The organism is Type-D symbiont of Plautia stali, from assembly GCF_001485335.1.
Lineage (GTDB): Bacteria > Pseudomonadota > Gammaproteobacteria > Enterobacterales > Enterobacteriaceae > Pantoea > Pantoea vagans_C.
Map to the genome: position 1 here is coordinate 57672 of NZ_BBOC01000006.1, position 43830 is coordinate 101501.

Sequence of the window (43830 nt, forward strand, 5' to 3'; positions counted from 1 at the left end):
AATGCCCATGCCCGCTAACGTGCTCTGCACCATCGCTTCGATATTGTTCACCGTCAGGGTGTGTGCAGGATGGAAATCACCCGTCACACGGAGATCCGCCAACTCCCAGTTTTGAATCAGACCTGTCGCCGGAAAGCGGAACAGAATGCAGTGATGATCGACTAATTCATCGCTACAGGAGGGAGTGCCCTGTAACGCCAGATAAGCGGGGCTGGCGCAAAGCACAAAGCGAAAGGGTCCCAGCGCACGCGCCTGCAGGCGTGAGTCCTGCATCTCACCGCTACGAATCGCGACATCAAAACCCTCATCAATCACATTGACCAGCCGGTCACTGAAATCAAAATCTAATTCTATATCGGGATAGAACTGGCTGAATAACGGAAGAAGTGGCGTGATCAGCCGGTATCCCACCACGGGTAATGAAACATGTAACTTGCCGCTGGGATGGGCGACGGCTTGCGTGATTTCTGCTTCAACATCACGTAACTGTTCCAGAATCGGGCGCGAACGCGTCAGTAGCAGCGCCCCTTCAACCGTCAGGCTGACGCTGCGTGTGCTGCGATTTAACAGCCTTACACCGAGTTGCTGCTCAAGCCGGGCCACATTCTTACCCACCGCAGAAGCAGAAATCCCCAGCAGTTGTGCCGCCTGAACAAAGCTCAATGTTTCAGCAGTACGTATAAAAGAGGTTAACGCTGTAAGACTGTCCATGATAATTAACCTTATGTCCGCAAAGTGTAAATATTAACCCTATTTATCATCATATATATCCGCAATAACCTGCCACATCACTTATTCCTTTTTTTGCGAGACTCTTCATGACGGAAATCAGTAGCACTTCTGCTTCAAGCGTCAGGATCAGCGCGACGCTGGCAATTTTGTTGGCTGCGCTTCTGCTTCCTCTGAGTTTTACTGGCGGTGTGGTCACCACCCCGGCCATCAGCATGGAACTGCACGGTGGGCCGTTGTCACTGGCGTGGCTCACCAACGGCTTTATGCTGACCTTTGGCAGTGGCCTGCTGGCGGCAGGCGTAGCCGCAGATAAACTTCGTCACAAGCGCATCTTCATTGCGGGTCTGGCGCTGTTCGCGATCAATTCGATGCTGATTGCACTGACCCAGAGTAGTTTTTCTCTAGGGATCTACCGCGCATTGCAGGGCATTGCGGCGGCGCTCACTTTAGCCGGTGGAGCCACGGCGCTGGCGCACCTCTACAATGGCCCCGCCCGTACGCGTGCGTTTAGTCTACTCGGCACCTTATTTGGCGTGGGCCTGGCTTTTGACCCTTTGTTGATGGGTATCATCACGGATGCGTTCAGTTGGCGCTGGGTTTATGCACTGCTGGCAGCCATGGCAGCTATTGTCGCTCTGGCTGGTCAACTCAGTCTGGTCTCTTTACCATCCGCGCCCTCTCCCGCAGCCGATATTCGCGGTACCGCGCTGTTTAGCTTCACACTGCTGGCATTGACCGCCACGCTGATACTGTTACCGCAATATGGGGTCGCGTCATGGGTAACACTGATCGGTCTGGCGCTGACCCTACTGGCTGCGGTCATCTTTATCCGCCACACCCAGCGCACTATCCATCCAGTGTTTAGCCTCTCGCTGCTGCGTCAGCCGCACTTTGCCGGTGTTCTGCTCTTGCCCGTGGCCACCTGTTATTGCTACGTGGTTTTACTGATTGTTATTCCACTGTTCCTGATGGGGGCACGCAATCTCAGTGAAACGCAGAGTGCGACCCTGTTGCTCTCTCTTACCGCGCCGATGTTGATATTTCCCGGCATTGCCGCCTGGCTCACGCGCTGGTTTGCGGCGGGTGCCATCTCCGTGATGGGTTTGCTGCTGGCCACGCTGGGATTAGTCGGGATGGCATACGCCCTGGGCTCCGTGAATCTGATGCTGCTCGCCTGCGCCATGCTGCTCACGGGCGCAGGAGCCGCATTACCCTGGGGGCTGATGGATGGGTTGGCCGTCTCCGCGGTATCTGTAGATCGTGCAGGTATGGCGGCAGGTCTATTCAACACCGTGCGCGTGGCAGGAGAAGGCATTGCGCTGGCAGTGGTGATGGCGTTGCTGGCGCTGCTTAACCGCATCGGCTTGCAGCAACACTTGCCGGATGTGGATAGCGGGGCACGGAATGCGGCTGCCATATGGTTATCCGGCAGCCATGTTGATCAAGCACAGGCAATCTTACCGCATGTTTCGGCAGCCATGCTGAAGTTGAACGTGCAACACGCGTATCAGATATTGCTGTACGGATTAGCCGCCATCACCCTAGGCTGCGCGGTACTGGTGGGCTTACTGCTCAAGCGGCCTGCAGACAACGGATAAAAAAATGGCGACTGTAAAAGTCGCCATAATTTTTATTGTGAATCGATATCTTTCAAATCGTCCTGAATCGCGCTGGCGTTCGGGTTCTCTTCCGGTTTCAACTTACCGCCATTGGCGAGGAAGTCATAACGCTGGAAGTAAGCGTTACGAATAAAGCTGTACGGATCTTGCTGCTGCTTGAGGATGGCATCGGAATCCAACAACTGCGCACGCGTTTCCACGCCTTCCAGAGTCCATTTACCGATAGACATCGGCCAGGTCAGCCAGCTCAATACCGGATAGAGCGTATCGACGTAGTCACCGCCATCCTGACGCACCGTAAAGCTACCATAACCCGGTAACACCACGTACGGACCGTAGCCCACACCGTAACGACCTAAGGTGCTACCAAAGTGGTGCGGCACTTCACGCGCCAGCTCTGGGTTCGCTTTGCCCGCTACATCGATAAATCCGCCCAACCCCAATACGGTATTGAGGAAGAAACGGGTAAAGTGCACCCCCGCCTGGCGTGGTTCACCCACCAGGATTGAGTTAAGCATGCTGGCGGGTTCGTCCAGGTTGCCGAGGAAATTACTTAAGCCGCTGCGCGCAGGCACAGGCACGTAGTCGCGCCAGGCAACCGCAACCGGACGCACCACATAAGGATCCAGCACGTTGTAGTTGAAGTTAAACATCGTGCGGTTAAAGCCTTCGAGCGGATCGCTACGCTGGGCAGGCTGGGTAGGATCGGCCGGTTTTGAACTGGCACATCCCACCAGCAGCAAACTGGCCAGCGCCAGACCGGTCAGGCGGTTATTCATTCTTATCTCCCTGTGCGGTTGAAAAATGTATCGCTTCAGGGCTGCTGTTGATTAATTTCCACAGCCAGTTGCTGATGACCATCCCAGGGGGTGATCGCGCTGAGACCAAACCAGTCACCCGACTGAGGATTGGCACTACCATCGCGCGAAATACGCACCCTGACCTGCACCTGATGCTGCGCCGAAAGCAGGCGGTCTGGCATCATGGCATTGCTGTCATCGAGCGTGAGCGATAACGGGAAGTGGCTCAGCGGTAAACGCTTCACTGCCACAGGCACCGGTGAAACACCGTCAGACACAGAAATATACATCACTCCGCCTTGCGGTAACATTTTTTCTGCCTGCGGGGTTAAATTCACCGTCAATGCCAGATGACTATTTTGCTGCCCCGCGTCCGTTTTCGCTTGTTCAATGCTGCGCTCGATCATAGTAATGCGCTTATCGCCCGCTGGTAACAGCTTCAGCATCACCTGCCACGCACCGATGGCCTGATCGTACTGCTGCTGTTCAAAAGCATTAAATGCCAACAGACTCAGCGTGCGAATATTGCTGTGATCGCGTTTTAACAGATCTTTCAGCATCACGTTCGCCTGGCGATTATCCTGTGGATCGCTGGAACGAGTTAACACTTCCGCATAATCCTGCTGTAACTCCAGATTGTCGGGAGCCAGTTGCAGCGCGCGCTGGAACGCCTGGCTGGCATTGGTGGCGTTATTTAGCACCATGCCCAGTCGGCCCAGCATCGTCCAGTCATTAAGATTCTGCGGGTCGTTCTGCAACGAAGTACGCAGACCTAGTTGTAAACGCGCCAACTCTTCCATGGTCAGCGGTGCGGCTTTCGGGTCCATGACACGGGCACGCAGTTCAGGATACTCCTGTTGCACGGTGACCCATCCTGCCAACTGGCCCAGCCCCCCGGTTTTCAGATAAAAACCGACCGAGACCACCAGCAACACCACCACACCGGGTAGCAATACCCAGCGACTACTTTGATGAATACGCGCGGCGTGAGCGTCAGGCACATCGGTCAGCAGAGTTTGTTGCAGCTCGCGCACCATCTCTGGTCGCTCGGCCACCACGCCTTCCTCTTCATCACGCTCAAGTTCGCGCAGGCGCTGCTGATAGAAATCCGTGTTCAGGCGATCGCGATCGCCACTGCTGGCCACACGCTGGCGCCAGCCTGCGCTGACAAACAGCACCGATGCCGCCACCAGCAAAATAATCAGGGTAATCCAAAATCCAGTCATTACGGCTTCCCGTCACGCTTTAGAATCGCCGCAAGGCGTTGTTGTTCATCGTCATCAAGATCGCTTCGCGTCCGACCACGACGATTACGCAGAATAATGATCAGCGCCCCCAGCACCACAAACAGCGCAGGCCCCGCCCACAAAATCAGTGTGGAGGGCGTGACCGGCGGTTCATAAGTGACGAAGTTACCGTAGCGCGCCACCATGTAATCGATGATCTGCTGGCGACTCTGGCCCTGCTTCATCAGTTCATAGACTTTGAGACGCATGTCGGCGGCAATCATTGCATTAGAATCTGCAATGCTGTTGTTCTGGCATTTAGGGCAGCGCAAAGAACCGGTAAGATCGCGGTATTGCTCTTCCTGCTGCACCGAATCGAATTGGTAAGTATCGATAGCCGCCCACAGGCTGGTGCTGAGCAGAATACCCGCTAACAAAAGCAGCAGACGCTTCATGCTCCCGCCCCCTTACTGTATTTATCCCATAGCGGCTTCACTTCTTCATTCCACACGCGGTCATTCATATCACCCGCATGGCGATAACGAATAATGCCATGGCCATCGATCAGGAAGGTTTCCGGTGCGCCATACACGCCAAGATCCAGACCCAGCATGCCGTCACCATCATACAAGCTCAGCGCGTAAGGATTGCCCAACGTGTTCAGCCAGGTCACCGCTTTGGTCCGGTCATCTTTATAGTTAAGACCCACAACGCGGATGCCTTTCTCTGCCAGCGTATTAAGGTACTGATGCTCCGCACGACAGGTTGGGCACCAGGTGGCCCAGACGTTCAGCAGAATCGGCTTACCGTCGGTCAGCACCTGTTGGTCGTAGATTTTCCCCGGTTTGTCGAGCGCTTCCAGCTTGAACACTGGCACCGGTTTGCCAATCAAGGCCGATTCCAGACGGGTAGGATCGTCACCGTTGGCGTTGCGTGACAGCTGCCACAACAACGCCGCTGCCAACAGCAAAAACAGCACAAGCGGGATGAAAAGGATTTTCTTACTCATGCCAACTCCTCCCGCTGCGCTTTTTTACGCGAACGGTAGCGCGGATCAAGCAGACAGAGCACGCCACCCACTGCCATAAAGACACCACCGAACCAGATCCAGCGCACGAACGGTTTGTAGTAAATACGTACCGCCCAGGAACCATCATCCAGCTCTTCGCCTAATGCAGCGTAAAGATCGCGCGTGAAGCCACCGCTGATAGCCGCTTCGGTCATCATGGTGCGGGCCGCGGTATAGAAGCGTTTTTCTGCATGCAGTACTGCTTCGGGTTTACCATCACGCGTGACGTCGATAATCGCCACACCGCCACTGTAGTTTGGTCCCTGCAGATTATGTACATCGCGGAAAATGAAGTGATAATTATGGATATCCACGGTATCACCTGACTTCATGCGTACATCGCGTTCCACGCTGTACTGCGTGCTGAAGGCAATCCCGACAACAGTCACCGCCACGCCAAGATGGCCCAGCACCATGCCCCAGTGGCTGCGCGTCAGATGACGCAAGCCCTTAAGGAAACTATGACGATGGGTAGCGCGTTCATGCAATTCCATTAACGTCAGCAGAATCACCCAGATCGCCATCAGCAGGCCGATCACCGTCATCGCTTCAATGCGATCCTGCAGCAGCCACGGCAGTGCGATCGACAGGATCAACGTCACCAGTAAGCCCACGCCAAGACGCTTCCACAATTTCTGTGGCTCATCACGACGCCAGCGCACCAACGGCCCGATGCCCAGCATCAGCGCGAACGGTGCCATCAACCAGGTGAACATGGTGTTAAAGAAGGGTTCACCCACTGAAATACTGCCTAGCCCCAGTTGCTTGTGCACCAGCGGCAGCAGCGTACCCAGCAGCACCACCAGCATGGCAGCAATCAGCAAGACGTTATTGCCCAGCAGGAAAGATTCGCGCGACCAGACTTCGCTCTGTACGCGGCTGCGAACCTTGCCGCCTTTAATCGCGTAGAGCAGCAGTGAGCTGCCAATCACAATCACCAGGAAGGCGAGGATAAACATCCCGCGCGCCGGATCGGAGGCAAATGAGTGCACCGAGACCAGCACGCCAGAGCGCACCAGGAAGGTGCCGAGCAGGCTCAGGGAGAATGCTGTGATCGCCAGCAGCACTGTCCAGGACTTAAAGCTGCCGCGTTTTTCAGTGACCGCCAGCGAGTGCATCAGCGCGGTACCGGCCAGCCATGGCATAAAGGAGGCATTCTCAACCGGATCCCAGAACCACCAGCCGCCCCAGCCGAGTTCGTAATACGCCCAGGCAGAACCCAGCACAATGCCAATCGTCAGGAACACCCATGCGGCGGTGGTCCATGGACGTGACCAGCGCGCCCAGGCCGTATCCAGACGTCCCGCCATCAGTGAGGCAATGGCGAAAGCAAAGGCTACGGAGAAACCGACATACCCCATATAGAGTAACGGCGGATGGAAAATCAGGCCGATATCCTGCAGCATCGGATTGAGGTCGTTGCCATCAATCGGGAAGTTCGGCAAGGTGCGGGTAAACGGATTGGATGTCAGGGTGATAAACAGCAGGAAGCCGAGATTGATCATCCCCATCACCGACAACACGCGCGCCAGTGCATCCTGCGGCATACCGCGGCTGAAGATCGCCACGGCCACTGTCCAGGTACTCAGCAGCAGCAGCCACAACAGCAGAGAACCTTCGTGTGCGCCCCAGGTTGCTGCGATGCGATAGTAAACCGGCAACAAGGTGTTGGAGTTCGTAGCGACATAGCCGACGGTGAAGTCGTTGACGATAAACGCATGTACCAACACCAGGAACGCCGCCGCGATGCAGACGAACATGCCCCAGGCCAGCGGACGTGCCAGCGCCATCAAACGTGCATCCTGGCGGGTTGCTCCCCACAACGGGTAGATACTTAACAGCAGCGATAATGCCAGTGCCAGGCAGAGTAAAAAGCTACCAATTTCCGGAATCATGATTGCGCACCTGCCTGCTGATAAGTGGCGGCAGGCCCTTTGTGATTTTGCTTCATCGCATCTTCAATTTCTGGCGGCGTGTATTTCTCGTCATGCTTGGCGAGGACTTCTTTTGCCACCACCAGGTGGCCATCTTCCAGCACGCCCTGAGCGACCACGCCCTGCCCTTCCCGGAACAGGTCCGGCAAAATGCCTTCGTAGCTGACGCTGATCACGCCGTTGGCGTCATACAACTTGAAGGAGACGGCGAGTGTTTTAGGATCGCGTTTTACGCTGCCCGGCATCACCATACCGCCCACGCGCAGACGCTGTCCGGTTTCAGGCATTTGATGCGCTTCGCCCTTGCCATACAGAATTTCACTTGGGGTGTAGAACAGATCGATGTTGGAACGCAGCGCGTACATCACCAGCGATGTGGCAAGACCTAAGCCCACCAAAATCGCCACCACCACATACAGGCGGTTACGACGACGGATATTCACACAGATTCTCCTGCTGCTTCACTGGCAGCTTTTTTCGACTTCGCCGCGCGGATGCGGCGCTCCCTGGATTGACGCTGGCGAATCTCCGCCAGCAAGCGGCGACGGAACAGCACGGTGTGCAGCACCAGACCGAATAAGGGAATCAATGTGAGGATCACGGCGAGCCAGACATAAAAGGCATAGCCGCCCATGGCAAAGAAGTCGCTCCACGACGAGAAAGCTGGGGTCATGCTTTGCGCCCTCCCTGAGCCACATCAATCGCCCAGGGACGATGACGCTCGGTAAACAGGATCAGGTTACGCAGACGCATTAGCGTTAGGGCACCAAACACCAGCAGATAACCGAGGATCGCCCAGCGCAGCGGTGTGCGCATACTTGGCGCGATGGCCTGCTGCAGAATACCTGAAGATCCCTGATGGAGCGTGTTCCACCACTGCACCGAGAAATGGATAATCGGCAGATTGACCACGCCCACCAGAATCAGGATACCCGCGGCGCGACCCGCCGTACGGCGGTCTTCAAACGAGTGATAGAGCGCAATGACACCCATATAGATGAACAGCAGCACCAGTTCAGAGGTCAGGCGCGCATCCCAGATCCACCAGGTGCCCCACATCGGTTTGCCCCACGCAGAGCCGGTGATCAGGGCGATGAAAGTGAACACCGCACCAATTGGTGCCATCGCCGCCGAGACCAAATCCGCCATCTTCATCTGCCAGACCAGGCCAATAAAGGCGGCAATCGCCATTGAGGCATAGACCCCCATTGACCACATCGCTGCGGGCACATGAATGTACATAATACGGAAGCTGTTGCCCTGCTGATAATCCGCCGGTGCAAAGCCGAAGCCCCACACCCAACCGAGTAGCAGCGTTGCCACGCCCAATACGGCGAACCACGGAATCAAGCGACCGCATAGTTGGTAAAGCCGTTCAGGCTTCGCCCACTGGTGTAACCATTTCCACATTTGCATAGCTCACAATAAAAGAATTCGGTATCCGGCTGCTCTGGGGCAGCAAGAATCAGTGCAGACTAATACGCAAAGCCGCAGCAGTTGCGAACGGCGAAAGTGTTGCGCTCACTGCCAGCATGGCGCCAAGAATCGCCAGATAACCTCCGATCGGCAGCCCTTGGCCCGCGGCATCAATCGCCGCGCTGGCAAAAATCAGTACCGGTATCGACAACGGCAATACCAGCAAACTCAGTAGCACACCGCCGCGTCGCAGCCCCACCGTTAACCCTGTACCAATCGCGCCCAGGAAACTTAGGGTGGGTGTGCCGAGCAACAGTGTCAGCGCCATCGCACGCCAGCCGGAGAAATCCAGCGACAGCAGTAACGCCGCCAGCGGCGATAATAAGATCAACGGCAAGCCGGTAATTAACCAGTGCGCAATCACTTTGCCCAGCACGGTGACCGGCAGCGGAGTGGGCAGCAAAAGTAGTTGCTCAAGCGAACCATCCAGAAAGTCATCACGAAACAGCCGTTCCAGCGCCAGCAATGACGCCAATAACGCAGCAACCCACGCGATGCCGGGTGCAATGCGAGCCAACTGCTGTGGATCCGGACCGATACCCAAAGGAAACAGCGTGATAACAATCAGGAAAAACCACAGCGGGTTGATCACCTCTGCACCGCTACGAAACGCAATTTTTAACTCTCGCTGGATGACCCGGCCTAACATCAAGCCCACTCCGAAGTCAGACGAATTTTGCGCACGCGATCACTGTCACCGGGTAAATCCTGATGGGTGGTCAAAATAACCGCGCCTCCGTTATCGGCATGTTCAGCAAAGCGGGCCATTAATTTTTCCACGCCGCCTTTATCAATCGCCGTAAGCGGCTCATCCAGAATCCAGACTTTTGCCGTGCTCAGCCACAGGCGTGCCAGTGCAACGCGTCGCTGCTGTCCAGCCGACAGTTGTGCCACAGGCACCTCTTCATAACCCAACAGGTTGACCTGCTCCAGCGCCTCAAACAGGTGTTCCTCATCGTGATCACCGTGCCAGAACTGCAGGTTTTCCATTGGCGAGAGTACTGATTTCACGCCCGGATGATGGCCAAGATAAAGCAGGTTTTGGTGCCATATTTCGCGTTGCTGACGCGTCGGCTGCGATTGCCACATCACTTCCCCCTCTTCTGCCCGGCTCAAACCCGCCAGTAAGCGTAACAGTGAGGTTTTTCCCGCCCCGTTAGGACCTTCAATTTGCACAATGTCACCCGGTTGCACATGGAAGCTGAGTCCATGAAACAAGGTTCGCTCATCGCGAACGCATGAGAGATTAATGACTTCGAGCATGAAAGAGGGAATCGCAGCAATGAAATAAGGCGGGGATAATACCACAATGAATCTGTGGGCCGAAGTCTGTGAGTTGGCTCTCACTTCCCTCAAAGGGGGTATTCGTGCGCATCAGATCAATAAACTGCTCAAAAAAACGCCTCCGTTAAAATCTTGTTACTCTTAAATTGAATCTTAGTAACATTTCGCCCTTGATAAAAACGTCTACGCTTATTACGCGCTGGCATTATCACTGGGGGAAAACATGAAGCAATTGCCATCCATTACAGAACATGACAACGATGTGGAAAGCGAAGAAAAGGAGCAAGGCAAAGAGATTGAGGTAGACGAAGATGCCTTGCCTTCAAAGGCTGCCGCTATTCATGAAGAGATCCGTCAGGACGGTGAGAAAGAGTTAGAGCGCGACGGCATGGCATTGCTTTGGTCTGCTATTGCCGCTGGGCTTTCCATGAGTGCCTCGCTAATGGCAAAAGGGATTTTCCACGTACATTTAGCGGAGGTGCCGGGTGGTTTTCTACTTGAGAATCTGGGTTACACCTTTGGCTTTGTTATCGTGATTATGGCGCGTCAGCAGCTGTTCACCGAAAACACGGTCACAGCCGTATTGCCCGTGATGCACAAACCCACCGGTGGCAATATGTTGCTGCTTTTACGCCTATGGAGCGTAGTGCTGGCGGGAAACCTGATCGGTACTGCACTCGGCGCACTGGCGTTTAATCATATGCCTATCTTTGACGATGCCACACGCCAAGCCTTCACCTCGATCAGCGAAAAAGTGATGGCCAACTCCCCGCACGAGATGTTTGCCAACGCGGTGATTTCCGGCTGGATCATCGCCACCATGGTCTGGATGTTTCCCTATGCGGGAGCGGCGAAAATTGTGGTCATCGTGATGATGACGTGGCTGGTCGCATTGGGCGATTTGGCTCATATCGTGGTGGGTTCGGTCGAGGTGCTTTATCTGGTATTTGCTGGCACTCTGCCTTGGTATGAGTTCTTCTGGCCATTCGCCCTGCCAACTTTGCTGGGCAATATTACCGGCGGTACGCTGATTTTTGCCTTAATCAGCCATGCCCAGATTCGCAACGATATGAGCGAAGCGGCAAAGGCCAAAGCCAAGGCTGAGCAGAAACGGAAAGAGAAAGCGCAAGGTCAGTCGAAGTGAAGTTTGGTACTAGATTGTTGATAGATTGAGCAATCAAGCTTTTCACGGTTAAATTTTGCGGGTCGGTACGCTATACTGCGCGCCGCGTCTCCTTAGTTAAATGGATATAACGAGCCCCTCCTAAGGGCTAGTTGCAGGTTCGATTCCTGCAGGGGACACCATTAGCCGCATTCCCCCTTCAAAACAACCAGCGTGCAAACGCCAGGCTCAGCCCAGCCGTGCTCAACATACCTGCCACGATCCATTTGGTTTGTTTGGTGATCTCGACATGAATTTTAGCTATCTCCTGATGCAGATCGCCTTTGGTGACGTAGTTGGATTTGATCACTGCGATATCAGTTTTCACCGATGCCATATCGGTTTTCAGGGTTTCCGTATCAGTCTTCAACGTATTAATATCAGTTTTCATCGTTTTAATATCCGATTTCATCTCAAGCACATCAGCTTCCAACTTCGACACGCGCATTTCCATTTTACTACCTCACATAAGTTGAACATGTAATTTAATGATGAATAACAATGCGTTAATGATTTCCATTGTACAGCGTTCTAGCGCAAATTCATCACAATGTCGGTGTCAGAGAGGAGATATGAGACGTTTCTCGCAGAGAGAATTTGGGCTGTTTCAGTCAATTACAGCGAAATCAAATCTGATGCGCGCTTTGACGCCACACCGAGGGCGTGACGCCATCCTCCTCCTCACAATCAAACGGATTGAAGAGTCAGATTTACTCGCAAAGATGTTCGATAACTGGCGAAGGGATCAATTAACCACAAATAATTCCGGGTCTTCATACGAAGTAAAAATGCGTTATCAACTTGTAGGCTGCACTGCCAACAGCGATTAAGGCTGGAACACCCAGTAAAATCGAGAGCTTAGCTTCAGAGATCTTCTTATCGACTGTATCTGTTGAAGGCTTTTTAGCGAGTGACTCTTTGATGCTGTCCAGTTTCTCAAGTACGGTGACCATATTTCTATCAATGGATTTTACATCAGCCTTTAACTCATCCACATCACGTCGAATGTATTTGACATCAGATTCAAGTTTTACAACGCGCGATTCGAACATGTTTCCTCCGTCATTGTCCCCTGGATAATGGAACCTGTTCTGCTCAGACAGAAATGCCCCTCTGTTTAGCAGGGTGTCACTCCGCACCTTCAAAACTGCCATTTTGCAAAACCTCATAAGTTGAACACGTAATTATAACAATAAAAACAATATCTTGATGGGTTGCATTGTATCTCAAGCGATGGAAAAATCACCGCATTAAGCATGTGCGTGAATGAATCTGAGACGTTTCTCGCAGTGTAATTTCGGCTGTTTCAGTGAATTACAGCGAAATTAAATCTGATGCGCGCTTTGACGCCACACTGAAGGCGTGACGCCATGCTGCTGGCGGAAGCGGTTGCTGAAGTGGCTGGAGGAGTGGAAACCACAGCGCAGTGCGATCTCGGTTAACGGCAGGGAGCTGAACTTCAACAGTTGCAGTGCGGTATCCATGCGGCGGCGCATCACATATTGATGCGGTGCTTCACCTACGCTGCTGCGGAACATGCGTGCAAAATGGTATTCGCTTAAGGCAGCTTCGGCGGCTAATTGCGCCAGGGTTAATGGCTGATCCAGCTGGGCATCAATATACGCCAGCACACGACGCAGCACCGCTGGGGCAAGGCCGCCTCGGACTTGAGGTGCCTGCCATTGCACTTCACTGTAACGCTGTAAAAGATGCGTCATCAGCAAAGTTGAGGCACTGCTCAACATTAACTGGTTAGCCGGTTGCTGCCAGTCCACGCTCAGCAGGAAATGGCGATAAAGCTGCGTGATGCGATCGTCATCGGCAAAGATTTTTTCGTGCAGATTGAGCTGAGCGGGACTGCGATCCCAAATCTGCTCGCCCAGATGGCGCAAATGCGCATCGGTACAATAGAGATGCACGAACGACAAATCTGACCGCAGGTCCCAGGTGGATTCCACACCAGAAGGCATCAGGCAAAAGCGATCCGGGCCGCCACCGTTGCGCCAGCCGTGGGGCGTTTTATGCCAGGTGTCATAGCCATCTGCGGTATACAGGCTGAGCGTATGGTGATCGCTGAGATTGGTCACGCGATCGCCACTGTTAAACCACGCCGCCAACTTGATGCCACTCGACAGCTGCACGCTATCGCGCAGTTGCGCTTTGTGGCGCTGCAGCATGTCGAAGGTCTGGTAATCAGGCATGGAAGGTGTCTACTCGCAGTTCAATTAGGCACAGTTTACGTATCTCTTCGGACAGAAGACAGACCAGCATGGGACATGATGGAAAAAATGCGCAAGATTTTGCAATTATCCCGCAAAGCCCTGCAAGCGTCTCTGCGTTGAAATCAGCACACTGCAGCCATGATTTTGCTGGAGAGTATCTGATGAACATAATGCTTTACCTTGCAGTCGTGCTTATTTGGGGCACCACCTGGATCGCGATTTTTCTACAACAAGATGCCGCCAATACCCCGGTGTTGGTGGCGGTGTTTTGGCGTTTCTTACTGGCATCTGTACTGATGCTGGTAATCCTGAAACTGTTAAAACGCCTACGACCACTGGACAAACAAGACCACCTGTTTTGCGTGCTGCAAGGCTGCTGTGTGTTCGGCTTCAATTTCGTCTGTTTTTATCATGCGGCGGCGTGGATCAGCAGCGGACTGGAATCAGTGATTTTCTCCATGGCGGTGCTGTATAACGCCCTCAATAGTTGGATTTTCTTCCGCCAGCGCCCACCGTTTCGCCTGTTGCCTGCGGCAGTATTGGGGCTAGGAGGAATCGTCGCGCTGTTCTGGAATGATATTCAGGCTGCACATCCCGCGCCACAGCTGCTGTGGGGCGTCGGACTCAGTGCCTTGGGCACATTGGGCTTCTCGCTGGGTAATATGATCTCCACCCGCCACCAGCGTCGTCAACGCGACGTGCTGACCACCAACAGCTACGCCATGCTGTATGGCGCGATTATGATGGCGGTTCTGGCACTGCTGAACGGTGATTCACTGGCCCCTGCGCTCAATCTGCAATGGCTTGGCTCAATGAGTTATCTGGCCATCTTTGGTTCTGTGTTGGGTTTTGGCGCCTATTTCACGTTAGTAGGCCGTATTGGTGCCAGTCAGGCCGCTTACAGCACCCTGCTATTCCCGTTGGTGGCGCTCACGCTGTCCACCGTCTATGAAGGATATCAGTGGCATGACAATGCGATTGTTGGACTGGTGATGATTCTGGCAGGGAACATGGTGATGTTCGTACGCTGGCCGAAGGCGCGCAAATTGCGCCTGGCCTGATAAAGCGAGAGCGGGCATTGCGCCCGCTCTTTTTTCCTCTAACGCCAGCCCTGCACGCCGATATTGAGCTGGTGAGGTTTATTGATGGCTTTTCTGGCAATCCAGTAAAGCAGAACGCGTTCATCATCTCTGTCGCGATCGGCCATAGCCAGTAGTTTCAGCGACAGCGTGGATTTAGTCACAGGCTGATGCTCATCGCTTAACTCGATCACCGCCTGACCGATGATGCAGCAAACTTCATCCTCGCTTGACGCGGATTCATATGCTCGGTCTGTCATATTTCCTCCTGTTTAGTGAGTTTTAAGCCTGGCAAAAGCTGGCGAATTTGCAGGCGATAGGGCGCAATTGATACAACTCATTACACATACTCACTAACAGTAATCACCTGTTGTTGATTGACACTGACGCTTCGTTTATTCGTTGCCAATGCCATTCATACCCGTTTCACTGCATTTCATTCCGCCCTCCAGTCCATTCACGCCCTCACCTGCCCCGCACGCGCGTAAGGCGCTTATTATCGCTGCAGATTCCGTATTCCCTGAGGGGAGATAAAAATGAAAACAGCCCTAACCGCGCAACACCAGCGTACTCGTATGTTTACCCTAATTGGCACCATCATCACCCAGTTTGCCCTGGGTTCGGTCTACACCTGGAGCCTGTTCAACGGCCAACTGGCGCATAAGTTGGATGCACCAATCAGCCAGGTCGCTTTCTCGTTTGGTTTGTTAAGTCTGGGACTGGCGATCGCCTCGTCACTGGCGGGCAAACTGCAGGAACGATTCGGCGTTCGCAACGTCACCATCGGCGCTGGGATCTTAATGGCCATCGGCTTCTGGCTCACCGCCCATGCCGATAACCTGATGATGCTGTATCTCAGCGCAGGCATTCTGGTCGGTCTGGCTGATGGTGCCGGTTACCTGTTAACCCTGTCTAACTGTGTGAAGTGGTTCCCAGAGCGTAAAGGGCTGATCTCCGCCTTTTCGATTGGTGCCTATGGATTAGGCAGCCTCGGCTTCAAATTCATTTGTGGTGCGTTGTTGAGTACATATGGCCTAGAAAACACCTTTATGATTTGGGGTGTGCTGGCCATGAGCATGATTATCATCGGTGCCTTGATGATGCGTGATGCACCAGTGCAGCAAACCAGCGGTAATGCGCAGTTGCAGGCAAAAGATTACACCCTGGCGCAATCAGTACGTTTGCCGCAGTACTGGATGCTGGCGCTGATGTTCCTCACCGCGTGTATGAGCGGCCTGTACGTTATCGGCGTGGCGAAAGATATCGGCGAAGGTATGGTGCATCTGACCACACAAACGGCAGCCAATGCGGTCACGGTGATTGCCATTGCTAACCTTAGCGGTCGTCTGATTCTTGGCGTACTGTCCGATAAAATGGCACGCATTCGCGTGATTTCTCTGGCGCAGATGGTCTCGCTGGTCGGCATGAGCATCCTGCTGTTCACGCGTATGAATGAAACCACCTTCTTCCTGTCGCTGGCTTGTGTCGCCTTTAGCTTTGGCGGCACCATCACCGTGTTTCCTTCGCTGGTCAGTGATTTCTTCGGTCTCAATAACCTGACCAAAAACTACGGTCTGATCTACCTTGGCTTTGGTATCGGCAGCGTAATGGGTTCTCTGGTGGCTTCGGTGTTCGGCGGCTTTACCGTCACCTTCAGCCTGATTATGACGCTGCTGGTGATTTCGCTGGTATTGTCGCTCAGTATCCGTCTGCCAAATCGTCAAAACGTCAGCGAACCTTTGCTGCATAATTAATTTTCCGGGATGCCGCAGCCTGTGCGGCATCCACTTTCTCCATCTTTTCTGCACAAATAAAGCGTTATTGAGAACAACTGTTATTTAGCATTGCATTTCAGATTATTCGCGCTATTATCTTTATGTATTCAGCTTTATCTGATTGGTTTATTCCCCGCCCAGACGTTTTTAGCTTTAAATTGACATATCTGGTAATAGATCCAGAAATAACTCTACATTCCCTGCATCTTCACTCCACTTTTTCCCAGTAATCTGGCTTCATTGAAAAAGAGGAGGACTCTCCATGAAAACGTTTATTAAAATTGCTTCGGTTGCGGCCATTATGACCATGTTAAGTGGCTGTATCGTCCATGACGGTTACAGACACGGACCAGGTTGGGGCAATGGCGGTGGCTGGCATCATGACCGTGGCTACCATGGTCGCCACTGGTAATTGGGCAAAGCACACACAGCAAATAATAAAAAAATAAAAAGGGCGGGAATTTATCCCGCCCTTTCTTTTAGCTTTTTACCGCATAATTACATTGGTACCAGGCTTTCTTTAATCCTGGTAAATGGCTTTCCTGCGCAGGCAATGATTCCACTTTATCGAAACCTCGCTGGTTACAGTAATTAGCCAGATCGAGTTCCATCGCATCTTTATTTAGCTTTTGCGGATCGTAGCGGTACTGAACAGTATTTGAGCTGGTATCTTCATCAACACGTTCAAATCCACCGGGTTTGCTGACGCTACAACCGGCCAGCATAAAGAGCGCCATCGCGCTAATAAATATTTTTTTCATTAGGATGTCCTCATTAGATGCCGCAGTTTAAAAGGCAGCATCGCGCGCATCTATAGGAATCAGGCGCGAAAATTTTCAAAAAACAAAGTTTTTACCAATTAAATTGATAAAACCAAACGGTTTTCCTTCGCTCACAGGCAATGAGAAGATGCCTACAGACGTAACAAAGTCTGCACCACACCAGGTGATACCCAGAAAAGAAAAACCAATAGTGACCTTTGTGCCCGCGCTGAGCGGGCTTTTTTTTGCCCGCTAACGCTAACCGGTTAGGCTGACCATCTTACGTAAAAGATTGGCGGCTTGTTTGGCAGGCAATGCGAGAATGCCGCTGTAGAGATCAATCGACATGGCACACATCGCGCTGCGATCGACGGCGGTGTCTGCTGGCATGTTGAGCTGTTGCAGTTTATCGCCCCACTTCCCGTAGAGTTTTTCGACGATGCTTTGCAAATCCCGCTGCGCCAGGGCCTGATCCAAGGGTTGATCGTTGCCTGTGCTCTTTAGCAACAGCTGATCGAGTGCCTGTGCGTCCCGCTGGTAGAGTTCCGGTGACAAGGCTTGTTGCAGGTTAATCCCGCCATTGACCTGTGGGTAAAGAAAACGGAAACAGCGCTGTGGTTCAGGCTGCTGCAATGCCTGCATTTCTTCTACTGAGACGCGCAAATAATTGACCAACGTAGCATCATCGGCACGCGCCATACGCTGGTTGACTAAATCCATCAGCCAGCCCCGTAGTTCACCCAGCGCCTGGTCGGTGGGAACGCCTTCCATCCGCTTGTGGAGCAGTTCTCGGTTAAGCAATTGCCATAGTGCCGGTTCCTGGGTTTTCAGCAAACGATAGCCCGGAGCCAGACTGAGTTGTGTCGAGACTTCCTGAGCCAGCGCCTGCCGCTCTTGACGAGGATGCAGCCAGCTAAACCACAGTAAGTTGGCCAGCACTAACGGCAGCAGAAAGAGAATCACTCCCTGCCATAAACGCAGCGATGTGGTGCGAACCAACACAATGATGATGATTGCCAGCAGCACAAAGGCCACCAGCGTAATGGGGAAAAGCGAGAGCATGGAGCGTGATTAATCCTTGCGAACGTCAATCAATACCGGACAGTTGGCGCGCTCAATAACGGCTGCGCTAACCGAACCTTTCAGCAGACGGTTAAAAGGCGAAAGATGGCGGCGGCCAATAATAATCATGCTGGCCTTTAGCACATTGGACTGGGCCACAATGGTTTCCGCCGCTTCACCGGCCATAATCAAGCCTTTCGCTGCTACACCCGCACGCAATAGTGGCGCCAGCGCGTGACGTACCACCATTTCTGCGGTGTTTTGTTCATCTTTTGCGGCCACGAAATCGTCGGGATCCTCTCCGGCATCAATTTCGATGGGCTGATTGCAGGATGAATAGGCCGGGTCGACGCAACACAGCACCGTCACCTGCGCCTGTTGCGCTAACGCCTGTTCAATAGTCAGCGCAATCACTTTTTCTGCCACCGGTGAGTTATCAATGGCCATCAGCAACGTTTTCATCAGTTGGTTATCCTTCCACAGCGGTCATTTTGCCAATTTCGCGAATTATCGCCTCTTTGCACTTCAAGATTTCCTCACGATAGCGCGCTTCCTGTTTATGAAAACGAGCGGTTGGCACCAGCAACGAGATAGAAAAGCGCCCGAACAAGGTGTCGATCGCCACTGCCATGGTGGAAATACCTTCCAGCGTTTCGCCGCGATCGATGGCCAGACCGCTGATGCGTACTTCAGCAATCAACTCCAGCAGTTGCGGCAGGGTTTTCACTGTCATCTCAGTGAGCTCTTTATAAGCTTCACCGACCATCACTCGCACATCGTCATCACTCTCCAGCGCCAGCAATGCGCGACCGCCAGAGGTACTGTAAAGCGGAAGATTCAGCCCAATACGCGGCACCACACGCAATTCACGTGAGGCCACCACATAATGCACGATCGCCAGCTGTGTGCCGCTGGCGCGCGCCAGTGAGACGGTCTCGTTGATTTCTGCTGAAAGTTGTTCCAGGAACGGGCGCACGATTTCAACCACGTCGCTGTGCACGCTGGATATCAGTTTGAGCAGCGCCGGCCCCAGGCGCAAGCCGCCCGCACCGCTGCTGCGCACCAGTTGGGCGCTATCCAGGGCCGCGATGATGCGCTGCACCGTAGACCGGGGAAGATCAACCACCTGCGCAATTTCACCCAGACTCATGCCGCCGGGATGTTCACCCAGCGCATTCAGAATTTTTGCCGCACGCGCGATGACCTGAATGCCACCCGCTTTTTCATCCTCACGGCTTGAGGGAATTTCAACCATTGTGCGTTCCTTTTTGGCCTGCCCTACTTTAGCGCGAATGACCGCACTTTTACACCCTGTATCACATTGCAATACATCATACCGAGATGTAAGATGCGACATGTATCACATCGCAATACACTGCATCAATAAAAACAAGAGAAGCCTGTTATGAACGCCCAGCCTGTTGCGGCTCCGGCTCCCCATCCGTTTACCTTGCGCCTGGCGTTAGGGTTGGTTGGCGTGCTGATAGCTGCGCTCACTTCCGGATTAAACGACCGCGTGACCGATATCGCACTGGCGGATATCCGTGCTGCGATCGGCATTAGCTACGATCAAGGCAGCTGGATCATCTCCGCCTACCAAGCCGCGGAAGTGGCCGCCATGATGATCGCGCCCTGGTTTGCCGTGACGTTTTCACTGCGACGCTTCGCCCTGGCCGTATGCACCGGATTTATGCTGAGCGGATTACTGCTGCCTTTAATGCCTGACTCGACGCTTTTCATCGCACTGCGTGTGATTCAGGGCCTGTTCGGTGGTGCACTGCCACCGCTGCTGATGACCGTCGCACTGCGTTTTTTACCGCCTCCCATTAAGCTGTATGGCTTGGGTGCCTATGCCTTGACCGCGACCTTTGGCCCCAACCTCGCCGCCACGCTGGCCGCTTTCTGGACCGATGAAGTCGGCTGGATGTTTGTGTTCTGGCAGGTGGTCCCCGCGATGCTGATTGCCATGCTGTTGATTGGCTGGGGGTTGCCACAGGATCCACTGCGCTTCGAGCGCTTCAGGCAGATCGATCTATTCGGCATTCTGACCGGCTGCTCGGGCATGGCGCTGCTGATACTGGCTTTGACCCAAGGCGAGCGCCTGGACTGGCTCAATTCCCCCATGTTCGTCGCGCTATTATTCAGCGCACTCGCATTGCTGACTGTGTTCTTTATTAATGAATGGTTTCACCCGTTACCCTTGTTCAAATTGCAGATGCTGCGTCGGCATAATTTGACGCACGGATTACTGGCTCTGGCGGGAGTGTTGATTTTATCGCTGTCAGGCTCAGCCCTGCCCTCCGCCTATCTCGCTCAGGTTGAAGGCTTCCGCACGCTGCAATTCGCGCCGCTGGCGTTAACCATCGGCCTGCCACAACTGTTGATCGCCCCGCTGGTTGCCGCGCTGCTCAACATAAGGTGGATCGATTGCCGCTGGATGCTGACGGCGGGCGTCACGTTACTGGTGATGTCATGCCTGATGGGGATGCACATCACCACTGACTGGGCACGCCAGAACTTCTGGCTGATTCAAATCCTGCAGGCTTTCGGTCAGCCGATGGTGATTTTGCCGGTATTGATGAGCGCCACCAGCGTGGTGGCCCCACCGGAAGGGCCTTTCGCCTCAGCGATGTTTAATACGGTACGCGGTTTCTCCAGCATTGCCGCCAGCACGCTGGTGACATGGTTTATCAGCCATCGGGAACAGTTTCACTCCAACATATTGGTAGGGAATGCCGCCAGCCGCGACTGGCTGATGACCGCCCCCACCAGTGCTCAATCGAGCAGTAGTTTTCCTTTATTGCCAGATGGCAGTGCCAGCAGCGCTGAAAACCTCAGCGGTTTCGCCACGTTGCTGAAACACCAGGCGATGGTGCTGAGCCTGAGTGACTGTTATCAGATGCTGATCGCTTTCGCTGCGCTGTTGCTGTTGCTTACCGCCTGGCTGCCAAAGCGCGTCTGGCCACCACAAACCCTGATTCAACCTGTTACGACGACGTCGAGATAATTGATATGCAAGCTTCTGCTTTGAAAAGAACGGTGCTGTTGAGCGCCTTATTAATCGTGTTGCTGGCAATGGCCTTTTTTGTCTGGTCAGCGATGACCGGTAACGATCACCGTACTGATGATGCCTATGTGAATGCCGATTACACCCTGGTGGCACCGAAAGTATCCGGCTATGTCGCCAGCGTGAATGTGCTGGATAACCAGCAAGTGAAAGCGGGCGAGTTGCTGGCCACGCTGGACGATCGTGACTACCGCGTGGCGCTGGAAACCGCGCAGGCAAATCTGCAAGTGAGTGAGGCCAAGCGGCTGAGCAGCCAGGCGCAACTGGAGCAACAGCAGTCCACCATTGACGAGGCGAAAGCCACTTTAGCGGCCAGCCAGGCATCGTCTCAGTACGCCGGGCAAAGCGCAGCACGTTACAATCAGCTGTATAAAAGCGGCACCATTGCCGCCGATGAACAGCAAAAAGCCAGCTCGACCCAGCGTTCCGCCTCGGCAGCCGTGCGCCAGAGTGAAGCCGCTTTAGCCGCCGCCATCAAGCAGGTGGGCGTGTTGCAGGCCGCAGTTCGTCAGGCGGAAGCCGACGTGACCGCCGCCCAAGCCAGTGTTGATCAGGCTAAGCTGAATCTTTCCTATACGCGCATCGTAGCGCCCGTAGATGGCATGGTAGGACAGCGGTCGGTGCGACTTGGCGCGTACGTCAGCGCGGGCACCCGTTTGCTGGCGGTGGTGCCGTTGCAACAGACGTACATTACGGCCAATTATCTTGAGACGCACTTAGCCGATGTGCAGCCAGGACAGAAAGCGGTGGTGAAGGTTGATGCGTTGCCAGGCAAGCGCTTTACCGGCCATGTTGACAGCATTGCACCGGCCACGGGGGCGACTTTTTCGGCGATTTCACCCGACAATGCCACCGGTAATTACACCAAGGTGGTACAGCGTTTACCGGTAAAAATTGTGCTGGATGCCAACCAGCCGGATCTGGCGCAATTGCGTGTGGGCATGTCCGCCATTCCAGAAATTGAAGCCCGCTGAAAATGTGAGCAATCTCTCAGAAGTGGCCTATTTATTTTCGGATCGATTGCGCGTAAATTAGCGCTCGATCCTGTTCTGAGTTCGCTTGGAACCACCTGAGAAGAAAGCGTGCAGCGGTTATGAACTTCACCTTTCTCTTATTCTGTTCGGGTTACGCTGGCGTGGGATCACCAGCATGGTAACCGCTCAGAGGAGTTGTTTTGTGAGATACGCTTTAATGGGAGTTTCTTTCTTCCTGTTGATCTGGGTTGGCACCTTCGTGCTGATGCTCAAATAAATCCTGCCAGGCGGGGCGACCAGTATCGCCCCTCTTAGTTTTTACTCTTCTTCATCCGGCGCTTTCACCGTTCCCGGCAAAATGCCGTCGGCACGGAACATCGATTTGATGCCGCGCACTGCCTGACGGATACGATCGCTGTTTTCAATCAGTGCAAATCGGACATGGGTATCACCGTAGTCACCGAAACCAATGCCCGGCGAGACGCACACCTTGGCTTCCTGCATCAGCAGTTTGGCGAACTCCAGTGAACCGAGATGCGCGTAGTGATCGGGGATTTTTGCCCAGACGTACATCGACGCTTTAGGCAGATCGACCATCCAGCCCGCCTCATGCAAGCCTTTTACTAAGACATCACGACGGCGTTTGTACTGTTCCGCAATATCACGCACGCATTGTTGGTCGCCTTCCAGTGCCGCAATGGCCGCGACCTGCAATGGCGTGAAGGTGCCGTAGTCGTGATAGCTTTTGATGCGGGCCAGCGCAGAGACCAACTCTTTGTTGCCGACCATAAAGCCGATGCGCCAGCCTGCCATGTTGTAGCTTTTTGACAGGGTGAAGAATTCCACCGCGACATCACGTGCGCCGGGCACCTGCATTATCGACGGTGCTTTCCAGCCATCGTAGGTGATGTCTGCGTAGGCGAGATCGTGGATCACCAGTACGTTGTACTGTTTCGCCAGCGCAATCACACGCTCGAAGAAGTCCAGCTCAACGCATTGTGACGTCGGGTTCGACGGGAAGCCGAGGATCATCATCTTCGGTTTTGGATAGCTTTCGCGGATGGCGCGCTCTAATTCGTTGAAGAAGTCGACGCCTGCCACCAGCGGCACTGAACGTACCTGCGCCCCAGCAATCACCGCGCCGTAGATGTGAATCGGGTAGCTGGGGTTTGGCACCAGCACGGTATCACCGTGATCGAGGGTTGCCAGCATGAGATGTGCCAGCCCTTCTTTTGAACCGATGGTGACAATCGCTTCCGATTCCGGGTCGATGTCGACTTGATAGCGGTCTGCGTACCAGCGCGAGATGGCGCGACGCAGACGCGGAATGCCTTTAGAGGTTGAATAGCCGTGCGTGTCTTCGCGTTGCGCCACCTGGCAGAGTTTTTCCACGATATGCGGCGGCGTAGCGCCATCGGGGTTCCCCATCGAGAAATCGATGATGTCTTCGCCGCGCCGACGCGCAGCCATCTTCAACTCAGCGGTGATGTTAAATACATATGGGGGAAGGCGTTCAATACGCGAGAAACGACGGGGTGTGCTGTTATCAGCCATGATGTCCTCTGGATTACGTTAGCGCCCGGACCGTCCGAGCGACGCTGGTCACTGCGGTGACCGAAGAAGAACATAACGCGCTGATAACAGAATTGTCGAGAGCAACAGAATATTTTTTTAATTTTCTGGATTCAGGCGACCGAACACCCAATCGTTCACCCATTGGTCGTTTAACAGGTAATTATCCCGTAGCGTACCCTCTAGCTCGAAACCATTCTTTTCCAGAATGCGCCGCGATGGCCAATTCCCCTCGATAACCAGCGCTTTGAGCTTATGAAATTCTGCCTCCAGCAAGAAGTCACAGAGCGCTTGCAGGGCTTCACTGCCATAACCGTTTCCGGTAAAGCGATGGCAGAGCATGTAACCCACTTCGGCCTGGCGATAGGGCTGCCATTCGGCACTGCATCCAAACAGGCCAATAGGTTCATTGGTGTCACGCAGGCGCGCCACTAGGCAGAGCATGTGGAAACTGCTGGCCTGCCAGGGCGCGAGCCGGTCATTAAAACGCTGGCGAATGTCATTTTCATCAGGAATTTCGCTGACCCATGTCATGGTCGCGGGGTCTTCATGCACGGCTTTAAAGATTTGCCAGTCTTCGGGTTGTAAGCGAGTCAGAGATAAACGAGGGGTGAGAAGTTGCATTGCTGCGCTCCGCGAATTTACTCAGGGCAACATAGCAAACCGGACAATAGACAACCAGCGCTCAGCGCACGGATTTATTAATCCTCTTTTTGTTACTCAAGTTTTCCTCTTTTTCCTGATGTTCTTGCTGCGGGTCCGTGCGCAATCCAGAAAAGCCGCGTCCGATCGCAAAGGAAGCACGCATCCCTGCAGATCGGCCGCGCCGTCCATGGCGCGGACGCTTCGCTCTTCGGACGCGGCTTTTCTGGACCTTAAGCATAGGAGTTGCTGTTTAATCATCATGGCCGGCTGTCAATTCTCGTTAAAAATTGATCTACACCATCAGAAGCGTTTGTCGGGTGCCTTTGCGCTGGCAGATCTTGATCACATTTTTTATCATAGCCCCATCCAAGCTCAGTCTGAGAGATGCCCTTGCCTTCCCACTTCGACATGCTGTTGGCGGTGTTTGACCGCGCTGCATTGATGCTGATCTGCCTTTTCTTCCTCACGCGCACGCGCGTGTTTCGTCAGCTATTGCAGAAAGATGAGCATTCGATAAAAGAGAAAGTGGTGGTGACGGCGATTTTCTCGCTGTTTGCGCTGTTTAGTACCTGGTCAGGTATCAACGTGGATGGCTCGTTGCTGAACGTACGCGTGATTGCGGTGATGTCAGGCGGGATTCTGTTTGGCCCCTGGGTCGGCATTGCCACCGGTGTCATCGCGGGTGTGCATCGTTACTTGATTGATATGGACGGCGTCACCGCCGTGCCCTGTTTAATCACCAGCATTATTGCCGGGATCGCGTCAGGCGTGATCAATCGTCGGGTGGGTAAAGAGCAGCGTTGGCGCGCCGGTATCTTAGGCGGCATGCTGTGCGAAACCCTCACCATGCTGCTGATTGTGCTGTGGGCCAGACCGATGTCTCTGGGCTTTTCGATTGTCTCAGAGATTGCGCTGCCGATGATCCTTGGCGCATCCAGCATCGGCCTGATTGTGCTGCTGGTGCAGAGCGTAGAGGGTGAAAAGGAGGCGATTGCTGCGCGTCAGGCCAAGTTAGCGCTGGAGATTGCCAACAAAACCCTGCCGCTGTTTCGCCAGGTGAATAGTCAGTCATTACGCCAGGTGTGCGATATCATCCGCAGCGATATTCATGCTGACGCGGTCGCCATCACCAATACCAAACAAATTCTGGCTTACGTCGGTTACGGCGAGCATAACTACCAGAATGGGGATGATGGCATCAGCCCCACCACCGCGCAGTCCATCGCCAGCGGCAAAATCATTATCAAGAATAATGATGAGGCGCACCGCACCAAAGATATTCACTCGATGCTGGTTATTCCCCTTTGGGAAAAAGGGGAAGTGACAGGCACACTAAAAATCTATTATCGCCGGGCGCACCGCATCACCGGTTCGCTAAAAGAGATGGCGATTGGCCTGTCACAAATCATCTCCACTCAGTTAGAAGTATCGCGCGCGGAGCAGTTGCGCGAAATGGCCAACAAAGCGGAACTGCGCGCGCTGCAAAGTAAGATCAACCCGCACTTCCTGTTTAATGCACTCAACGCGATTTCGGCGTCCATTCGCCTCAATCCCGATACGGCGCGTCAGTTGGTGATTAATCTGTCGCGTTATCTGCGCTACAACCTGGAACTCAACGATGACGAGCCCATCGATATTAAAAAAGAGTTGTGGCAGGTGAAGGATTACATTGCCATTGAACAGGCACGCTTTGGCGGCAAGCTCTCGATGATTTACGACATCGATGAAGACCTGCACTTTTCTCTGCCAAGCCTGCTGATTCAGCCACTGGTGGAAAATGCCATTGTGCACGGGATCCAGCCGTGTCGCGGCAAGGGTGTGGTGACATTGAGCGTGAAAGATTTGGGCGATAATGTCCGCGTGGCGGTGCGTGATACCGGTGCCGGTATCAGTGAAGAGGTTATTTCTCGCGTGGCGCGCGATGAGATGCCCGGCAATAAAATTGGTCTGCTGAATGTCCATCATCGGGTCAAACTGCTTTCGGGTCAGGGGCTAACTATCATCCGTCATCAACCCGGCACCGAAATCTCCTTTACGCTAAGTAAAAATGGTCAGCGCCTGGCTGCGCCATTAAGCCTTATTTCGGAACACAACGCGTGAAAGCCATCATCGTCGAAGACGAATTCCTTGCTCAACAAGAGTTGAGCTGGATGATTCAGCAACACAGTCAGATCGCTATCGAAGCCTGCTTTGATGATGGTCTGGAGGTGTTGAAATACCTGCAAAACCACCGTGTGGATGTGATTTTCCTCGATATCAATATTCCGTCTCTGGACGGCATGCTGCTGGCGCAAAACATTAATCAGTTTGCTCACAAGCCGTTGATCGTGTTTATCACTGCCTGGAAAGAGCATGCGGTGGATGCCTTTGAACTGGATGCGTTTGACTACATTCTCAAGCCCTACCAGGAGTCGCGCATCATCACCATGCTGAACAAACTCGAAGCCACCGCGCAGCAGCAGCACGCGCAGGCCCAATCAGCCCAGAGTGCGCCGTTGACCGTCAATCTGGTGAAAGATGAGCGCATCATCGTCACCGATATCAACGATATCTATTACGTTGAGGCCCATGAAAAGCTGACGTTTGTTTATACCCGCCGCGAAGCCTATGTGATGTCGATGGCGATCAGCGAGTTTTGCAGTCGCTTGCCGGAGCAGCTGTTTTTCCGCTGCCATCGCTCGTATTGCGTCAACCTCAGCAAAATTCGCGAGATCGAGCCGTGGTTTAACAACACTTATCTGGTGAAGTTGCGTGATTTGGATGCGCAGGTGCCAGTGAGTCGTAGCAAGGTGAAGGCGTTTCGCCAGTTGATGAGGTTATAAGGCGAACGGCGCAGCGCCGCTCGCCCTTGTGCGTTACAGTACGCGGCCCAGCGTTTGGCGCAGATGCGCACCCGCGCCCAGTAAGCCTGGCTGATCGTGAGTAATCATGTAGACCGGAATATCCACCAGGTAATCACGGAAGCGGCCTTTATCTTCAAACGCAGCGCGGAAACCCGAGGCTTTGAAGAAGTCGAGGAAGCGTGGCACGATGCCACCGGCAATATACACCCCGCCAAAGGTGCCGAGATTCAGCGCCAGGTTGCCACCAAAACGTCCCATGATCACGCAAAACAGCGACAGTGCGCGACGGCAATCGGTGCAGCTGTCTTGTAATGCGCGTTCCGTGACATCTTTAGGCTTAAGATTTTCAGGCTCGCGCTGGTCAGATTTAACGATAGCGCGATACAGATTCACCAGCCCTGACCCGGACAGCACACGCTCCGCTGATACATGGCCCAGCTCGGCGCGTAGCACCTCAAGGATTTCACCCTCTTCTTCGCTGTTTGGTGCGAAGTCAACGTGACCACCCTCACCCGGCAGGCTGATCCAGCGCTTATCCACATGCACCAGATGGCTGACACCCAAACCGGTACCGGCACCGTAAATGGCAATTGGTTTGCCTTCCACCGGGGCTTTACCGCCAAACTGCAGCACTTCTTTTTCAGAGAGCATCGGAATGGCCATCGAAACTGCGGTGAAATCATTGATGATTTCCAGACTCTCGAAGGCCAGATGTTCTTTCATCTCACGCGTTGAAAATGCCCAATCGTGGTTGGTCATCTCCACCCAGTCCCCGGTGATTGGGCAGGCAATCGCGATACAGGCGTGTTTGATCTCCAGCTTCTGCTCATCGAGATAAGCACGAATCACCGCTTCGAGATTGTCGTAGTCTGATGTTGAGAATGTTTTGGCCTGGGAGATGGCGCCGCTCTCCACCTCACACAAGGCGAGACGAGCGTTAGTACCGCCCACATCGCCGACCAGGGCGTATTTTGTCATTCTTCTGCTGCTCCGCTTGGGTCATAAACAATTGCAGGACACTATATAAGAGCCTGCCAATAAAACAATCACGCCCACCAGCATGATGGGCGTCAATACTTCAGATGTGTGGCACAGCCTGACGTTCACAGCCTCATGTGTATAGAGGCAATTTTCCTAAACCTGTCCGCTGTTGCGCTGATGCAGCGAGGCAGTAACCTTGCGCAGCAGAGGTGGCAGGTCTTGTTTCTCCATCACCACTTCCACCAGCGTCAGCCGGCGATTCAGCATTAATTGCTCCATCACCGCCGTCAGTTGCACCGTCTCACTCACCCGCCATGAGTGTGCCTGACACTGCACACTCATGGCGTGCGGCAGCGCGGTCCAGTTCCACGGCGCGATATCGTTGTAGCGCTGCTCAGCACCGTGAATCGCCCGTTCAACCGTGTAGCCGTCATTATTTAACAGGAAGATGATCGGCTGTTGCCCGTCACGCTGCATCGAACCCAACTCCTGAATAGTCAGTTGCGCTGAGCCATCACCAATGATCAGGATTACGCGGCGATCCGGCTGCGCAGTTTGTGCGCCGAAAGTCGCTGGTAAAGTATAGCCAATCGATCCCCATAACGGCTGCACCAGCAGTTGCGCGCCCTGTGGTAAACGCAGCGCTGCCGCACCAAACGCCGCCGTGCCTTGGTCGGCCAGGATAATATCACCCGGCTGCAGGAAGCGCTGCATCGCCTGCCAGAATGCACGCTGACTGATTACCGCATCATCAGGTTGCTCATTTTCTTCGCAGGAAACAGGGTCGGCCAGCGCCCAATGTGCGCAGTGACGTTGATAAATCGGCAGCAACACCGCCAGCGCCTGTGCCATGCTCAGCGGTGCAAAGCGTTCTCCGCCCACCGTGGCGTGGAAGGGTTGCAGGTCAATCACGCGTTCTGCAGGCAGATGCTGAGTGAAGCCAGCAGTTAAGGTGTCGGTAAAGCGCACGCCGACACACAGCGTCACATCGGTCTCTTCAATCGCACGGCGTACCGCTTCACTGCTGCCCTCCGCGGCGTAAGTGCCAACATAGCCCGGCTGCTGCTCATCCAGTACACCTTTGCCCATTAATAAGGTCGCGGCGGGAATAGCGCGTAGCTGGCGCAAGGTTGTGAGTGGTTTTTGCAGTTGCCAGCGTGCCGCGAGGAAGTCCGCCAGCAAGGCGACACGCTGCGCGGGCGCCAGAAGACGTTCAGCGGCTGCTGCAAACGCTGCAACAGCGGAATCGTCTGGTGTTGCTGAAGAAGGTAAATCGACGAGTTCAACCTGTGCGGCCGCCACGTCGACCGCCAGCAATAAATAGCCAGGCCGGTGATGATGCAGTGACTCGGTGATAACACGATCAATTTCCGCGACGGCATTCTCCGCTGTCAGCACCGCGCTGGCGACGCTGACCTCCTGTGCCATACGCAGGAAGTGATGGAAGTCGCCATCGCCTAAAGAGTGATGCACACAATGCCCCTGCTGCTGGGCTCGGCTGGCGGGAGCGCCAACAATATGAATCACCGGCACATACTCCGCATAGCTGCCCGCAATACCATTTATTGCGCTGAGTTCGCCCACGCCAAAAGTAGTGAGTAAGGCGGCGGCACCGTTGCAGCGTCCATAGCCATCTGCCGCGTAGGCTGCGTTTAACTCATTGGCGCAGCCGACCCAGGCGATCTCAGGGTGATCGATTACGCTATCGAGAAATTGCAGGTTGTAATCGCCGGGCACGCCAAACAAGTGACGGATACCCGCCTGCTGTAAACGGTGCAGTAAATAGTCGCCAACAGTGAGAGTTTTCATCGACAGCTCCTTCTTAAGGGGATGATCGAAGTATCAGCAATGTGGCTGAATTGGCGAGATTTTCACCATCACCGCGCTGTGATTTGTGGCAAGCAATCGTTACGACGACAGAAAATTCTGTAAGTTGCGATCTTCGGCCCGTTTCGGCTTAGTGTAAACGCATACACTGCTATGCTGATGTCACTTTCTCCCCTTTGAGACAGGAACGCTGCATGTCTATTTTTCCCCATCCCGACCGTTATCAACAGATGCAATATCGCCGTAGTGGCCGTACCGGCCTGAAGCTGCCCGCGATTTCGCTGGGTTTATGGCATAACTTTGGCGACAGCACGCGCGTCGATAACAGTCGTGAACTCCTGCGCCACGCCTTTGATCGTGGCATCACTCACTTTGATCTCGCCAATAACTATGGTCCGCCTCCGGGTTCCGCCGAGTCCAATTTTGGCCGTATTCTGCGCGAAGATTTTGCCGGACTGCGTGATGAACTGGTGATCTCGACCAAAGCGGGTTACACCATGTGGGATGGCCCGTATGGCGATTGGGGATCACGCAAGTATCTGGTTTCCAGTCTCGATCAAAGCCTGAAGCGTATGGGGCTGGAGTACGTCGATATCTTCTATCATCACCGTCCTGATCCAGAGACACCGCTGGAAGAGACCATGCGCGCGCTGGATCACGTGGTGCGTCAGGGCAAAGCGCTGTATGCCGCCATTTCCAACTATCCTGCCGATAAGGCCGCTGAAGCGATCGCCATTTTGCGTGACCTTGGTACGCCATGTCTGATCCACCAGCCAAAATACTCCATGTTCGAACGCGCCCCTGAAGAGCAAGGCTTGCTGGATGTGCTGGGAGACAATGGTGTCGGCTGCATCGCCTTCTCTCCGCTGGCGGGCGGTGTGTTGACTGACCGCTATCTGCAAGGCATTCCAGAGGATTCACGCGCCGCCAGCGGCAGTAAATTCCTCAATGAGAGCCAACTGACCCAAGAGAAAATGGAGAAGGTGCGCAAGCTGCAGGCTATCGCGCAGCAGCGTGGGCAGAAGCTGGCGCAAATGGCGCTAAGCTGGGTGCTGCGTGATGAACGTGTGACTTCCGTGCTGATCGGTGCCAGCAAAACTGCGCAAATCGATGATGCTGTTGAGATGTTGAGCCAGCCGGTGCTCACGCAAGACGAGATTAATGCCATCCACGCCATTTTAGTGTAAGCGCTTACCCACCCGGTTCAGGCCGGGTGTTTTCCGCAGCAGATAATTCTCAATTCAGATTTCCCTCAACCTTTTCAGACTCATTCTCAAGGCACACTTGGTCCGATGTGGCAGACTAGCGCAACGGTGGCAGTGATAAGCCACTGAAAAGGAGAAGTAATGAAACGAGCTATTTTGTTTGCCGCGTTGCTGGCATCTTTATCCCCGTTGGCAATAAGCACAGCACATGCCGATAGCCTGACTATTCGCACACCCGGCGTGACGTTACATCTCGGCGACCGTGATCGTCGCGGTTATTACTGGGATGGTGGACGCTGGCGTGAACCGCGTTGGTGGAATGACCGCTACTCATACAATGAACGCCGCTGGTGGCGACATGATGAATGGCGACGCCATAAAGAGTGGGAGCGTGAACATCGCTGGCACGAGCGTGAACGCCGCGCACACTGGCGACACGATCATCGGCCGCCACCGCCACCCCGCCTCACTGGCGTTAAAAAATCCCGGCCTCAGAGCCGGGATTTTTCATTGAGCGATTGCGTTACCAGCCGAGCGCTTCGCCCACCAGTAAGTAAAGGTTCAACGCCACCACCAGCACCACAATCAGGCGCCCCGCGTTCTGCATCAGGCGTGAATTCACCATCTCATCGCCCATCAACTCACGGTTGCCAGTAAAGGCAAGCAGCGGAATCAGCGCCAGCGCAATACCAAAACTGAGCAGCACCTGGCTCATTACCAGAATGCGGGTGGGATCCCATCCCGCCCAAATCACAATAAAGGAAGGCAACATGGTGATGGTACGGCGCAGCCACAGCGGAATGTGGAAGCGGATAAAGCCCTGCATCACCACCTGCCCCGCCAGTGTGCCAACAACGGTCGATGACAAACCGGCGGCGACCAGACTCAAGCCAAACACAATGGCAGCCGCTTTGCCCAGCAGCGGTTGCAGCGTCAGGTACGCCTGGTCGAGATCGACAATGCTGGTGTGGCCGCTAAAGTGGAAAGCCGCAGCGGCAGTGGCCATCATCGCCAGATTGACAAAGCCCGCGATAGTCATGGCAATCGCTACATCGAGTTTGGTCGAAGAGTAGCGATCGGCTTTGCTGCCGATATTGCCGTGCTGTGTCAGTGCGGAATGGAGATAAATGACATGTGGCATGATGGTGGCACCTAACACACCTGCCGCCAGGAACACCGCATCGGATGTCGGCAGCGAAGGCAACGCCATGCCGGTCACTAACTCACTCACTTTCGGCTGCGAGAAAAACAGCTCAACGATGTAAGCCGCGGCGACAAACAGCAGCAGGCCGCCAATCACTAATTCCAGCGGTTTCTGACCACGGTTTTGCAACATTAAAATCAAATAGGTGGCAACGCCGGTCAACACTGCACCTTGCAGCAGCGAAATCCCCAGCAGCAGCTTGAAGCCCAGCGCCGCACCAATAAATTCAGCGAGGTCTGTGGCCATCGCGATGATCTCTGCCTGCACCCAATAGAACCACACCGCCGGGCGCGGGAAACGATCGCGAATATGCTCAGCCAGGTTTTTGCCGGTAGCGATGCCCAGCTTGGCGGACATCAGCTGAATCAGCATCGCCATCACGTTAGCCCAGACTACCACCCACAGCAGCTTATAGCCGTAGGCCGCACCGGCCTGGATGTTGGTGGCGAAGTTACCGGGATCAATATAACCGATCGCCGCGATGAAGGCTGGGCCCAGCAGCGCGAGCTTGATTTTTCTGGCTCCGCGAGCGGCGCGCTCAGCGGTGCGGCTTTCTGACATAGTGTTGACCCTGTCCTAACGCTTGATGACCCTCACAGATTACGGGGCCAGCAAGGCAAGTGAAATATGGTTATCGTTATCGTAGTAATAGATGGTGCTATGAAGTATAGCCATTGCTATACCTTGCGGTAAAGCCAGTTCTTGCCAAAATGTTTGCAACAGGAATCACTCTACTCTCGGGTTATTTTATAGACAATGTTTTTGTGGATATTTCTTGTAACGGATTTGTGAAGAGGGTGTGAGCGGTGAGACTATTCTTAGAAATATGTCGATACCGAATACTTATAATGTGGTTTAGATCTCGTTTTTAAGTAACGCGTTACATAGAATACGCAACAAAATACAACCCTCCTCAAATTTGGAGCCGACATGTCCCATATTTTGCACTTTCTTTTGGCATTAGTGGTGGTAGCCGTACTGGCCTTGCTGGTCAGTCACGATCGTAAGAGTATCCGTATTCGCTACATCGTACAGCTTCTGGTGATCGAAGTTTTGCTGGCGTGGTTCTTCCTTAACTCTGAAGCGGGCCTCGGCTTCGTGAAAGGGTTTGCCGGTCTGTTTGACCATCTGCTGAAGTACGCCGCAGAAGGGACCAACTTCGTGTTCGGTAACATGAATGAGAAAGGCCTCGCCTTCTTCTTCCTCAATGTTCTGTGCCCGATTGTGTTTATTTCCGCGCTGATCGGTATTTTGCAGCATTTCCGTATCTTGCCATGGGTGATCCGCGGCATCGGTACCGTGCTGTCTAAAATCAACGGCATGGGCAAACTGGAATCCTTTAACGCCGTAAGCTCTCTGATTTTGGGACAGTCAGAAAACTTCATCGCCTATAAGGATATCCTCGGCAAGATGTCACAGCGCCGCATGTACACCATGGCAGCGACCGCTATGTCGACTGTATCGATGTCAATCGTCGGTGCTTACATGACCATGCTGCAGCCAAAATATGTGGTTGCTGCGCTGGTGCTGAACATGTTCAGCACCTTTATTGTCCTGTCGCTGATTAACCCGTACCGCATCGACAGCGAAGAAGACCTGCAGTTGCAGGACCTGCATAAAGGTCAGAGCTTCTTTGAAATGCTGGGTGAATACATCCTTGCTGGTTTCAAAGTGGCGATTATCGTTGCAGCGATGCTGATTGGTTTTATCGCGCTGATTTCTGGTCTGAACGCCCTGTTTGACCTGATCTTCGGCATCAGCTTCCAGGGTGTGCTGGGCTACGTGTTCTACCCGTTTGCGTGGGTGATGGGCGTGCCGTCCAGCGAAGCGCTGCAAGTCGGCAGTATCATGGCGACCAAACTGGTTTCAAACGAATTCGTGGCGATGATGGATCTGCAGAAAATTGCCGGTCAGCTGTCACCGCATGCCGAAGGCATCCTGTCTGTGTTCCTGGTCTCCTTCGCTAACTTCTCGTCTATCGGGATTGTGGCGGGTGCAATCAAAGGTCTGCATGAAGAGCAGGGTAATGTGGTTTCTCGCTTTGGCCTGAAACTGCTGTACGGTTCAACCCTGGTGAGCGTGCTCTCTGCCGCTATCGCCGGGCTGGTTCTGGCCTTCTGATAGTTTGGGCGAGCTTCGGCTCGCCCTTCTCTTCTTAATTATTCCTATCTGTTATAACCCCATTTTCAACCCGCAATCACCGCGCCAACCGCTGCTTCCCCGCTAATTGCAAATCCTTTGCACAATATTGAATTTCCTTCCCAGCCACCTGCCCCCGTAGCTTTTCTCCATGACCTCACATCAGGAGAATCGTATGAGCATTCAATTTCTTGGCATGATTGGCCACCGCCTCGCTTCAGAAATCATCCCGGCCAGCGGCCCGCTGTTCGATAAAGACTACATCGCTCGCTTTGCCCGCGCCCATGAAGAAGCCGGTTTTGATCGTATCCTGGTCGGCTATTGGTCCGATCAACCCGACGGTTTTTTGGTCACGGCCCACGCTGCGGCCCACACCTCGACATTGAAATTCCTGCTGGCACATCGCCCTGGTTTTGTCGCACCAACGTTGGCCGCGCGTAAGCTGGCCTCGCTGGATCATCTCACCGATGGCCGCCTGGCGGTGCACATCATCAGCGGTGGCAGCGATGTAGAGCAGCGCCGCGATGGGGATTTCCTGAATAAAGCCGAACGCTATGCACGCAGCGATGAGTTTCTGACCGTGTTGAAACAGAGTCTGGAATCTTCACAGCCCTACGATCATCAAGGTCAGTTCTATCAGGCTGAACAGGCATTTTCGGCGATTAAACCGCTGCAGAAAAAACTGCCGGTCTATTTTGGTGGTTCATCGCAGGAAGCGATTGATGTTGCGGCGCGCCACGCCGACGTATTTGCACTGTGGGGCGAGCCGTTAAAAGGGGCTGAAGAGACGGTGCGCAGCGTGCGTGCCGCTGCGGCTCAGCAAGGACGTGAAATCGACTTCAATATCTCCTTCCGCCCGATTATCGGCAAAACCGAGAAGGAAGCCTGGGAACGTGCCGAGCATATCCGCGAAACGGCCGAAAAACAGCTGCGCGAAACCGGCTTTGCCTTTGGTAAACCCAAACCGCAAAGCGTGGGTGCGCAACGCCTGTTGGCCGCCGCGAACGAAGGGGATCGGCTGGATAAGGTGCTGTGGACCGGCGTGGCCAAACTGGTTCAGGGCGGCTACAACTCTACCGCGCTGGTCGGCACCGCCGATCAGGTTTCTGATGCGCTGCTGGACTACTATCGCCTTGGTATTCACAGCGTGTTAATTCGCGGCTTCGATCCACTCAATGATGCGGTGGAGTATGGTCAGGAACTGATTCCCCTGACGCGTGAAAAAGTGGCCGCGCATACTGCTGCGGTTAAAAGGAGCGCCTGATGCGGTTGGCTGCCCTGTTTGCCGGTGTTGCACTGGCGCTATCTGCGCTTAATCCGTTGTTGGCGGCGGATAAAGTCACCCTGCGCTTAGGCGATGTGAAAGGCGATCGTTTTGCCGCGCTGAAAGCCTCTGGCGAGCTTAATAACCTGCCTTACGATCTCAAACTCACTGCTTTCGATTCCGGCGCACCCGTGCAGGAAGCACTGAATGCTGGTGCGCTTGACGTCGGCTTTACCGGCGACCTGCCGTTCCTGTTTGTCTATGCCGCTGGCGCGCCGGTTAAAGCCGTGGGCGCCTGGCAGAATAATCCTGACAGCATCGCCCTGCTGACGCGTCCGAATGCCGGGATCCACAGTTTGCAGGATTTAAAAGGCAAGCAAATCGCGGTGAATCGTGGCGGCTGGGGCCATTATCTGCTGCTGGGCTTGCTGGAACGAGCCGGATTGAAGCCTGACGATGTCACGCTGCGTTTCCTTGGCCCGGTGGATGGTCGTGCGGCATTGACGTCTGGTGCGGTATCGGCCTGGGCGCCGTGGGAACCGTACATCGCCACCTCAACGGCGGTGGATGGCACCGTGCGTGTCCCTGACGGCGGCGGCAAGGGAATTATGTCCGGTTACTCGTATGCCTTAGCGCGCGATGAAGCCTTGAATGATGCCGGTAAGCGTAAAGCCATCGCCGATTTGCTGGCACGTCTGGCAAAAGCACAGATTTGGGCGCAGCAGCACCCGCAAGAGTTCGCAGCGGTGCTGGGCAAAACACTCAATATGCCCACAAACATTACCAGCAGCTGGATTGCCGATGCGCGAATCCGCCCGCTGGTGTTTGACGCCAGCCTGATCCCTACGCTGCAACAGTCGGCAGACTTCTTCCATCGCTATCAGGTATTGCCCAAAGCGATTGATGTCAGCAAAGCCTTTGATTTCAGCCTGTCTGCGCAGGCCAACCAGGTTGCTCAACATGCGCCGGGAGACAAATCATGAGTGAGTATCAACACCATCGTTTACGCCGCTTTGTCAGTGATCTGGCGAATTTACTCGACAGTCAGCCCGATGAGGTCACGGTTTTGCAACAGGGCAGTGCCTGGCTGGGCGAGCTTATTCGCCATGATGACTGGTTAGATGAAGCCTATACCCAGCCGCATCCAGACCACTATCAACAATATCTGCTGTATGCCGATGCTCAGCAGCGCTTTTCGGTCGTGAGTTTCGTGTGGGGACCGGGCCAGCAAACACCGATTCACGACCATCGCGTGTGGGGCTTGATTGGCATGCTGCGCGGCGCGGAGATTTCACAATCCTGGCAGCCGGGGCCACATGGATTACAACCTGAAGGTGCTCCCGTGCGTCTCAATCCAGGTCATGTTGAAGCCGTCTCCCCCACCGTGGGTGATATTCACCGCGTGAGCAACGCCTATGACGACCGCGTCTCGATCAGCATCCACGTCTACGGTGCCAATATTGGGGCGGTAAAACGCGCGGTGTACCGCGAAGACGGCAGTGAAAAACAGTTTATCTCCGGTTACAGCAACCGCTATTTACCAAACATTTGGGATCTCTCACATGAGTAAAACGACTTTCCCTCTCCGCCCGGCAGCGGAGATTCTTGAAGCGCTGCGTCAGCAGCAGGAAGTGGCGATTGTGGATGTGCGTGACGAAGCGCTGTACGCCACCGCACATCCGCTGTTTGCGGTGAATATTCCGCTCTCCAAACTGGAACTCGAACTGTTAGATCGCATCCCGCAGCACAGCACATCCATCACTTTATATGATAACGGCGAAGGTCTGGCGCAGGCAGCAGCCGAACGTATAGCCGCACTGGGCTACAGCAATGTGGCGCTGCTGAAAGAGGATTTAGCTGGCTGGCAAGCTGCAGGCGGCGAGCTGTTTATTGATGTCAATTCGCCGAGCAAAGCGTTCGGTGAACTGGTGGAGCATCACAATCACACCCCTTCCCTGTCAGCGGATGAGGTGCACGCCCTGATCAACAGCGATGCCGATGTGGTGGTGCTGGATGCCCGCCGCTTTGATGAATATCAGACCATGAGCATTCCCGGTGCCACCAGCGTACCGGGCGGTGAGCTGGTGTTGCGCGTGCGCGATCTCGCCCCTTCGCCGGAAACCACTGTGATTGTGAACTGTGCGGGACGTACGCGCAGCATCATTGGTACCCAGTCGTTGGTGAATGCCGGGATACGCAATCCGGTATTCGCACTGCGTAACGGGACCATCGGTTGGACGCTGGCGGGACATGCGCTGGATAAAGCGCAGTCGCGTCGCTACGGTGAGACCAGCGAAACCGCACAGCGCCAGGCCGCGAATAATGCACGTAATCTTGCCGATCGTGCCGGCGTTGAACGTATTCCGCTGGCAACCTTGAAGCGCTGGCAGCAGGAGCCACGTACTACTTACGTATTTGATGTGCGCGATGCCGAGGAGTACGCCACGGGCCATCTGCCTGGCAGCCGCCACGTGCCAGGGGGACAGCTGGTGCAGGAGACCGACCACTATGCCAGCGTACGCGGCGCGCGCATTGTATTGATTGATGACGACGGCGTACGCGCCAATATGACAGCCTCCTGGCTGGCGCAGCTTGGCTGGCAGGTTTCAGTGTTAGAAGAGTTGCAGCCAGAGGATTTCAGTGCAACCGGCAACTGGAAACCCCAGGTGCCAGCCGTCGAACAGCCAGAATTTGTTTCGCCTCAGCAGCTCGCGGACTGGCTGGGCGAGGGGCAAACGCAAGTACTGGATTTCACCACGCGCGCCAATCATCTCAACAGCCATATTCCCGGCGCGGGCTGGCTACTGCGTTCAACGCTGCAACAGCAAGGCAAAGGTGCATTACCCGATGCACGACGCTATGTTCTGACCTGCGGCAGCAGCCTGTTAGCCGGTTATGCTGTCGAGCAGGTCGCTGAGTTGACCGGCAAGCCGGTGTTTGTGCTGGAAGGGGGTAACGCGGCGTGGCGTGCAGCAAACCTTCCGACCGAACAAGGCGAGCAACAGTTACTGTCACCGGATATCGATCGCTATCGTCGCCCGTATGAAGGCACGGATATCGAACCGAAGGTGATGCAGGCGTATCTGGATTGGGAGTATGGTCTGGTCGCGCAGCTGGACCGCGATGGTACGCACGGTTTCAGGGTATTGCCGTTGGCTTAATATGTTGCTGGGCGACCAGAAGGGCTTTTGACACTCATTCAAGCGCTTTCGGTCGCCATTAATGACTGATTGCTTGTCAGTTAAGCTGCTGACGATAACGCAGGCTGGAGCCACACCGGGGCTGGCGGTCCTCGCGCCGCTACGCGGTGCCTTCACTTCATTCGTCTGCCTTACGGACCGGTGCCGATGGAACATCCATGTTCCAGCGCCACCTTTCGCCCGCGTCCTGCGGGCTCTCCTGGCATACTCGCTCAGCTCAGCGCTGCGGATGCCTGCCCCGGTGCGGCCCCAGCCGGCTCATCAGCTTCAGTGCGGGTTGTCAAAAAGAGCACACTGCTTAAAGCTATGACGTCTCTGCTGCACACTCAGGGCTATCCGCAGCGCTGAGACTTTTACGTTGGGCCAGGAGCCCCACGCGGGGAGGCGTGGGGCAGTTCGCGGCCGACCATGGATGGTCATCCGCGAACGGTCCGTCCGGCACGACGTGAAAGTCGAAGGTACCGCGTCAGCGGTGCGAGGACGGCCCAGAGGGGGCAGTAGTGGCGGCAGAGCCCGCACTGAAAAGAAAGGCCACTTATCAATAAGCGGCGCGAGGACCGCCAGCCCCGGTGCGGCTCCAGACGGCGTTATCATCAGCCGTTTGACTGACGAGCATTACGCCATTAATGCGCACTTACAACAGACATCCATTGCATAGCAAAAACGCCAAAAGCACGATTATTCGTGTTTAGTTTTTTTTGTTTAAAATTTTATTACGCGTTCAGAACGAACAAAGATTTGGTGGAGATAAGCGGGATCGAACCGCTGACCTCTTGCATGCCATGCAAGCGCTCTCCCAGCTAGAGCTATACCCCCACATCTGGAAATTCTTATTCAGTGCCCATCGTTAATAACGATTTGGTGGAGATAAGCGGGATCGAACCGCTGACCTCTTGCATGCCATGCAAGCGCTCTCCCAGCTGAGCTATACCCCCAGCACCGAAAACTGCCGATTTAACTCGACGGACGGCATAATATGAAACCGCCTCCTGAGTGTCAACGTCAAATTCTTGTTCTGTGTTCAATCGCTGAAAAAGGCGGCAACCCCGCGTCATAATGGCTTTTTTTTCAACGCAATCGCACTTTCCTTTGCTGATTTTCGCATGACCTACACACCCCGCCAGGTTAAATCGCGGTTAAAGATGTTAGGAATAATCTTGTGTTCGTTACGGGTGCGTGTAAACTTAGCGCGCTAATTAACCGGTCAACCTTCCAGGGTAAGTCTCTCTTTGGCCGGCCAGCAACTTCCCCCTTGTTAACGAAAAGAAAAGTGAACTATGTCGCTGCATACACCAAAAGAGATCGCCCAACTGGCGATTCAAGCTGGCGTGGCTAAAAGCCGTTTGCCGGTTTCTACCTTGTTAATTCTTGGCTTTATGGCCGGTGCATTTATTGCCACGGGTTTCCTGCTCGATCTGCACGTTATCAACCAACTCCCTGCTGAATGGGGTTCGTTTGGTGGCTTCCTCGGCGCTGCAGTGTTCCCGGTGGGTCTGATCCTCACCGTGTTAGCCGGTGGCGAACTGCTGACCGGCAACATGATGACGATGCCGATTGCCTGGTTCGCTCGCCGCATCAGCGGTTTTAGCGTGCTGCGTAACTGGTTCTGGGTCACTATCGCCAACTTCTTAGGCAGCGTGGCCGTGGCGTGGTTCTTTGGCCACATGCTGGGTATGACCGAAGGCGATTACCTGAAGAAAACCGTGGCGATTGCCCACGCGAAAGTGAATGCCGACTTCTTGCATGCGTTCATTTCAGGTATTGGCTGCAACTGGCTGGTGTGTCTGGCCGTGTGGTTAGCTTTTGCCAGTAAAGATATGGTCGGTAAAATCTTTGGCATGTGGTTCCCGGTGATGGCATTCGTCGCCATTGGCTTCCAGCACGTCATCGCCAACATGTTTATTGTGCCTGCCGCCATTTTTGCGGGCCAAATGAGTTGGGCAGAATTTGCGCCAAACGTGATTGCCGTTTTCCTGGGCAACGGTGTCGGCGGTGCAATTTTTGTTGGACTCACCTATTTCCTCGCTTTCCGTCCAGAACAGCCTTCCGTTAGCGAAGCACAGTAATCGAATTATGCCTTTTGTCATCTGACAAAAGGCATTTTCCTGTCGGATGACTTCTCCCCGTTACGTTTTGTTGTAATATGTACAGCTAATGTATTTAACAGGGACAGCATCGTGAAAAAGGAATGGCTCACCCCCGAAGAGCTCGCGCTTGAAACGGGCTACAGTCGGCAGACCGTGAATAAATGGATCAAGCGAGAGAACTGGACAACCACGCCTAAACCGGGTGTTCAGGGCGGTAAAGCGCGATTAATCCACATTGACGAGCGTGTGAAAAGTTTTATCCAGTCCACGCGTCATGTGAACGAACCGGTGGCCAATTACGGTGCTCAACAAAATACGTTGCCTGCGTTATTAATAAATTCTGTCCAGCAAATGACAACAGGCGAACAAGACCAACTGGCCGCCCTGCTGCTGCGCGAAGGGATAAGTGGTGTGCTGGAACGGCTAGGCATTAAAGAAGAATAAAAAAGCCGGGGGCATTATGCTCCCGGCTTTTTTAATGCCCGCAATAATTGTAGCGGCAGCCTTTGATGGCAGCCGCTCACTCAATTAAGCCTGGGCTTCACGCTCAGCAATAAATGCCAGCGCTTTTTCAATACGCGCCACGCTACGGCTGCGACCAATGGCTTCAACGGTGACATCCAGTGCCGGAGACTGGCCTGCGCCCGTCACCGCCACACGCAGTGGCATACCCACTTTGCCCATTCCCAGCTCCAGTGCATCGGCTGCGCCCTGAATCGCGTTATGCACGTTTTCCGCATTCCACTCGCTGTCACTGAGCGCAGCCAGCTTATCACGTACCACTTCCAGCGGCTGACGCGCAACAGGACGCAAGTGTTTCTTGGCCGCATCCGCATCAAAGGCGTCGAACTCTTCATAGAAGTAACGGCAAGAAGCCGCGATCTCGACCAGCGTTTTGCAGCGCTCACCCAGCAGCGTCACCAGCTTCGCCAGTTCCGGGCCGGTGCGGGTATCAATATTTTGCTGTTCAATGTGCCACTGCAGCTGCGTCGCCACATATTCTGGCGGCAGCGTATTAATGTAGTGATGGTTCAGCCACTGCAGTTTTTCAGTATTGAAAGCACTGGCTGATTTGCTGACCGCATCCAGGGTAAACAGCTCGGCCATTTCTGCCACGCTGAAAATTTCCTGATCGCCATGCGACCAACCCAGGCGAACCAAATAGTTGAGCAGTGCTTCCGGCAGATAGCCGTCATCACGATACTGCATCACACCTACCGCGCCATGACGCTTCGACAACTTCTTGCTGTCATCACCCAGAATCATAGAAACGTGCGCATAGGTAGGCACTTCAGCGCCAATCGCTTTCAGGATGTTAATCTGGCGCGGCGTGTTATTAATATGGTCTTCACCACGAATAACGTGCGTGATGCCCATATCCCAATCGTCGACCACGACGCAGAAGTTATAGGTCGGCGAACCATCAGTACGACGGATGATCAAATCATCCAGCTCTTGGTTACTGAATTCGATCGGACCACGGATTTGGTCATCGAAAATCACCGAACCTTCTTGCGGGTTACGGAAACGCACCACACATGGCTCATCCGCAGCGTGATGCTCGTGGCTGTCACGGCAACGACCGTCATAGCGTGGCTTCTCACCTTTCGCCATCTGTTCTTCACGCAGAGCTTCTAAACGCTCTTTTGAGCAATAGCATTTATAAGCAGAGCCAGCCTCTACCATTTCATCAATGACCGCGTTGTAACGATCAAAGCGCTTCGTCTGATAGTACGGGCCCTCATCCCATTGCAGGTTAAGCCAGTGCATACCATCCATGATGGCTTCAATGGCTTCCGGCGTAGAACGTTCTAAATCGGTATCTTCGATACGCAGAACGAATTCGCCCTTGTTATGGCGAGCATACAGCCAGGAATAGAGAGCAGTACGGGCACCGCCCACATGCAGGTAGCCAGTGGGGCTGGGTGCGAAGCGAGTTTTGATTTTCATTCAGCATTGCCTTAGATGCGCAGGTTTCTTTATCTGGATGACAAAAAAACGGGTTAACGCGAAAAAACAGTGGGCATATTCTAGCAGGTGAGACGCTTTCCTCAATGACTCTCGCGGTGGCATCGCTTATTCAACTGCGTTTTTCTGCTAATAAAACCAGCACATTGACTAAAAGCGCGACATTACGCCTAAATTTAGAGCGAACAAACATTTATGTTTTAAAAAGCGTTGACTCACTTCGAAGGATCCCTATAATGCGACTCCACACAGCGGGGGTGATTAGCTCAGTTGGTAGAGCATCTCCTTTACACGGAGGGGGTCGGCGGTTCGAGCCCGTCATCACCCACCACTCTTAAAGTGGTCCGCAGTGTGCAAAAGTTTGGAAAGAGTAAGATATGGGCGATTAGCTCAGTTGGTAGAGCATCTCCTTTACACGGAGGGGGTCGGCGGTTCGAGCCCGTCATCGCCCACCATATCTTAGTCAGATGACACTCTTGTTAAGCAGTTCCGAAGTGGGCGATTAGCTCAGTTGGTAGAGCATCTCCTTTACACGGAGGGGGTCGGCGGTTCGAGCCCGTCATCGCCCACCACTTCGGGTCGTTAGCTCAGTTGGTAGAGCAGTTGACTTTTAATCAATTGGTCGCAGGTTCGAATCCTGCACGACCCACCAA

General features: G+C 54.1%; 43 protein-coding genes, 7 tRNA genes and 1 pseudogene (1 of these 51 cut by a window edge). 24 read left to right on the forward strand and 27 right to left on the reverse strand.

Annotated features, from left to right (window positions below):
- Positions 1 to 711, reverse strand: partial view of a LysR family transcriptional regulator gene (locus PSSD_RS03460; RefSeq protein ID WP_058969459.1) — the 5' portion only. It extends 186 nt beyond the left edge of the window; 711 of the gene's 897 nt are visible here — the first part of the coding sequence; it begins with the start codon at positions 709 to 711; the stop codon falls past the left edge of the window.
- 107 nt (positions 712 to 818) lie between these two features.
- On the opposite strand from PSSD_RS03460, the gene PSSD_RS03465 reads away from it, so the two are divergent.
- Positions 819 to 2330, forward strand: a complete 1512-nt coding sequence (locus tag PSSD_RS03465; RefSeq protein ID WP_058969461.1) for an MFS transporter — start codon at positions 819 to 821, stop codon at positions 2328 to 2330.
- Positions 2331 to 2362: 32 nt separating this feature from the next.
- Here the strand turns inward: PSSD_RS03465 and mlaA are convergent, their stop codons facing one another.
- From mlaA to ccmA, 10 genes are read right to left on the reverse strand one after another with little or no spacing between them, the layout of a single operon-like run.
- Entirely contained in the window at positions 2363 to 3130 is a 768-nt protein-coding gene (gene mlaA, locus PSSD_RS03470; protein ID WP_058969463.1) for a phospholipid-binding lipoprotein MlaA, read from the reverse strand.
- Positions 3131 to 3165: 35 nt separating this feature from the next.
- The gene (gene ccmI, locus PSSD_RS03475) at positions 3166 to 4377 is read right to left on the reverse strand and encodes a c-type cytochrome biogenesis protein CcmI (protein WP_039335151.1); all 1212 of its coding nucleotides are present in this window, start codon (positions 4375 to 4377) and stop codon (positions 3166 to 3168) included.
- Positions 4377 to 4832: a cytochrome c-type biogenesis protein gene (locus tag PSSD_RS03480; protein ID WP_039335149.1), complete on the reverse strand. Its 456-nt coding sequence runs from the start codon at positions 4830 to 4832 to the stop codon at positions 4377 to 4379. The genes ccmI and PSSD_RS03480 overlap by 1 nt, the downstream gene beginning before the upstream one ends.
- Positions 4829 to 5386, reverse strand: coding sequence for a DsbE family thiol:disulfide interchange protein (locus tag PSSD_RS03485; protein WP_038645648.1), 558 nt, complete (start codon positions 5384 to 5386; stop codon positions 4829 to 4831). Before PSSD_RS03485 ends, PSSD_RS03480 begins: the two co-directional genes overlap by 4 nt.
- Positions 5383 to 7341 carry a heme lyase CcmF/NrfE family subunit gene (locus tag PSSD_RS03490; RefSeq protein ID WP_058969464.1) on the reverse strand — a complete coding sequence of 653 codons (1959 nt, stop codon included), beginning with the start codon at positions 7339 to 7341 and terminating at the stop codon, positions 5383 to 5385. The genes PSSD_RS03485 and PSSD_RS03490 overlap by 4 nt, the downstream gene beginning before the upstream one ends.
- A complete protein-coding gene (gene ccmE / locus PSSD_RS03495) occupies positions 7338 to 7823 on the reverse strand; it encodes a cytochrome c maturation protein CcmE (protein ID WP_039335144.1) in 486 nt (161 codons plus the stop codon). The genes PSSD_RS03490 and ccmE overlap by 4 nt, the downstream gene beginning before the upstream one ends.
- Complete coding sequence (gene ccmD, locus PSSD_RS03500) at positions 7820 to 8053, reverse strand: heme exporter protein CcmD (protein ID WP_039335142.1); 234 nt, start codon at positions 8051 to 8053, stop codon at positions 7820 to 7822. Before ccmD ends, ccmE begins: the two co-directional genes overlap by 4 nt.
- Positions 8050 to 8790, reverse strand: coding sequence for a heme ABC transporter permease (locus tag PSSD_RS03505; protein WP_039335170.1), 741 nt, complete (start codon positions 8788 to 8790; stop codon positions 8050 to 8052). The genes ccmD and PSSD_RS03505 overlap by 4 nt, the downstream gene beginning before the upstream one ends.
- Positions 8791 to 8845: 55 nt before the next feature.
- The gene (gene ccmB / locus PSSD_RS03510) at positions 8846 to 9505 is read right to left on the reverse strand and encodes a heme exporter protein CcmB (RefSeq protein WP_058969466.1); all 660 of its coding nucleotides are present in this window, start codon (positions 9503 to 9505) and stop codon (positions 8846 to 8848) included.
- The gene (gene ccmA / locus PSSD_RS03515) at positions 9505 to 10119 is read right to left on the reverse strand and encodes a cytochrome c biogenesis heme-transporting ATPase CcmA (RefSeq protein ID WP_058969503.1); all 615 of its coding nucleotides are present in this window, start codon (positions 10117 to 10119) and stop codon (positions 9505 to 9507) included. Before ccmA ends, ccmB begins: the two co-directional genes overlap by 1 nt.
- 244 nt (positions 10120 to 10363) lie before the next feature.
- On the opposite strand from ccmA, the gene PSSD_RS03520 reads away from it, so the two are divergent.
- Together PSSD_RS03520 and PSSD_RS03525 are read left to right on the forward strand one after the other, a co-directional pair.
- Positions 10364 to 11284 (forward strand): formate/nitrite transporter family protein, encoded by a 921-nt coding sequence (locus tag PSSD_RS03520; protein WP_058969468.1) that lies wholly within the window; start codon positions 10364 to 10366, stop codon positions 11282 to 11284.
- Between the two features lie 86 nt (positions 11285 to 11370).
- Positions 11371 to 11445, forward strand: a tRNA-Arg gene (locus PSSD_RS03525).
- Positions 11446 to 11462: 17 nt separating this feature from the next.
- On the opposite strand, the gene PSSD_RS03530 is transcribed toward PSSD_RS03525, so the two are convergent.
- The 3 genes from PSSD_RS03530 to PSSD_RS03540 all read right to left on the reverse strand — a co-directional run bounded on the left by PSSD_RS03530 (position 11463) and on the right by PSSD_RS03540 (position 13503).
- Positions 11463 to 11744: a hypothetical protein gene (locus PSSD_RS03530; RefSeq protein WP_235589177.1), complete on the reverse strand. Its 282-nt coding sequence runs from the start codon at positions 11742 to 11744 to the stop codon at positions 11463 to 11465.
- Positions 11745 to 12075: 331 nt separating this feature from the next.
- Entirely contained in the window at positions 12076 to 12354 is a 279-nt protein-coding gene (locus PSSD_RS03535) for a hypothetical protein (protein ID WP_039327412.1), read from the reverse strand.
- Positions 12355 to 12627: 273 nt separating this feature from the next.
- The gene (locus PSSD_RS03540) at positions 12628 to 13503 is read right to left on the reverse strand and encodes an AraC family transcriptional regulator (RefSeq protein ID WP_039327334.1); all 876 of its coding nucleotides are present in this window, start codon (positions 13501 to 13503) and stop codon (positions 12628 to 12630) included.
- A gap of 182 nt (positions 13504 to 13685) precedes the next feature.
- Between PSSD_RS03540 and PSSD_RS03545 the strand changes: the two genes are divergently transcribed.
- Positions 13686 to 14585 (forward strand): DMT family transporter, encoded by a 900-nt coding sequence (locus PSSD_RS03545; protein ID WP_039327414.1) that lies wholly within the window; start codon positions 13686 to 13688, stop codon positions 14583 to 14585.
- A gap of 38 nt (positions 14586 to 14623) precedes the next feature.
- Here PSSD_RS03545 and PSSD_RS03550 read toward each other — a convergent pair whose 3' ends face one another.
- Complete coding sequence (locus PSSD_RS03550; protein WP_039327337.1) at positions 14624 to 14863, reverse strand: hypothetical protein; 240 nt, start codon at positions 14861 to 14863, stop codon at positions 14624 to 14626.
- Positions 14864 to 15139: 276 nt separating this feature from the next.
- On the opposite strand from PSSD_RS03550, the gene PSSD_RS03555 reads away from it, so the two are divergent.
- Both PSSD_RS03555 and PSSD_RS27700 read left to right on the forward strand, forming a co-directional pair.
- Positions 15140 to 16357 carry an L-lactate MFS transporter gene (locus PSSD_RS03555; RefSeq protein WP_058969470.1) on the forward strand — a complete coding sequence of 406 codons (1218 nt, stop codon included), beginning with the start codon at positions 15140 to 15142 and terminating at the stop codon, positions 16355 to 16357.
- A 283-nt stretch (positions 16358 to 16640) separates the two neighbouring features.
- Positions 16641 to 16790, forward strand: coding sequence for a hypothetical protein (locus PSSD_RS27700; protein ID WP_167347654.1), 150 nt, complete (start codon positions 16641 to 16643; stop codon positions 16788 to 16790).
- Between the two features lie 67 nt (positions 16791 to 16857).
- Here PSSD_RS27700 and PSSD_RS03560 read toward each other — a convergent pair whose 3' ends face one another.
- From PSSD_RS03560 to PSSD_RS03575, 4 genes are all read right to left on the reverse strand, one after another.
- Positions 16858 to 17139, reverse strand: a complete 282-nt coding sequence (locus PSSD_RS03560) for a putative periplasmic lipoprotein (protein WP_039327342.1) — start codon at positions 17137 to 17139, stop codon at positions 16858 to 16860.
- 258 nt (positions 17140 to 17397) lie between these two features.
- Entirely contained in the window at positions 17398 to 18201 is an 804-nt protein-coding gene (locus PSSD_RS03565) for a hypothetical protein (protein WP_058969472.1), read from the reverse strand.
- Between the two features lie 9 nt (positions 18202 to 18210).
- A complete protein-coding gene (locus tag PSSD_RS03570; RefSeq protein WP_058969475.1) occupies positions 18211 to 18663 on the reverse strand; it encodes a universal stress protein in 453 nt (150 codons plus the stop codon).
- Positions 18664 to 18670: 7 nt separating this feature from the next.
- Positions 18671 to 19456: an IclR family transcriptional regulator gene (locus PSSD_RS03575; RefSeq protein WP_039327351.1), complete on the reverse strand. Its 786-nt coding sequence runs from the start codon at positions 19454 to 19456 to the stop codon at positions 18671 to 18673.
- Between the two features lie 150 nt (positions 19457 to 19606).
- Here PSSD_RS03575 and PSSD_RS03580 point away from each other — a divergent pair, with 150 nt between their 5' ends.
- The 3 genes from PSSD_RS03580 (at position 19607) to ypdK (ending at position 22519) form a co-directional block, all read left to right on the forward strand.
- Positions 19607 to 21208: an MFS transporter gene (locus PSSD_RS03580; protein WP_058969478.1), complete on the forward strand. Its 1602-nt coding sequence runs from the start codon at positions 19607 to 19609 to the stop codon at positions 21206 to 21208.
- Between the two features lie 5 nt (positions 21209 to 21213).
- Positions 21214 to 22242: an HlyD family secretion protein gene (locus tag PSSD_RS03585; protein ID WP_058969480.1), complete on the forward strand. Its 1029-nt coding sequence runs from the start codon at positions 21214 to 21216 to the stop codon at positions 22240 to 22242.
- Positions 22243 to 22444: 202 nt separating this feature from the next.
- On the forward strand, positions 22445 to 22519 hold the full coding sequence (gene ypdK, locus PSSD_RS27330) for a membrane protein YpdK (RefSeq protein WP_100701370.1): 75 nt from the start codon (positions 22445 to 22447) through the stop codon (positions 22517 to 22519).
- Between the two features lie 41 nt (positions 22520 to 22560).
- On the opposite strand, the gene alaC is transcribed toward ypdK, so the two are convergent.
- Both alaC and PSSD_RS03595 read right to left on the reverse strand, forming a co-directional pair.
- Positions 22561 to 23796: an alanine transaminase gene (gene alaC, locus PSSD_RS03590; protein WP_058969481.1), complete on the reverse strand. Its 1236-nt coding sequence runs from the start codon at positions 23794 to 23796 to the stop codon at positions 22561 to 22563.
- Between the two features lie 117 nt (positions 23797 to 23913).
- A complete protein-coding gene (locus tag PSSD_RS03595; protein ID WP_039327364.1) occupies positions 23914 to 24438 on the reverse strand; it encodes a GNAT family N-acetyltransferase in 525 nt (174 codons plus the stop codon).
- A gap of 429 nt (positions 24439 to 24867) precedes the next feature.
- On the opposite strand from PSSD_RS03595, the gene PSSD_RS03600 reads away from it, so the two are divergent.
- The gene (locus tag PSSD_RS03600) at positions 24868 to 26559 is read left to right on the forward strand and encodes a sensor histidine kinase (RefSeq protein ID WP_058969483.1); all 1692 of its coding nucleotides are present in this window, start codon (positions 24868 to 24870) and stop codon (positions 26557 to 26559) included.
- Positions 26556 to 27281, forward strand: coding sequence for a LytR/AlgR family response regulator transcription factor (locus PSSD_RS03605; RefSeq protein ID WP_039327375.1), 726 nt, complete (start codon positions 26556 to 26558; stop codon positions 27279 to 27281). The genes PSSD_RS03600 and PSSD_RS03605 overlap by 4 nt, the downstream gene beginning before the upstream one ends.
- Positions 27282 to 27314: 33 nt before the next feature.
- Here the strand turns inward: PSSD_RS03605 and glk are convergent, their stop codons facing one another.
- Both glk and PSSD_RS03615 read right to left on the reverse strand, forming a co-directional pair.
- The gene (glk, locus tag PSSD_RS03610; RefSeq protein ID WP_058969485.1) at positions 27315 to 28280 is read right to left on the reverse strand and encodes a glucokinase; all 966 of its coding nucleotides are present in this window, start codon (positions 28278 to 28280) and stop codon (positions 27315 to 27317) included.
- Positions 28281 to 28436: 156 nt separating this feature from the next.
- Complete coding sequence (locus PSSD_RS03615; protein WP_058969487.1) at positions 28437 to 30092, reverse strand: alpha-keto acid decarboxylase family protein; 1656 nt, start codon at positions 30090 to 30092, stop codon at positions 28437 to 28439.
- Positions 30093 to 30304: 212 nt separating this feature from the next.
- On the opposite strand from PSSD_RS03615, the gene mgrA reads away from it, so the two are divergent.
- On the forward strand, positions 30305 to 31297 hold the full coding sequence (gene mgrA, locus PSSD_RS03620) for an L-glyceraldehyde 3-phosphate reductase (protein ID WP_058969489.1): 993 nt from the start codon (positions 30305 to 30307) through the stop codon (positions 31295 to 31297).
- A gap of 159 nt (positions 31298 to 31456) precedes the next feature.
- Positions 31457 to 31762 (forward strand): annotated as a pseudogene (locus PSSD_RS26390) (DUF2502 domain-containing protein); the annotation flags it as partial.
- 76 nt (positions 31763 to 31838) lie between these two features.
- Here the strand turns inward: PSSD_RS26390 and PSSD_RS03630 are convergent.
- A complete protein-coding gene (locus PSSD_RS03630; protein WP_039327390.1) occupies positions 31839 to 33080 on the reverse strand; it encodes an Nramp family divalent metal transporter in 1242 nt (413 codons plus the stop codon).
- Positions 33081 to 33449: 369 nt separating this feature from the next.
- Here PSSD_RS03630 and PSSD_RS03635 point away from each other — a divergent pair, with 369 nt between their 5' ends.
- The 5 genes from PSSD_RS03635 (at position 33450) to PSSD_RS03655 (ending at position 39083) form a co-directional block, all read left to right on the forward strand.
- Positions 33450 to 34640: a NupC/NupG family nucleoside CNT transporter gene (locus tag PSSD_RS03635; RefSeq protein ID WP_039327393.1), complete on the forward strand. Its 1191-nt coding sequence runs from the start codon at positions 33450 to 33452 to the stop codon at positions 34638 to 34640.
- 193 nt (positions 34641 to 34833) lie between these two features.
- Positions 34834 to 35922, forward strand: coding sequence for an LLM class flavin-dependent oxidoreductase (locus tag PSSD_RS03640; protein WP_058969492.1), 1089 nt, complete (start codon positions 34834 to 34836; stop codon positions 35920 to 35922).
- Positions 35922 to 36905, forward strand: a complete 984-nt coding sequence (locus PSSD_RS03645; protein ID WP_039327400.1) for an ABC transporter substrate-binding protein — start codon at positions 35922 to 35924, stop codon at positions 36903 to 36905. The genes PSSD_RS03640 and PSSD_RS03645 overlap by 1 nt, the downstream gene beginning before the upstream one ends.
- Positions 36902 to 37492: a cysteine dioxygenase family protein gene (locus tag PSSD_RS03650; protein ID WP_058969495.1), complete on the forward strand. Its 591-nt coding sequence runs from the start codon at positions 36902 to 36904 to the stop codon at positions 37490 to 37492. Before PSSD_RS03645 ends, PSSD_RS03650 begins: the two co-directional genes overlap by 4 nt.
- Complete coding sequence (locus PSSD_RS03655) at positions 37485 to 39083, forward strand: rhodanese homology domain-containing protein (protein ID WP_058969497.1); 1599 nt, start codon at positions 37485 to 37487, stop codon at positions 39081 to 39083. Before PSSD_RS03650 ends, PSSD_RS03655 begins: the two co-directional genes overlap by 8 nt.
- A 778-nt stretch (positions 39084 to 39861) precedes the next feature.
- Here the strand turns inward: PSSD_RS03655 and PSSD_RS03660 are convergent.
- Positions 39862 to 39938: transfer RNA gene (locus tag PSSD_RS03660), tRNA-Ala, on the reverse strand.
- Positions 39939 to 39981: 43 nt separating this feature from the next.
- Positions 39982 to 40057, reverse strand: a tRNA-Ala gene (locus PSSD_RS03665).
- Between the two features lie 342 nt (positions 40058 to 40399).
- On the opposite strand from PSSD_RS03665, the gene PSSD_RS03670 reads away from it, so the two are divergent.
- Positions 40400 to 41188, forward strand: a complete 789-nt coding sequence (locus tag PSSD_RS03670) for a formate/nitrite transporter family protein (protein WP_039329656.1) — start codon at positions 40400 to 40402, stop codon at positions 41186 to 41188.
- 111 nt (positions 41189 to 41299) lie between these two features.
- Complete coding sequence (locus PSSD_RS03675) at positions 41300 to 41653, forward strand: YfeC-like transcriptional regulator (RefSeq protein ID WP_039329658.1); 354 nt, start codon at positions 41300 to 41302, stop codon at positions 41651 to 41653.
- 84 nt (positions 41654 to 41737) lie between these two features.
- On the opposite strand, the gene gltX is transcribed toward PSSD_RS03675, so the two are convergent.
- Entirely contained in the window at positions 41738 to 43159 is a 1422-nt protein-coding gene (gene gltX / locus PSSD_RS03680; protein ID WP_039329659.1) for a glutamate--tRNA ligase, read from the reverse strand.
- Positions 43160 to 43432: 273 nt separating this feature from the next.
- Between gltX and PSSD_RS03685 the strand changes: the two genes are divergently transcribed.
- The 4 genes from PSSD_RS03685 to PSSD_RS03700 all read left to right on the forward strand — a co-directional run bounded on the left by PSSD_RS03685 (position 43433) and on the right by PSSD_RS03700 (position 43829).
- Positions 43433 to 43508, forward strand: a tRNA-Val gene (locus PSSD_RS03685).
- 48 nt (positions 43509 to 43556) lie between these two features.
- Positions 43557 to 43632: transfer RNA gene (locus PSSD_RS03690), tRNA-Val, on the forward strand.
- Between the two features lie 41 nt (positions 43633 to 43673).
- A tRNA-Val gene (locus PSSD_RS03695) sits at positions 43674 to 43749 on the forward strand.
- Between the two features lie 4 nt (positions 43750 to 43753).
- A tRNA-Lys gene (locus PSSD_RS03700) sits at positions 43754 to 43829 on the forward strand.
- The last annotated feature ends 1 nt before the right edge of the window (position 43830 follow it).

What these genes read in the sequence shown, in the direction of transcription:
- PSSD_RS03465 (WP_058969461.1), top strand. Translation starts at nt 819, where the DNA reads ATGACGGAAATCAGTAGCACTTCTGCTTCAAGCGTCAGGATCAGCGCG.
- mlaA (WP_058969463.1), bottom strand. Translation starts at nt 3,130, where the DNA reads ATGAATAACCGCCTGACCGGTCTGGCGCTGGCCAGTTTGCTGCTGGTG.
- ccmI (WP_039335151.1), bottom strand. Translation starts at nt 4,377, where the DNA reads ATGACTGGATTTTGGATTACCCTGATTATTTTGCTGGTGGCGGCATCG.
- PSSD_RS03480 (WP_039335149.1), bottom strand. Translation starts at nt 4,832, where the DNA reads ATGAAGCGTCTGCTGCTTTTGTTAGCGGGTATTCTGCTCAGCACCAGC.
- PSSD_RS03485 (WP_038645648.1), bottom strand. Translation starts at nt 5,386, where the DNA reads ATGAGTAAGAAAATCCTTTTCATCCCGCTTGTGCTGTTTTTGCTGTTG.
- PSSD_RS03490 (WP_058969464.1), bottom strand. Translation starts at nt 7,341, where the DNA reads ATGATTCCGGAAATTGGTAGCTTTTTACTCTGCCTGGCACTGGCATTA.
- ccmD (WP_039335142.1), bottom strand. Translation starts at nt 8,053, where the DNA reads ATGACCCCAGCTTTCTCGTCGTGGAGCGACTTCTTTGCCATGGGCGGC.
- PSSD_RS03505 (WP_039335170.1), bottom strand. Translation starts at nt 8,790, where the DNA reads ATGTGGAAATGGTTACACCAGTGGGCGAAGCCTGAACGGCTTTACCAA.
- ccmB (WP_058969466.1), bottom strand. Translation starts at nt 9,505, where the DNA reads ATGTTAGGCCGGGTCATCCAGCGAGAGTTAAAAATTGCGTTTCGTAGC.
- ccmA (WP_058969503.1), bottom strand. Translation starts at nt 10,119, where the DNA reads ATGCTCGAAGTCATTAATCTCTCATGCGTTCGCGATGAGCGAACCTTG.
- PSSD_RS03520 (WP_058969468.1), top strand. Translation starts at nt 10,364, where the DNA reads ATGAAGCAATTGCCATCCATTACAGAACATGACAACGATGTGGAAAGC.
- PSSD_RS03535 (WP_039327412.1), bottom strand. Translation starts at nt 12,354, where the DNA reads ATGTTCGAATCGCGCGTTGTAAAACTTGAATCTGATGTCAAATACATT.
- PSSD_RS03540 (WP_039327334.1), bottom strand. Translation starts at nt 13,503, where the DNA reads ATGCCTGATTACCAGACCTTCGACATGCTGCAGCGCCACAAAGCGCAA.
- PSSD_RS03545 (WP_039327414.1), top strand. Translation starts at nt 13,686, where the DNA reads ATGAACATAATGCTTTACCTTGCAGTCGTGCTTATTTGGGGCACCACC.
- PSSD_RS03550 (WP_039327337.1), bottom strand. Translation starts at nt 14,863, where the DNA reads ATGACAGACCGAGCATATGAATCCGCGTCAAGCGAGGATGAAGTTTGC.
- PSSD_RS03555 (WP_058969470.1), top strand. Translation starts at nt 15,140, where the DNA reads ATGAAAACAGCCCTAACCGCGCAACACCAGCGTACTCGTATGTTTACC.
- PSSD_RS27700 (WP_167347654.1), top strand. Translation starts at nt 16,641, where the DNA reads ATGAAAACGTTTATTAAAATTGCTTCGGTTGCGGCCATTATGACCATG.
- PSSD_RS03560 (WP_039327342.1), bottom strand. Translation starts at nt 17,139, where the DNA reads ATGAAAAAAATATTTATTAGCGCGATGGCGCTCTTTATGCTGGCCGGT.
- PSSD_RS03565 (WP_058969472.1), bottom strand. Translation starts at nt 18,201, where the DNA reads ATGCTCTCGCTTTTCCCCATTACGCTGGTGGCCTTTGTGCTGCTGGCA.
- PSSD_RS03570 (WP_058969475.1), bottom strand. Translation starts at nt 18,663, where the DNA reads ATGAAAACGTTGCTGATGGCCATTGATAACTCACCGGTGGCAGAAAAA.
- PSSD_RS03575 (WP_039327351.1), bottom strand. Translation starts at nt 19,456, where the DNA reads ATGGTTGAAATTCCCTCAAGCCGTGAGGATGAAAAAGCGGGTGGCATT.
- PSSD_RS03580 (WP_058969478.1), top strand. Translation starts at nt 19,607, where the DNA reads ATGAACGCCCAGCCTGTTGCGGCTCCGGCTCCCCATCCGTTTACCTTG.
- PSSD_RS03585 (WP_058969480.1), top strand. Translation starts at nt 21,214, where the DNA reads ATGCAAGCTTCTGCTTTGAAAAGAACGGTGCTGTTGAGCGCCTTATTA.
- alaC (WP_058969481.1), bottom strand. Translation starts at nt 23,796, where the DNA reads ATGGCTGATAACAGCACACCCCGTCGTTTCTCGCGTATTGAACGCCTT.
- PSSD_RS03595 (WP_039327364.1), bottom strand. Translation starts at nt 24,438, where the DNA reads ATGCAACTTCTCACCCCTCGTTTATCTCTGACTCGCTTACAACCCGAA.
- PSSD_RS03600 (WP_058969483.1), top strand. Translation starts at nt 24,868, where the DNA reads ATGCTGTTGGCGGTGTTTGACCGCGCTGCATTGATGCTGATCTGCCTT.
- glk (WP_058969485.1), bottom strand. Translation starts at nt 28,280, where the DNA reads ATGACAAAATACGCCCTGGTCGGCGATGTGGGCGGTACTAACGCTCGT.
- PSSD_RS03615 (WP_058969487.1), bottom strand. Translation starts at nt 30,092, where the DNA reads ATGAAAACTCTCACTGTTGGCGACTATTTACTGCACCGTTTACAGCAG.
- mgrA (WP_058969489.1), top strand. Translation starts at nt 30,305, where the DNA reads ATGTCTATTTTTCCCCATCCCGACCGTTATCAACAGATGCAATATCGC.
- PSSD_RS03630 (WP_039327390.1), bottom strand. Translation starts at nt 33,080, where the DNA reads ATGTCAGAAAGCCGCACCGCTGAGCGCGCCGCTCGCGGAGCCAGAAAA.
- PSSD_RS03635 (WP_039327393.1), top strand. Translation starts at nt 33,450, where the DNA reads ATGTCCCATATTTTGCACTTTCTTTTGGCATTAGTGGTGGTAGCCGTA.
- PSSD_RS03640 (WP_058969492.1), top strand. Translation starts at nt 34,834, where the DNA reads ATGAGCATTCAATTTCTTGGCATGATTGGCCACCGCCTCGCTTCAGAA.
- PSSD_RS03645 (WP_039327400.1), top strand. Translation starts at nt 35,922, where the DNA reads ATGCGGTTGGCTGCCCTGTTTGCCGGTGTTGCACTGGCGCTATCTGCG.
- PSSD_RS03650 (WP_058969495.1), top strand. Translation starts at nt 36,902, where the DNA reads ATGAGTGAGTATCAACACCATCGTTTACGCCGCTTTGTCAGTGATCTG.
- PSSD_RS03655 (WP_058969497.1), top strand. Translation starts at nt 37,485, where the DNA reads ATGAGTAAAACGACTTTCCCTCTCCGCCCGGCAGCGGAGATTCTTGAA.
- PSSD_RS03670 (WP_039329656.1), top strand. Translation starts at nt 40,400, where the DNA reads ATGTCGCTGCATACACCAAAAGAGATCGCCCAACTGGCGATTCAAGCT.
- gltX (WP_039329659.1), bottom strand. Translation starts at nt 43,159, where the DNA reads ATGAAAATCAAAACTCGCTTCGCACCCAGCCCCACTGGCTACCTGCAT.